The organism is Saccharopolyspora spinosa NRRL 18395, assembly GCF_000194155.1.
Lineage (GTDB): Bacteria > Actinomycetota > Actinomycetes > Mycobacteriales > Pseudonocardiaceae > Saccharopolyspora > Saccharopolyspora spinosa.
On the sequence record NZ_GL877882.1, the window covers coordinates 297154 to 354824 of the forward strand.

Here is a 57671-nt window from a genome sequence, read left to right on the forward strand (position 1 = left end):
AGCGGCAGAAGGTGTGGCAGACCACGCTCGACATCAACATCGGCGGAGCGTGGAACACGGTGGAGGCGGCCGCACCGGCAATGGTCAAAGCGGGCAACGGCGGTGCGATCGTGTTCACCGGATCCACGCAGGGGCTGAAGTATGCCGCCAACAACGACCTGAGCCTGACCGCGTATACGGTTGCCAAGCACGGCATGGTCGGCCTGATGCGATGCACGGCGGCCGATCTCGCGCCGCACTCGATCCGGGTCAACAGCGTGCACCCCACCGGGGTCAATACGCCGATGGTCGCCAACGAGGTCATGGGGGAGTACGCGGAGAAGCACCCTCGTCTCGGCGAGCTGATGGGCAACCTCCTGCCGGTCGGCGTGGTCGAGCCCGAGGACATCAGCGAGGCCGTGCTGTACCTGGTCGCCGAGTCCGGCCGGTACGTCACCGGGGTTACCTTGCCGGTGGACGCAGGCCACCTCATCAAGTAACTCGAACACCCGAAACCGGGCCACCTTTCGCGGTGGCCCGGTTTCGCATGTGCCGGGGTGTCTACGGCTTCTGGAACAAGGGCGGGATCACCGCGAGCTCGGCCCATCATGGTGTCCCGCGGATCGAGGAACTCACCGAGGTCCATGATCCGGTCGGTGTGCTGCTGCAGGTCCTCCAGCGCGAGGCTCTTCGTGAGAGCCGCGACGGCCCAGCTTCGCGCTGCCGTAATGGCTAAGCCGGGGTGAACAGGCGAATCCGGCGTTGGAGGTGGTGTTCACCATGCGGCCACCGCCCTGGCGCTTGAAGATCGGCCAGACGATAAAACGCGTTATCCGGAATTCCGGATAACGCGTTCGACGCGTGGATGGTCCGAGAGTACCCGGACTTGAAGTTTGAGGCGCTATTGCGACGACTGCGTGCTGCACTGCCGCAGCGAGCAGCAAACCCGCGGGGCGTGGGATGCAATCGCTGAACGACTGGCACAAGGTCCGTAATTATCGCGACCAATATCCTTAAACACTTGTACTTGCGATTCCCCACATTCGAGTGAATATGCCCGATGGTGTTGACGCGGAGGAGCGCCAGTGTTGTGCTGAAAATGCAGTCGCCGATAAATGACCTGGCGCTAATGGGTCACAATATGTTGTATCGAGAGGAATTTGTCATGAACAAGAAAATCGACTCAGATATAATTTACAGTCTGACATTCCTTCACAACGATTCAACCATACAGGAAACAACATTCGCTGCTTTTAGTAGTGTTCCAATCGATGCGCAGAACCCATTCTCGGTTGCGTGGCTTACCCATAGTTTGTACCCGACACATTTCGTAACCTTCTACTGGAAACTTGACTGGTCGTTTGCGTATGCGGCAACGGGATTTGACGAGGGTATCCCGTGGAATGCCGGCGGCTACTTCGATACCAACCCGGAAAGTCCTGATACATGCTCAGTCAAGTACTACTACTCGGGAGGCGACTTCAACTTTGAGCCCGACTATGCGCACAAACCATCACCGCAGTACGACACTTTGTGGATAGACGACGATACGAGTGTGAGCGGAAGCGGGGTTCCCGCCAGCTCGGTGGGCTTGTGCGTGAAAACGACCGGTGCCTCCGCATCGCCGCCCAACAGTGCACCCCGTCCCCCGGCTGATGACTACCGTCGCGCGCCAGTAATTGCCGCCCCTGCCAGCGCTAACTTCATTCAGACTTTTACCCTCCATCCGACATATTACGTCACGATTGGAAACTATAGCGAGACTGCGATGGTCAGTATGAGTTCAGTTCTACCGCTTCAGCAGGTTACCTATGAGGGAGCAAATCATGATATGACCGCGGAACTCACTACGGGAAATGTTTGGAAAGTTTACCCTTCTAAGCAGGCACGGCTGCCCATCGCATAAGTGACTATGCCGTCGGAGAGCGGAGTCGATAATCGACGCACGAACACATTGCAAATCAGGAGGGAAGATGACGGGAGCTGCTGTCAAGTGGCTGCGCTACAACGATATCACCGATACGTGGAGCCAGCCTCAGACGATCCAGGGCGTCACGTCTTCAGCCGTACCGGCCATTGGCGACTTCCCTAGTCAAAATCAATTGTGGTGCGTCTACCCCGGAGACAATTATGTACTAAGTTGGGTAACTTACGACATCGACATCGGTTGGTCAACTCCACATCAGCATAGCAGTCTTCGTCTATCGGAATTCGACATTGAATCATACGGAGACGAACTGTGGTATCTTCGCAGCACGTTGCCGGAAGAAACCGGAGAGCCCATATTTGGGGCCAGCAAGGATGCGCTAATGTGGAGCGATGAAGCTCAAATTGGGTCGGGTCAATGGAAACCGGCGGTAGCGCGAGCAGGATCCTATATGTACTCAGTGCATCTGGGAAGCACTAATGCGCTTCAGTGGATGCGTTATGACGGGCAAAGCTGGAGTCCGAGCGTTAATTTTCCGAGCGGTTTTCCCGGCTGTGGACACGATCCAGGTTTGGCCGTGTACAAGAACGATCCGCACTGCGCATATAATGCACTGAATGGCGGCGTCCCCATTCAGTGGTGTCGTTTCGACGGCAATGAGTGGGGTAACCTTCAAGATATTCCTAACACCGGTACCGACGCTCGACCGGTACTAGCGTCGACATACACCGGAAAACTGGTCTGTGTCTACACCGACTTCTACGATTCCGCTACGCTGTACTGGACTGTGTTCGACGGAAATGCGTGGTTCGACAAACCGAAGAGAATAGATTCCGTAACCGACGCGCAACCCGGCCCAAGCATCGCCACCTTCCAAGGCACGGTTTACTGCACCTACCTCGCCGAATCTGCGTGAACGCTCAACGGCTTTCGTCGAACTGGATGGCGAAATCGAAGACACACAGCCGCGGTCAGGAACATATGGCGGTCCAGCCGCACCCGGTGTTCGGGTAGTCCCGGCGTCGTGGCAGGTGGGACGTACCTGGATTCGTGCCTGTTAACTTTCCAGGTCTGCTGGCATGGACCCTGCGCGCGGGTTGGGCGGCGAGTAGCGACGAGCTGGTCGGGGAAGGCTCGGGCGAGAAAACAAGGGTTCTTCAGGACGATCTTCAGTGAATCTCGTGGAGGTTGCGCGGCTGCGACGGCGCGCCCAGTTCCGGCGATCGGCTAGGCCCACTCGACCGGGTTCTTCGGGCCGCCTCATCGAGCGGCGGCGGGCGGGTTGCCGAATCTTGGGCGACGGGCGGGGCGTTTTCGGGCGGCCCCATCCTCGATCGAAAGGACCTCATGACCGACTCGACCATCGATCGTGTTTCCGTGGAATTTAAGCTCAGCGATGGCACGACCACCGTGGCGAGCGCGGATGAGCACAGCCACGACATTTGGGAGCATGTGCAGCGCGGCTTGGTTTATCCGGCGCCGCATGCTCTGTTCGCAACTTTTTGGGCGTCTGCCGAGGGCGAGCCGCTGACCCGGGCGGTGCTGAGCCGGGTGAGCAGGGCGGTGCGCGATCGCATCCACGAACGGCACGGCAGCACCAATACGACCGCCGTGGTCGGTGTCGGCTTCCAGCGCTGGGCGCAGTGGTGCGCTGCGGAGGGTATGAGTCTGCCGAAGGGCATGGCGGTGCTGTTGCCCATCTCGCCGGACGAGCCGATGGTCTCCTCGGTGTTCGAGCGTTCCGGGAACACGTTCGCCGATTCGGGCGGCGACCTGTGGTTCCACATCAAGTCCGACGATCCGGAGCATTGCAAGGCGGTCTTCGAATACCTGGTGCAGATGCTGGTCGAGGAAGAAGGGTGCGTCGATCCCGACGGCGTCGTCCACCAAGCCGCGTCCACCAAGTCGCGGCGGCAGGACAAGCGTGGCGGCAAGGTGGTCGGTTGCCGGTTCTCCGAGAACCTGAACAACCCGACGGACCCGGTGACGATGCAGCGGCACGTGATCGTCGGCCCGGAGGATCCAGACCACATCGGCGCTGCCTTCGTGCTGGCCCAGCGGTTCCACATCAACTGGGAGCATGTGCTGGACCTCTCCGAGCAGGGCATCGAGGATCTTGTCGGACGGACCACCGGCGACCTGCTCATCCCGACCCGGGAGGAGCGCAGCCACATCAAGCGCGCCCGCGTCCAGGACGACTCCGGTAACACCACGCCGGTGCTGCGGCTCGGCCTGCCGTTCGGCGAATCCACCGCGGTGCGCAAGGACGAGCTGCGCGCGAAGAACGCAAGCCTGCGTGACGAGGCCGGTATCTACTTCGCCGCCTACAGCCGCAGCGTGCAGGTCCTGGAGACCATCATGCACCGCCAGATCGGCGACGAATCCGGATTCATGTCCGACCGGCTGTTGTCCAACGTGCACTCCGATCTCGGCGGCTTCTTCTACGTGCCGAGCCAGGACGAGCTCGACTTGGAGCCGGTCGGGGTGGGCGCGTTTGACGAGGTCGACTGGGCGCGATTCCCCGGGGTGAACTGGAACCGGCTGGACCGGCACTTCGACCAGCGCTCGGCCAACGGGTACATGTTCTACAACCACAAGGACTACCTGTTCCGCATGGCGACCATGAGCGGCGAGGACCGGGAAATCCACCGGCCGCCGTCCCGTCGGGTGCTCGGCCTGCTCGCCACCACATTCTCGCTGTGGCAGGACAACTGGTACTTCGAGCGGACCCAGGAGGAGACCCGCCACCTGGAGGACTACCTGCGGAACCGCTTCGATGAGCACCAGGTGCAGCAGATCATGTCGTTGCCGGTGGTCGAGCGCATGGGGTGGGCGATCAAGATCGGGCTCGGTGAGGTGTTCGCCGGGCACGACTACGGTTTCCGCGGCCGCAGGCGTGTGCCCGACGGAAATTGGGTGCACGGCGCGAACACCTACAGCATGCACCCGTGGGAGCTGATCGTCGGGGCGATGCCGGATCTCGGCCTTGGCCAGGGGCGCTACGTCATCGATTACTCCCGCGAAGACGAGCAGCTGCCCAATTTCTTCCTCGGCCTGAGCGCGGCATCCGGCGTCGGGCACGTCGTGCCGGGCTTCGATCGGGCGCTCGACCTTGGCATCGGCGGCCTGATCGAGCGGGTGTCCGCCAAGGCCGACGGCGCGGACGGCGAGCAGGCATCGTTTTACCGCGGTGTCGTGCTCGCGCTGGAAGGTGTTCGCGATCACTGCCGCTCGTACGCAGCCTTGGCTTTGGAACTCGTCGACGGTCTCGGCGATGACGAGCGGGCCGAGCGGGCCAACCTGGTGGCCGTCGCGGAGCGGATGAACCGGCTGGCCGAGGAGCCGCCGACGACCATGCTCGAGGCCGCGCAACTCATCTTCACCCTGCACTCGTGCCTGCACCTGGTCGGCGAGCCGACCGCGGTCGGACGCCTGGACCAGCTGCTGTACCCGTTCTACCGGCAGGACATCGCGGACGGGCTGCTGGACGAGGACCGGGCGCAGGAGATCATCGACTGTTTCTGGATCAAGCTCGGTGAGAAGGTCCAGCCGAACCGCATGAACGTGGCCGATCACCAGCCCTGGGGCAACCTCGCGATGGGTGGGATGAGCGGCAACTACCCGCAAGGGGCCGCGAACAACCAGTGGGTCCAGCAGGTGACGGTCGGTGGCACGGTCGCCGACGACAGCTCAGGGGATGGCGAGCCCGCCTACAACGAGGTGACGATGCTGTGCTTGCGCGCCGCCCGCCGGCTCCCGCTCAACGCGCCGTGCCTGTCCCTGCGCACGCGTTCGGACATGCCGGAGGAATTCGTGCAGGAGGCGGCGAAGGCGGTGCTCAGCGGTGGCGCGCACCCGATCCTGCTGAATCCTGCTGAACGACGAGAAGATTATTTCAGGGCTGGTTGCAAGCGGTGACGACATTGGCGCCGTGACTAGCGGCACCGAGCACACCCCGGTGAGCGAGAAGGCCGGACCAAAGTGGGACAGCTCGGTCAAGCTGCGCGATGCCCGCGACTACGCCTGCGACGGGTGCTACGAGCCGCAGTTCGTCGGGCAGAACTGGTTCACCCTCGGCAATGTCAACACGCTGCAGTCGCTGGAGGCCGCGCTCAACCGCGGCAAGTCGTGGGCGAGCGCCGGGCCGATGTACTTCCGTGGCCAGCGGATCTCGTTCACTTCCGAACCGGCGGCCGAGATCACCTCCTACGAGCAGCTCGAGGAGCTGTTCTTCAAGCACCTGAAGTGGATGTACGCCAAGCAGAACGACGGGCTGCTGGCCGCTTATGGGCAGATGAGCGCGGTGTGCCCGTCACCGCTGCTGTCCTGTTTCATCGACGACTGCATCGACAAGGGCATGGACCTCTACGCCGGGGGAGCCCGCTACAACGTGATCGCGCCGTGCTTTACCGCGCTCGCCAACACGATCGATTCGCTGTGGGCTATCCGGCACCTGGTCTTCGACCCGCAGACCGCGGTCACCTCGCTGCCGGAACTCGTCGAGGCTCTCATCTGCAACTGGGGCGACTCGATGAACGAACCGTTCATCAGCACGCTGGCCGGACCGGCCCGTATCGCAGCACGCGCCGACCGGTTCCGCCGGCTGCGCGAGGTCGCCGCGGGCCTGCCCAAGTACGGCCGCGGTGACCTCACGGTCGACCGGTTCGGCGACGGGATCCTGGCGCGTGTCGCGAAGACCGCGGTCGAGGTCTTCACCGATCCCGCCGAGCCGACGGCGGCGAAGATGGTCGGCCCGGCGAACCGGTACGGCACCGCCGAGCACCCCTTCGGCCTGCAGATCCAGCCCGGCGCCGGCTCGTTCGAGAACTACGTCGAGTTCGGCGCGATGTGTGGAGCCTCGGCGGACGGGCGGCTGCTCGGGCAGCCCATCGCCTCGGACCTGAGTCCGGCGCCCAGCCCGGTCGACCAGCCGGTGGACTACCGTGAAGCCCCTTTCGCCGCGGTGCTGGACGGGTTCAGCGGGGAAGGCAGCGCGGCGATGTGGAACGTAGCGCCGACCGACTTCAACATCCGGGAGGACTTCCCGTTGGCGGCGCTCACCGACGTGATCCGGGTCTTCGCCCGCGGAGCAGGCTCCAACCTGCTCACGATCACCTGCGCGAACCCGGAGATATTCGCCGCCGCCTGTCAAGACCCGGAAAAGTACGACCTGCTGCGGGTTCGGATGGGAGGCTGGTCGGAGTACTTCGTCGCGATGTACCCGGCACACCAACAGCATCACCAGCGTCGACCGTTCAGCACACCGGATGTCGAGCTCGCCCCGGCACCCCGCTCAGGTGACTGACCGGTGACGATAGCGGGACCCGGCCCACGCCGGGGCCCGCTATCGTCACCGGCGGTCGCGGCGTGGGCTCGGCGGAGGGCTTCTCGGTCGCCGAGAGCATGGCCGACCCTTCGGAAGCTCATATAGAACGATGTTCGCGCGCAGCCCACCCGTCTGGGACGTATGCAGCCAGGAGTTGATCGCGGAAGAACTGTCCGCCGGTGATTTCGTGCGGTTGCCCGGCGACGTTGCCCACGGTCTACCCGACGAGCGTCTACTGGCATGCCGGCAGCAAGGCGACTCTGCTCGCGTCGGTGTGCGAGCTCGCACTGTCGGCCATAGCGCTGCCCGATCCGACCTCGCGGCGAACCGGGTCTGTTGCTCAGTTGATCGGGACCGTCCGAGCAGACTCGGGCGCCGACTGACCGGCACCGTGAAAACACCGGTCAGGAGCCCGAAAATGTCGGGCACGGACGGAAATCATCTAGGGTGATATGTGCGTATCCCGGTAGGGCGTCCGGGTCCGGCTTGGTTGGATTTGTCGGTTGGCGCGGTGTGCCGAATGATCTTCGCCAAAGTCGTTGTGGTTCCCAGACGTGTGCTCGAACATCGAGGGAGGACGGTATGGAGGCGTCGGAAACCTGTCGCGCAGTCGAGGCCGGGAAGGCGACTGCTTCTGCGCTGGGTCTTCAGGCCGACGATGCGGTCGTTATAAACAACTCGGACCGTATCGTATTGCGCCTGCTCCCTTGCGATGTTCTTGCTCGGGTCGCACCCCCGGCGCATCGGGCTGATTCCCAGTTCGAAGTAGTGGTCGCTCGCGAACTCGCCGAAGTCGGTGCTCCGGTGGCCGAGCTTGCGCCCCGGCTCCAGGCTCGGGTCCATATGCGTGATGACTTCGCCATCTCGCTCTGGACCTACTACGAACCTGTCGGATCGGAGATCGCACCGGCCTACTATGCCGATGCGCTCAAACGGCACCATGCCGCCCTACGCAAGGTCGAGCTGGACGCGCCGCACGTAACGGAGCGAATCGCCGTCGCGCTGAGAGAGGTGGGCGACCGTGAGGTGACTCCAGCGCTGCCCGGCCGCGACCGGGAATTCCTCGGCAACACACTCAGTAGCTTGCATGCCGCGATCAGCGGCGGGGAAGCCGGCGAGCAGCTGTTGCACGGCGAGCCGCATCCGGGAAACCTGCTCAATACGAGGAGAGGGCCGCTCTTCGTGGACCTTGCGACGTGCTGCCGTGGGCCGATCGAGTTCGACCTCGGCCATGCCCCCGAAGAAGTGGTAGAGCACTATCCGGAGGCCGACCACGGCCTGGTTCGCCAGTGTCGTGCCCTGGATTGGGCGTTGTTCACGACTTGGCGCTGGCGTCGAGACGACCAGTTTCCAGACAGGAGCCATTGGAGAGTGGAGGGACTCAACCGGGTCCGAGCCGCACTCGACCACTGTGGACTGGGCGGAGCCTGACGAAGCGGCGCGGCCGGATCCGCCCTCTTAGCTTCCTGGCGCCTGCCAGTAGCGAGCGTACGCTGCTGGGACGCCGGACGGTTGCGAACGATGATGAACGTACAGAACGTCGCGTGCGGACACTACTTGTCCGCGTGGGTCGATCCAGAACAGTTGATAGGTGCCGGCCTCAATGAGCCGACGACAGGTATCCGCTATCTCGGAGTAATAGACCGTCGGATCGAAAATGAATTTGTCGGCGGACCACGGAACCAGGACCGCGACCTGCGGCCACTTCGTGGCGACCTCGACGAGATCCGTCTCGGTTTCTCCCATTGTGCGGATTTCCAGGGTGCCCACAGCCTGCTTGCGAAGAAGGACCTCTATGGCGCGCTGCGCATGGTCGGCCTCCCGAAGAGCTACCAGAAGTGTCGGCTTATCTGGAATCCTGCGGCAGTTGACAATAAGTGGATCGAAGTCGCTTACTCGTGCGTTCCGCTTGTCGGTGAACACCCAGTCTCCGATTACCAGGGCGTCCATGCCCGATGATCCGAACAATCGAAGTGCCTGCTCGCAGGTCTGCACGATAGGCTCGCCCTTATCGTTGAACGAGGTATTCAGCACCATCCCGATGCCGGATCGCTTCTTGAACTCCTTGATCAACCGATAGAAGAGGGGATTGAACGATTCGCTGACAGAGCCGATCCGCGCGGTCCCATCGACATGGGAAATGGAGGTCAGTCGCTCCCTCCACTCCGCGCGGATAGTCGCGACGATGGTCATGTATGGGAGCGTCTCAGCGGTCTCGAAAAAGAGGCTCTGGTCATCTTCGAGAACCGACGGCGCGAACGGTCTCCAATTCTCGCGATGCTTGACTTCCGCGTTGATCCGGGTCTTGATCCCTCGGGTGAGCGGGTTGCCGAGGATGGATCTGTTGCCTAGCGCCCGTGGTCCGATCTCGGATCGCCCCTGGATCCATCCTACGATCTGCCCTGCCGCGAGCCGCTCTGCCGCGAACGCGGCCGGATCGTCGCACTGAAACCCTTCGATGCCGACCGCCGCCGCTGCCTCATGTACTCGGGCCAAGTCGATCTGGCGTCCGAGATATGGGTGCCGCATCTCCCAATGGCCGTGCGAGCCGGCCTGCTTCCGGTGGTAGGTGTAGAGCGCCGTGCCCAGGGCCGTGCCCGCATCGGTCACCTGGGGGTAGACGACCACCCGCTCGAAGAGTTCCGCATTGCGAATGGCGCCATTGGCCACCGAGTTCGAAGCGACGCCGCCGGCGAGAAGTAAGGCGTTCGATCCGGTTCTTTTCTTCAGCGTCGTGGCCAGCCGGACCATTACTTGTTCACACATGTATTGCACGGCCGCCGCCACGTCCTTGTGGTGCTGCTCGATCTCATCATCGCGCTCGCGACGTGGCCCGAACGACTCCTCGAAAATCCGGCCGACCAGTTCCTCCGTGGAATACGAGAAGGTGCCGTCCGTCAGTCCTGGGTCGAATTCAAAGAAACCGTCGTCGGCGATGCGGAAAAAGCCGGACAGGTCAGCCAGGTATCGCTGCGGTTCACCGTAGGCCGCGAGCGCCATCGTCTTTCCTTCTTCGCCGAAGCCCCAGCCGAGCCATCGCGTCACGGATTCGTAAAAGCGGCCGAGCGAATGCGGAAGTCCGATTGTTTCCAGGATCTTTATGCCGTCGCGTCTTGAGCAGTGCGCCAGCATCGCCGTGTCGGCTTCGCCGCTGCAGTCGATGCTTAGGACGGCGGCATCGTCGAATGGGCTCGCATAGAAGACGCTAGCGGCGTGACAAAGATGATGCCTGACATCTTCGATACGTTCTTCCGCGAAGCCGGCCGCTGCCATGACTCGATGGAAGGTCGGGTGTCGCCACTTCACGTTCTCGGCGGCTCTCGCGAATGCCGGGCCGCTCAAGTACCCGCGTGTCTGCCGCAGTCGTTCAGGTATGAGACCCGGATCTCCACAATTCGCTACCAGGTCGATTTCGCCTGGCGAGATGCCATGCTCCGCAAGGCCCTCGAAGAGAACCGTGAGGTCGCTCGACATCCCATTCTTCACGCGATTGAACCGCTCCTGTTCGTAGACGAACACCGGCTCGCCGTCCTCGATCAATGCGAAGCACGCGTCGTGCTCACCTGCCTTGACGCCGAGCACGATCATCGCGACCGCCTCGAATCCGCGCGCCGGCGGCCTTGAGTTGTGAAGAGGTTCGAACTTGCATATCTCGGAATCATGGGAGCCCCCAAGGCTTTGTGGTCAGTGGACGAGTTGGTGGCGTCCGGTGCGGGCGGATAGTGCGGCCGCGGCGGCGACACGTTGCGCGGTCAGGGCCTCGCGGGGGGAGCAGGGGCTAGGGGTGCCGTTGGTGACCATGTCGGCGAAGACACGCATTTCGGTTTTGTAGCCCTCGGCGAACCGGTCGCTGAAGCCACGCCATGCCGGGCCGGATCCGTCGGTCGGAGGCGCACCGGTTTCCACCAGGTGGAGGGGGGAGCGGCCGGTGAGGCCGACCGAGACAGAGTCCGCCGTGCCCAGGATCTCCATCCGGTGGTCGTAGCCGAGCGGGTCCATGCGCGAGGCGGTGAGGACGGCGCGGCACCCGCCGGCGTAGGTGATCACCAGGGTGGCGATGTCGTAGTAGGACCGTTGCGGTGAAGGGGAAAGCAGCTGGGCCCCGTCCGCCAGGACACCGACCGGTTCCTGGCCGGTGAGCCAGGTCGCGGCATCGATGTCGTGGATGAGGCAGTCGGCGAAGATGCCGTCTTCTGGCTCAGCGTAGTCCTCGGGCGGTGGACGGTGGTCGTAGGCGGTGGCCCGGACCATCAACGGGCGACCGAGCCGCCCCGTCTCGATCCGTCGGCGCAGCGCCAGGTACTGGGGGTCGCAGCGGCGTTGGAAGCCCATGTGGACAGTCGCGCCGTGGTGGTCGGCGGCGTCGACCAGCTCGACCCCCTGGGCGACGCTCGTAGCGAGCGGCTTTTCGCAGAAGATCGGCAGACCAGTGCTCAGGGCGCGGAGCAACAGGGGCATCCGCTCGTTAGCCGGGGTCGCAACGACCAGCGCGTCGCAGCGCTCCAGCAACTCGTCCAAGTCGGCGACGTCGCCGTCGACTTGGCGGGCGAGCGCTGCGCCGGCGGCGGCGTCCCGGTCGTGAACGACCAGTTCGTGCCCGGCGGCGGCCAACGAGCGCGCGTGGATGGAACCCATCCGTCCCGCGCCGACGATCCCAGCTCTCATCGGAGCCTCCGCAGTTCTGCTGGCCAGCGTGCACCGGTGAGGACCGTTGCGGTGTGCGCGGCTAGCGTGAGGATGTTGGTCGTCAGATACCGCGTGCTTTCCGGCAGTGTCACGGTCATCGCGCACTGCGCGGCGGCGCGGCGCAAGGCGAACTCTGTACGACACCGCGACATCTGGTCAAGCGCGTGTTCGGCGGTGGTTCGTTCAACTGTGTGCGTTCCGCAGTTGAACGATGCGCGCCCTGACGCATCCTCGATGCCGTGCCCCGGACGCGGGCACCGGAGTCGTCGCGGACGCGCCACCGTCGGATGGTCCAACGTCGGAAGGCAACACATGGGGAGCTCGACCCAGCCAGCCGCCGCCGATCCGCCTGCCGCGCGGCGGCACGCGACGACCGCGCGGCTGGCCGTCAATGGCGGTGTCCCGGTCCGCGCGCGGGACCGGCGGTGGCCGGCATGGCCCGTTCCGGGGCCGGAAGCGGCCGACCTGCTCGCCGCCGTGCTTCGCGGCGACCGGTGGGCGATCACCAGCCCGGCGGGCACCGCGCTGTTCGAGCGTCGCTTCGCGCGGGAGTTCGCCGAGTATGTGCGGGTCCGGCACTGCGTCCCCGTCGACCACGGGTCCAGCGCGCTGGTCGTCGCCCTGGAGGCCCTGGGGCTCGATCACGGCGACCTGGTGCTGGTGCCCAGCCTGACCTGGGTGGCATCGGCGAGCGCGGTGCTGCGGGCCGGTCTTGTCCCGGTGCTGATGGACGTCGACCCGGCCACGGGCTGCGTGTCGCCGGAGCACCTCGACTTCCAGACCGGTGCGCGTGCGGTGCTCGCCGTGCACTGGGCCTGCGTCATGGCCGATATCCCCGCCATCAGTGCTGCCGCCGCCGAGCACGGAGCGGTCGTCGTGGAGGACGCGGCCCAGGCACACGGCGCCGAATGGCTCGGCAAGCCGGCCGGTTCGCTGGCCCTGGCGGGATGTTTCAGCATGCAGCAGTCCAAAGTGCTCACCGCAGGCGAAGGGGGCGCGGTGGTGACCGATGACGACAGGCTCGCCGCTCGGCTGGAGGAGCTGCGCGCGGACTCCCGCCGCTACACCACTGGGGACGCGCCGCAGGGGCTGGAGCTGGAGGAGAGCGCGAGCATGATGGGCGCCAACTTCTGTCTCAGCGAGTTCGGGGCCGCCCTGCTGTGCGGGCAGCTCGCGGTGCTGGACGAACAGCACGACGTGCGCAACCGGAACTATGAGGTCCTCAGTGGACTGCTCGACGGTGTTCCCGGCGTCCGGCTGCTCCGTCACCGGGCCGAGCAGAACCGCCTCTCGATCTACGAGCTGCCGATCATCTTCGACCCACTCCCGGATTGCATGACCAACGCAGAGGTGGCCGATGCGCTGACCGCCGAGCTGGCCGTCCGGTTCTACCCGCCGAGAGAACCGCTTAGCCGCAGCAGATTGCTGCGGCCGTGGACCAAGCCGACGCTTCGGCCGCTGGCCGAGCGCTTCGTCGACGAGCAGCGCGGCAGGCGGTACCCGAACGCCGAGTACCTGGTGCGTCACGCCGTACTCACCCATCACTCGGCCCTGCTCGGGACCGAGCGAGACGTTGCCGACATCGCCGAGGCGGTCGCCAAGGTGGCGTCCCACCGCCCATGAGCGCACACCGGCCCACCGAGGCGATCACGGTGATCACAGTGACCCGGGGTCGTCCCGGGCTGCTGCGCCGTTGTCTGCGGACGGTGCGGCGGCAGGACTTTGCCGGACCGGTGACCCACCTCGTGGTGGTGGACGACGACGAGGCGCGGTACGGGCAGCTGGCCGGGGAGACTCCTGCGGGTCCGGCGGCCGGTCCGCGGGCGGTCCGCTGGTATTTCCGGACGCGTACGCGCGAGGAGGTTTCCGGGCCTCCTGTGTTGTCCCGGATCCGCAACGTCGCCGTGCGGATGGCCGAGACGAAGCTGGTCGGCTTCCTCGACGACGACAACTTGCTGGAGCCGCACCACCTGTCCAGCCTGCTGCGGTGCATGCGAGCCACCGCCAGCCCCGCTGTGCATTCCCAGTGCCGCCTGGTGAACCAGGACGGAACCCCATACCTGGATGCGTTGCACCCTTGGATGCGTGACATCGACGGTGCCCGCGCCCGCTACCGGGAGCTGCGCGGGCACCACGTCTACCTGCCGTGGTCGAACCTGCTGCGTGACCAGGTCGGGTCGCGCGGTGCAGCCGACCGGGTGCAGAACGCCGACACCAGCGAATGGCTGTTCGAGCGGCGGCTCCTGCTGACGGTGCCCTTTCCCGAGCACTACGACATCGACGACTGGCGCAACGTCGTCGGCGAGGACAACAAGCTGCTGCGGGCGTTGGTGGACGCGGAGGTTCCCATGATCAGCACACACATGCCAACGCTGCTCTACACACTGGGCGGCTTCTCCAACGGCTTCCGCCCCGGCGCCGCCGAGGGGGACTGGTGACGGGCGCCGCGACCCGGGGATCGGTCGCGGAGGCGGAGGCCGCCGACGCCGTCGCCTGGCTCTCGGCGCACCTGACGCCGATCCGGGTGCTCGAAGCCGGGGCGCGCGAGCTCCCCCCGGCCTGGCGGCCGCTCGACGGCCTGGTGGAGACGGTCGTCTGCGACCCGCTCGTTGTGAACCCCACGGCGGGCGCCGGCCTGCTGACCGCCGCCCTGTCCGTGCATGGCGGGGCGGAGGAACTGAACGTCACCCGGGACCCGGCGCGGTCCTCACTGCTCGAGCCGAACCACGCCGTGCTGGCCCGCCACGGCGGCGCGGCCGACTTCGAGGTGCGCGAACGACGTGCCGTGCCGTCGGCGACACTCAGCGGGCTTGCGGGGGAACGCGGCCCGTTCGACGTGCTGCGCCTGACCACCCGGGGCACGGAATATTCGGTGCTCAGCTCGGCGGTGGACGTGGTGCCGGGAGCCGTGTGCATCGACGTGGTGGGAGGGCTGATCGACAACTACGTCGGCCAGTACCCCCTCGGGGTGGTCGCCGCGCTGCTGCACGGGCTCGGCTACTCGCTGGTCGACCTGGACACCTGGTCGCGGCCGCACCGGACGTGGGGGCCGGCCGTGCGGCACGCGCCGGTGGAGTACCGGGGGCTGTGGCTCAAGGACGACCTGGTGCACGGCGCGGATGAGACCGGATTCCACCAGGCCGTCAAGCTCCTCGTGCTGAGCAAGTTCCTGGGATATCACGCTTTTGGCCACCGGCTGGCCGTGGCGCTCGGTCAGCGTGGGCTGCTCCGGCACGGACCCGCCAGGACGCTGGCCAAGGCGGGCTTCTGGAAGTTGGCCTGGTCAATCTGAGATTGGAGTCGGAAATGAAGCAGCTGAAAGCATCCGCGGGACAGGCCGTCTACCACGATTTCATCGTCGCCGACACGACCTCGGTCCCAGCGAAGCGGCTGTTCAACGCTTTCACCGCCGACGGTCGACTGAATCGCGGCAAGGTGGAGCGGGCCGTCCGATGCGCCATCGCGACCCACGAGGCGTTGCGTACGTCGCTGGAGGTCATCGACGGCGAGCTGCACCAGGTCGTCCGGGAGCCCTCGGAGATCACCGAGGCTCCGCTGAGCGAGGCCGACTGGGACGGCTCGCCGGGCGGCGTCGCCGAGGTGATCCGCAGCCTGGACGACCGGTGGGCCGTTCCCCGGCAACTGTCCATGCACGTCGTGCTGGGGCAGGCGAGCGACGGCAGGACTCTCGTCGCCTGCGTGCTCGACCATGCCTGCTGCGACGGGATGTCCGCGGAGATCGTCGCCGACCTGATCCGCGCCGAGTACAACCGGCCTGGCGAGGGGGTGCCGCCGGGACCGGTGGTGCAATTCTCGGACTATTTCCCGCCTATGCTCGAAGACGGGATGCAGGTCTATGACGAGTGGCTCCGGGTGGCTCGCGGCACGGCGCCAGCCCTGCCGGACTGGATGCTCGACCGGAAGCGAGTCAGCGGCCTGGCCTGGACCAGGGAGATCGCCGTGCCGCTGTCGGAGGAGACCAACCGCCGGCTTACCGCGCTGGCGGCCGAATACGTGTGCACCCCGTATGAGTTGATGGCGATCGGGGTAGGCCTCTATTTCCGCCGTGAGGACGCCGGACCGACCCGGGTGGCCGTCACGCACAACGGCCGCCACCGCCGCCACGGATTCGATGTCGTAGGACTGCTGCGTAGCCAGGTACTGGACGTGGCGTCCTGCAGGGGATATCCCGACGTGCGTTCGTTCCTGCTCGGACGGCGCGACGAACTGCGCAGGGCGGTGGGGCTGTTGGGCAGGCTGCCGGTCGAGGAGATCTGCCTGCGCGCAGGGCTGGGTACTGGCTGGCGAGCGGGGATTCCCGGACTCTGGGAGGTCGAGCTGAGCGGCATGCACGTGGCCCCGCCGCCCGAGCCGATGGGCGGTCATGCCGTTGAGCAGGTGCCCAAATTCCTCGAGGACGCCTACTGTGAGAACGGCGGCACGACGTTCCTGCTCAACCTGTTCCTGTCGCCAGGGCAGATCGAGGCGACCCTGCGTTACGTCGAGCCACCGGTGTCCACCGACCTTGCCAAGCGGGTAGCCACCGATCTGGAAGTGGTCGTAGAGTTCCTCGCCGCCGACCCGGACCGGTCGCTCGACGGGGCGCCGGCGTTCTCCGCCGCCGCCCGCGAATTCACGGACTGCTGAGCGAATCTCACGGCTTCCGTCCGCTGCTCCGGAATCTGGTTCACCCTGGCGAGGTCTTCGGCGAGCGAGCGCCAGATCTCGGAGTACCCGTGGAACAGCTCGGAGAGTATCCCGACGCAGTGTGTCGGGACGGTGGCGAGAATGCGCTGCCGTTCCTGGGTAGCGGTGGCGCAGACGCCCAGTAGCCGGAGGATGTCGCGGCCGGACTTGTTGAAACGCAAGGACGGGTCGCGGCGTAGTTTCTCCAGCATCGTCATCAGTTCGGCCAGTGACGCCGGGTTCTCGTGGATGCCTGGCGTCGGGGACGCGGTGTCCGGCGGGGCGGGCGCCGATTTCATGCCTGCCACGCGCTGCCGCTCGGGCACCGGATCTAGCCCGCGCTGCAGGCGGTCCCGGACGTCGGCCGCCGTCGCGGGCGAAATGCCTGCCACCGCGGCGATATGCCGCAGCGGCGCGTACGGATCCTCCTTGATCAATTCGCTGGCGTGTAGTCGGCCGCTGGCGCAGTTGAGCGGTCTGGCCCGGCCGTCTCGGCCGATCCTGGCCGGTGATTCCGCGGCGCCCGCGGAGTTGCGGCGGCGCAGCGCGGCGACGGTGCCTGCGGATATCCCGGCGAGTGCGGCGACGGCGCGGTCCGACCAGAGCGGCCGGGTGGCGAGGATGTGGGTGGCCGCCGTGGTCCGGTCGGCCAGCGACAGCGGCAGGCCGTTGGTGGTGTTGACCGAAACCGCGAGTAAGAACGCCTCCTCTTCGGTGCCGTCGAAGAACTGCGCCAGGATCTGGTCGCGCCCGCGGGCGAGTTCGGCGTGTACGCGATGCAGGCCGTCCACCACCTGCATCGTGCTGCGGTGCACTATGATCGGGGGTAGTGCCGATTCCACTTCGGTGAGGATCTGGATGTGTTCCTCGTTCTCCCCCTCCGAACGCGGGGAGAACGCCAGCTTCAGCGATCCGATCGCCAGCGAAAGTACCGGGGATGCCTGTATTTCTTGGGCCCGGAGGGCGATCAGGCGGTCGGGCGTTTCCACACCGTGGACGTCGGTTCGGTTCTCTGTATACATCTGCACTCTCCGGACATCGATGCGTATTCGGAGTAACGATGTGATTGCATGGCTGGGATACCTTGTGTTCAGTGCTGTCCCGCGCGGCCGGCTGAGTACTGGTGCTGACGACGCGCTTGCTGTTCCGGCGTGGAGCGGGTATGTGTCGACACGCCGATCGATGCGGTCGCCGGCGCAGTGTTGGAGCGGATTCCGAGTCCCGGTACCGTTCACCGAAATGCCTTTGTCTGTCGGTCATTACCGCAAGCAAAATCACTATAGGCAGGCGGGTTCCGGTGGTCCAGTCCATCTTGGGCGTCGAGCGCGGTCCGTTGGTCGCGCATGGCTGCCGGGTGGTAGGAAGACTTGTGCGATAAGGAAACGGGTTCGGGGAGGGGCGGGAACCTTGGGCGGCCGGCACATTCAGATCGCCCCCGACGCGTTCCGCGGGTCGCGCCGAGGTTTTGGCGCGACCGGGATTTCCCGCGGTTCCGGTCGGGCGGAGGGCCGCGCGATCGGTAGCGCAGATAAGCCAGCCGATAATCCCGCTTTTGGCGGTTGTTGAATCTGCATAGCCGCCGTCCGCCAGGCGAGATCACCTCCGGACCTGTTCCAGGCCCACGTCGCCGCGACGGGTTTTCGCCGCTGTCGCGGCTGGGCACCGACCTACCCGGGCAGGCACCGGCGCGCGACGCCGTGCGGGTGCCTGCCCCGCTGGAACGACCGGAGGGCTTTGCGACGATGTGCGGAATCACAGGCTGGGTGGACTGGAGCCGGGACCTGCGTGGCGACCGACGGGTGGTCGAGGACATGACGGCGACCCTCGCCCCGCGCGGCCCCGATGCGCGCGAGGTGTATGCGGCCGGCTCCGCGCTGCTCGGACACAGCAGGCTCGCGGTCATCGACCTCGCGGGCGGGCGGCAGCCGATGACCCGGGGCGCCGTGCCCGGCGAACAGGTGGTCATGACCTTCAGCGGGGAGATCTACAACTTCCAGGAGCTGCGCGTCCAGCTACGCACGCACGGGCATGCGTTCGTCACCCGGTCGGACACGGAGGTCCTGCTCGCCGCCTACCAGCAATGGGGAACCGGGCTCGTCGACCGGCTCAACGGCATGTACGCGTTCGCCATCTGGGACCAGCGGACCCGCGAACTCCTCCTCGTCCGGGACCGGCTGGGCATAAAGCCGCTGTACTACGCCCAAGTGGGTGGCGGGTTCGTGTTCGGGTCTGAGCCGAAGGCGCTGCTGGCCCACCCGGATGTCGCCGCAGAGGTGGACGCCGAGGGGATCGCCGAGCTGATGGCCGTGCCCAGGGCGCGCACGCCCGGGACGGCGGTCTACCGGGGGATGCGCGAGCTCGAACCCGGTTGTCTGCTCGTCGCGGGAGAACGGCACGTTTGCCGGCGGCGGTACTGGGCGCTCGAGGCCCGGCCGCACACCGAGGACTTCGCCGCGACGGCCGCGCGCGTGCGCTCGCTGCTGGAGGACATCGTCGAGCGGCAGGTGGTGGCCGACGTGCCGGTCGGCACCCTGCTCTCCGGCGGCATCGATTCCAGCGCCGTCACCGCGCTCGCCACCCGGCGGCTGGGCGGGGACCTGGCGAGCTACTCGGTGCGGCCGTCCGGCCACGGCGGGGCGGCCGACTCGTGGCGGCCCAGTCAGGACGACCCGTACGCCCGGCTGGTCGCCGAGAAACTGGGAATCCGCTGCATCGCCGTCGATGTGAGCGCCGAGGACCTGGTCGAAGGCCTCGACCGCGGGCTGGGCGCCCGCGACCTGCCCGGTTGGGGCGACCTCGACACGTCCATGCTGCTGATGTTCGGCGCGGTCCGGAAGGACTGCACGGTCGCGCTGTCCGGGGAGAGCGCCGACGAGGTCTTCGGTGGCTACACCTGGCAGCTCGACGACGACTTCATCGGCCACGGCTCTTTCCCCTGGATGTACGCGCGACCGCAGCCGGCGATTCTGCTCCGCGAGGAGGTGCGCCGCGTGGTCGAGCCCGAGCGCTACGAGGCCGACCGGTATCACGAGGCGCTGGCGGAAGTTTCCGTGCTACCCGGTGAGGACGCCGCCAGGCGGCGGCAGCGAGAGGTGTTCCACCTGGGGCTGACTCGCTGGCTCGGCGCGCTCCTGGACCGCAAGGACCGGATGAGCATGGCAGTCGGGCTGGAGGTGCGCGTGCCCTTCGCCGACCACCGCCTCGCCGAGTACCTGTACAACGTGCCGCGGCACATCTGGACGCATCGGGGCATTCCCAAGGCGCTGCTTCGCCGCGCCAGTACCGATCTGCTGCCCGACGAGGTGGTCAACCGCGCCAAGAGCGCCTATCCGGTGAGCCGGGATCCGGCCTACGTCGAGCAACTGCGTTCGCTGGTGCTCGACTTGGTCGCCGAGCCCGACGCCCCGGTGTTCCAGCTCGTGGACCGGCAGCGGGTCCGGGCGTCGGTCGCGGCGGGCGCGGTCGACCTGCCCGGCCCGATCACCGCGGCCAGCCCGGCGGTGAGCCTGGCGCACTTGCTGCTGCTGAACAGGTGGCTGGAGGCCTACCGCGTCCGTGTCGTCGCGTGACCGGCGTGTTCAACTGCCCGAATCGGCAGTTGAACACCCGGGTTACGCCAGGTGTGCGCGCACGAAGCCGAGCAGGTGCTCGGCTCCCGCATCCACGAAACGCCAGTCGTGCCCGCCGGGCCGTTCGCGATACTCGTGCGGGACGCCGTGGGTAAGCAGCTCTTCCCGCATGGCCCGGTTCATGGCGATCATCCGCTCGAAGTCGCCGAGACCGACGTCTAGGTAGACCGCGAGGGGCGCGGTGCGGTCGCGCTCCACCAGTAGGTTCCGGGGGTCGTAGCGCCTGCGCACCCGGCTTCCCGGTGGCCCCCACACCCGTTCGTGGTCCCGCTCGGTCGGCATCATCAGACCGCGGTCTCCCCGGTGCCGGTGGTAAGGATCGCCCACGCGCCGAGCGGCCCCGAACGCGCCGCTGTTGCTGCCGGCGACGGAGAACACATCGCTGTGACGCAGGGTCTGGAACACGGCGGCGGCGCCGCCCATTGAAAATCCCGCGACCGCCCGCCCGGTGCGATCGGCGACGGTGTTGAATCTCGCATCGACCCGGAGGACCACCTCGCCCACGAGATAGTCCTCGTACCGGCGGCCCCGGTCGTCGTTGATGAACCACGCCCGGCCCGATTCGGGCAGTACGAGAATCAACCGGTGACGGGCCGCGTGCTCGGCGACCCGCGGGCAGGACAGCCAGGAGTGGCGGTTGCCGCCGAAGCTGTGCAGCAGATAGACGACCTGGAACGGCCGGCCGGTCCGCGAATAGCCCGGCGGGAGCGCGATCGTCACCGACTTCGGCCTGCCGATCGCAGCGCTGTGCCACGTCTCGGTTCTGGTCTCCATCGCCGGCTCCGATCCCCGTGTGCCTCAGCCGCCGATACCGCGCCGGTCGATCTTGCCGGTGGCCGTGCGTGGCAGCTCGGGCACCACGTGGAAGGCGCTGGGAATCATGTAGCGGGGTAGCAGCCGGGCGCAGTGCCTGCGTAGCGACGAGATGTCCTCGATGACGTCGGCTACGACCAGGTGCGCGTCGATGCGTTTCTCCCCGCCGTGATCCTCGACGGCCGCACACACCACTTCCTGCACGCCGTCGATCTCGGCGAGCACCGACTCCACCTCGCCCAGCTCGACCCGATGACCGCGGATCTTGACCATCTCGTCGGTCCGGCCGAGAAACGTCAGTGTCTCGTCGTCGTCGCACCGGACTAGGTCCCCGGTCCGGTGCGCCGGAATCGGGTCACCGCCGTCCTGGGAGACCAGCACGGTCTTGGCGGTGGTGAGCGGGTCGTCGCCCCAGTAGCCCAGCATCCGCGAAGCGCCGGCGACACACAGTTCACCGCTGGCCCCCGGCCGTGGGACGCATGGGTTTTCGTCCCGATCGAGCACGAACACCTCGGCGTAGTCGCACGGCCGGCCAATGGGCAGGGGCTCCGCACGTTCCGGAACGAGATCGGTGTCGCGTACCTGGTGGAAGGTGCACACGTTGGTCTCGGTGGGCCCGTAGAGGTTGTAGAGGCGAGCTCCGGGAAGCGCTGCGCGCAGGCGGCGCACCTGGGTGAGCGGGAACGTCTCACCCGCGAACAGCACCACGCGCAGGTCCGATTCGGTCAGCGCGGCGCTATTCTTGGCGGCGAGCATCCGGGCGAGCGCGTTGGGGACGGAGTACCAGACGCTGATCCGCCGCTCCGCGACCACCCGGTTCAGCGCCCCGCCCAATCCCACATGACTCTCGGGAATCAGCACCAGGCGCCCACCCGCCAGCCCGGTGGCGAAAATGTCCAATATGGACAGATCGAAGTGGAACGGGGCGTGGCCGGCGACCCGGTCGTCCCGGGTGATGCCGAACTCGCGCACTGCCCACTCTACGAAGGAGAGCGCGTTGCGGTGGGAGAGCGCGACACCCTTGGGCCGTCCCTGTGACCCGGAGGTGTAGATCACGTAGGCGAGCGATCCGGGCTTCACCCCTGACTGGGGGCCGAGCCGGGGCCCGGTGGTGGCCTGCTCCCAGGTCATGGCCGGGTGCGGAGTCTTGAGCAGGCCACCGACCGCCACGACGGGGTACGGCAACGCGCCTTCCGGGGTATCGAGCTGGTCAGCGTGGACGATGGCGCAGGCGGTGCCGCAGTCGGCCAGCACCCGCTCGGCCCGCGCCCGGGGCGCGCTCGGGTCGACCGGCACGTAGGCCGCACCCGCCTTGAGCACGCCGTAGACGGCGACGACGGACTCGACGGACTTCCGCAGCCACAGCCCGACCCGCGCGCCCGGCGTGACGCCTAGCCCGATCAACGCGTTCGCCAGCGCGGAGCTCTGCCGGTGCAGCTCGGTGTAGGTGATCGAGCGTTCCGGCGTCTCGACCGCGACCGCCGCCGGGTTCGCCGCAGCCCACCGGGGAAGGTGATCGGCCAATCCACGCATCGTCGTCCTCGCCTCTCAGTACCGTTCGGGCCAGGACAGACCCAGCCGGCCAGCGATGATCTTCCGTTGCAGGTCGGAGGTTCCCGACGAGATGGTCATACCGATCGCGTCCCGCAGGTTGCGCTCGACCCGGCTGCCCGCTGTGTAGCCGAGCGCGCCGTAGATCTGCCCGGCCGCGGTGAAGGCCTCGACGACGGCCTCGCTGGTGTAGAGCTTGCTCATCTCCGGTAGATATCCTGGGTCTTCGGTCGTCAGCGCATGCGCTGCCCGATAGGTGACCATCCGGCACAGCTCCTCGCGCAGGTGCAGGTCGACCAGCCGGTGCGAGACGCTCTGGAAATGCCCGATGTGCTTGCCGAACTGGCGTCTGCGCCGGGAGTAGCCAACGCACTCCGCGGTCTCCCGACGCAACACGCCGAGCCACGGCGCCATCAGCATTGCCCGCTCCCAGGACATGGACCGGGCGAACACGGCGGCGCCCTGCTTCACCGCGCCGAGCACGCGGGAGTCGGGTACGAAGCAGCCGTCCAGCTCCAGCACCCCCCACGGCGCGGTGCGCAGCCCGAGCTTTTCCTCACCCTCCACAACGGACAGACCGCCGTCGTCGCGTTCGACCAGGAACGCGGTGACTCCGGTGAAGCCCAGTTCGGGATCTACAGTGGCGTATACGACGAATACGTCCGCGACCGGGGCATTGGTCACGTAGCACTTGCGTCCAGTGAGGCGGTACCCGCCGGCCGCGCGCTCGGCGGTGGTGGTCAGGGCGAGGGCGTCGGAACCCGTTCCCGGCTCGGTCATCGCGTTGGCGCCGATCGCGGTGCCCGCGGCCAGCCGGGGGAGGTAGCGTACGCGCTGGTCTTCATCGCCGAAGGCCAGGATCGGTACTCCCACGGCAAGGATGTGCGCGCCCAGCGACATCAGCAGTCCGTTGTCCGGGCAGCCGTGGCCCAGGCCCTCCATAGCGCTCACGTATTCCACAGTGGAGTGTCCGCCCCCGCCGTACTCGGTCGGCAGCAATAGGCCTTGAACGCCGTTCTCCGCGCAGTGCTCCCAGTCGGCGTGGCTGAACCGGCTCACCTTGTCCCGGTCGACGACGTCGGCGCCGAGCCCGGCCTCTCCCAGCCGCCGGAAGCGCTCGTACAACGCGCGCTGGGCCTCGTCCAGCTCGAACCTCATCGTTCTCCGTCCCGTCGGGCGGATACATGGGCCTCGGCAACGCTACCCCCAACCGCGACTGGTTCCGCCGACGTTCAACTGTGTGCTATCGCAGTTGAACGCGGCACCGACCCGTCCATCCTTGGTCGACACGAAGACGTGCGACCGGGACAGGAGAACGCCATGCCCTCTGCGCCAGCCGTGCGTTCGCCCGCGGATTTCGCCGCCGCGGCCGCGGCCGCCGCACGCGCCGTGCCCGGCGTCTCACAGGCCAGCGCCAGCACCCGTTCGCGCCGGCGGATATTGCGCCGGGTGCCCGCACCCGCCGGAACGGGCAGCAACGAAGCGTCCTGCGATGACCGGTTCCCACCGGCCGTCTTGGACGGGGGGCCGTGGACCACCCCGCAGGGCGCTCCGGCGACACTCGTCGACGCGCTGCTGCGGGCGGCCGAGGGCGACCGTGGGACCACGTTCGTGCTCGCGGACGGCAGCGAACGCCGGCAGAGCTACCGGCTCCTGCTGTCCGATTCCCGCCGCGTCCTGTCCGGGCTTCGGGCCGCCGGGCTCGCCCCGGGCGACTCGGTACTGGTGCACTGCGCCGACAACCGCAACTTCGTCACCGGGTTCTGGGCGTGTCTGCTCGGCGGGTTCGTGCCCACTCCGATCGGGGTGGCACCGACCTACCGCTGGGAGAACGCGGTGACCCGCAGACTGCGCGGGGTCCGGGAACTGCTCAACGGCGCCCCCATACTCACCGACGCCGCGCTCGTCGACCAGATCGCCGGGCTGCGTGCGCTGTGGGACGAACATGACCTCACGGTGCACGCGGTGGAGCACCTGCACGCCGGACCTGCCGCCGAACCGCACCAGGCCGCGCCGGACGACGCCGCGGTACACCTGCTCACCTCGGGGAGCACCGGGGTGCCCAAGTGTGTCCGGCATTCGCACCGCACGGTCGTCAACCGCGCGTATATCAACGTCGCCGCCAACGGTTTCGGCCCCGAGGAGGTGACGCTGAACTTCATGCCGCTGGACCACGTCGCCGGCATGGTGATGCACAACCTCCGGGATGTGATCATGCGGTGGGAGCACGTCAACGCGCGCACCGACAGCTTCATCGCCGACCCGCTGCGCTGGCTGGACTGGCTGGACCGGTACCGGGTCACCAACACGTCGGCGCCCAACTTCGTTATCAGTCTGGTGACCGGCCTCGCCGCGGACATCGAGAGGCGTTCGTGGGACCTGTCCACCGTGCGGGACATCACCAACGGCGGCGAGGCGATCGTCGGCCCCACGACACAGGATTTCCTGCGGCTGCTCGCCCCGCACGGCCTTGCCCCGGACGTGATGCGCCCGGCGTGGGGCATGTCGGAGATGTGCGGCGGCATGGTGCATTCCACGCTGCGGGCCGACCGCGAGCCGACCGGGGTATTGACCATCGACGCGGCCACACTGGACGGAACGCTGGCGCCGCTGCCCGGTCCCGCGCCCGGCCACCCCACCTTTGCGGAGGTAGGCGTACCCATCCCGGGCACGGCGGTGCGAATCGTCGACGCCACGGGCCAGGTCGTCCCGGAGAACCGGATCGGCCGGCTCCAGACGCGCGGCGCCACCACGATGGTGGGCTACCACAACAACCCGACCGCCAACGCCGAGGCCTTCACCGACGATGGCTGGTTCGTCACCGGGGACCTCGCGTTCGTTCACGGCGGCAGGCTGGTGATCACCGGGCGGGAGAAGGAAGTCGTCGTCGTCCGCAGCGCCAACTACTCGTGCCACGAGATCGAGTCTGTGGTGGAGCGGGTCGACGGCGTGCTGCCCACCTTCGTCGCCGCGGGCAGTGAACACGATCCGGACACCGGCACCGACGAACTGGTCGTGCTCTGCGTGCTCGACGAAGCGGGCGAACGGCGGCCGGACACCGTGATCGGCAAGATCCGCACCCGGCTCGCCAGGGAGGTCGGCTTGCTGCCGCGCGTGGTGGTCCCGGTACCGCAGGCGGCATTCCCCAAGTCATCGGCAGGAAAGATCGAACGTGCCCGGCTGCTCGCCGAGTATCAAGCGGGAGCGTTCGACGACGCGCTGGCCGCACTCGACGACGCCGGACCGGGCGCGCCATCCGACGCCGTCGAGGACGACGAGCCGTCGTGGATGTTCGGACTGACCTGGCCGCCGGTGCCGGCCGCACCGGGCGCGGCGCCGCCCGGCCCGTGGGTGGTGCTCGACGATGGTGACCTCGGTGTGAGGCTCGCCGCTCGCGCGGACGTCACGGTCGTTTCGGTCCTCCCCGGCGAGGCATTCGGCCGGGACTCGGCCGGCCGCTACCGGGTGGACCCGGCCGACCGCGCGCACTACCGCGCGCTGCTGACCGCGGTCCGCGCGGACTACGGGTCGCCCGGGGCGGTCGTCCACGCCTGGGCGGCCGGCGCGCCGGAGTCGTCGCAGGCCACCGCGCTCGACCGGTCCGCCCGGTCACTGCACCACACCATCGCCGCTCTGGCCGCTGACCGGCCGGAACTCTGCGTGATCACCACGAACGCCCTGGCCACACCGGGAGACCCCGTCGACCCGGTGCGCGCGACGGTCACCGGGCTGGTCCGCACCGCCAACGCCGAGGCCGGTGGCCGGTGGGTCCGCCAGCTCGACTTCGGCCGGGAGCACGGCGACCGGGCGGGCGCCGTCCTCACCGCGCTGGCCGACGGTGGCGCCGATGCCGTGATCGCCCACCGCGGCGAGCGGCGTCTGGCACCCCGGCTGAGCCCGCTACCGGACCCGCGAGGCGTGCCCGCGCACACCATCCGCCGTGGAGGGCTGTACTTGCTGACCGGCGGGCTCGGCGGCATCGGCGTGCCGCTTGCCCGGTACCTGCTGACCGAGTATGAAGCCCGGCTTGTCCTCACCGGCCGCTCCGAACCCACCGGGGAGCGGGCCGCCCGGCTGGCCGACCTCGCCGCACTCGGCGAGGTCACCTACCGGCGTGCCGACGTCACGGACCTAGCCGCCATGCGCGCCGTGGTCACCGATGCCGAGCAGCACCACGGACGAGCGCTGGACGGGTTGGTGCACCTGGCGGGTGCCGGCTTCGGGCACTACTGGCGGGATCTGTCCGCGCACCTGCTGACCGAGGAGGACCCCGGCGAGTTCGAACGGATGCGCGCGGCCAAGATCGCGGGCACCGAGGTCGTCGGTGAGGTGCTGCGAAACCGACCGGACGCGCTGATGGTCCTGTTCTCCTCTGTGAACGGGCATTTCGGCGGCACGGCGTTCGGTGCCTATGCCTCCGCGAGCGGCTTCCTCCCCGCGTTCGCCGCGCGCTGGCGCGCCCTCGGCAGGCCCGTCCAGTGCCAGTCCTGGAGCCGGTGGACAACCGGCCCGGATGGCGACGCCGGGCTGGATGCCTTGCGGCGCCACGGGTACCGGGCGATCGATCCCGAGCGTGGCGTGCGGCTGTTCGCCGCCGCGCTCGCCGACCCCGCCGCGCACGTCCTCATTGGACTGGACGAGGACAACGAGTACATCAGCGCAGAGCTCGATCCGGCGGTTTCCCGGCAATTTCAGGTAACGGTGTCCTACCGGGGTGACGTCCCCGAGGAACGGGTGCGGGCCGCGGTCGTCGCCGCCATCGGCCCCGGCGTGGCCGTGAGCGCCGACTGGGAACCCGAAACCCCGGTACAGCCGGAACCCGACGCGACGGTGCAGCGGGATCCCGAGATCGAGGCGGCGGTCGCGGCCATCTGGCGGGTGGCGCTGCGGCTGCCGTCGCTGGGCCATCAGGACCACTTCTTCGACCGGGGCGGGAACTCGCTGATGGCGATGCGGCTGGTCGACCGGGTGAACGTCGCTTTCGACATCGACCTGTCCGTGCAGGACCTCTACGACCACCCGACGGTCGAGAGCCTGGCGAGCGCGATCGACCGGGTACGCGCACCCACCGGAGACCGGCACTGAAGGCACGACACACCGGACACGAAAGGAAGACGGGTGAACTTCGCATATTTCAACGGTGACGTGGCCATCGTGGTCCAGTACTGGGTGGAGCACTACGAGGAGGTCGATGCGGGCTGCCGGATAGACATCCGCAGGGCGGAGGCATACCCGGGCAGCCACCACCGTCCCGGGGCCGAGGGCTTCCAGGTGCTGCCGGTCGGCGACGGCGGCATCTACCGCATCGACCTGTCGGTGCGGGTCGATTCCGGCGACAACGAGGTCCGCTACCACCACCACCCGACGTTCGTGGAAGGCGATGTCGGCCCGCGCGTCTTCGATGACCACCTGTCGGCGGACCCGCTCGGCTGGATCGAGCGCAGACTGCGCGACCTGCCCGGCCTGCTCCGCGAAAAGGGGCGGCCCGAACTGGCCGATTCGGTCGACACCGCGACGCTGGACGCGGCGATACCGACCGTCATGTCCGCGGTCAAGGCCGCGCTGCACCCCTCGTCCCGCGCGGTGCTCGTCCACGCCGTAGGCGGTGGCGGGGACTAGCCACCGCCCGGCCCCGGGACGCGGCCGACGAGATGCCCGTACCGATTTCGGCTGGGCGGCACGCTTTCCGGCGAGCACGGCGTCGGTGCACTCGAACGGCACTGGCACGGTGCGGACTCGGCGTGCACCGAACGGTCCAGGCCGCCCCGGACCCGTTGAACATCATGAATCCACGGAAAGTGCTGGATCCGACGAGGGGTTATGACGCAGATGAACGACAACGCGCCGGCCACGAGGACACTGCGAGAGGAGGAGCTGACCGCGCGGGTGAAAGACACCGTCATCGCCGTGCTGGAGCTCGACATCAGCCGGGAACAGCTGACCGAGGACACCTCGCTCTACTCCTCGTTCCTCGGAATGGACTCGATGACGTTGCTGCACCTGCTGGTCACCCTGGAACAGGAATTCGGCATCGAGATCGACGACGAGGACGTGATGAACGCCGAGATGAAGAAAGTGGGCAGCCTGATCGACCTGGTCGGCCGGTTGGTCGTCCGAGACGGGGCGCGCTGATGGAACAACGCGGCCCGGCGTACCGGCTGGACGCCGACGACGTCCCGGCACACTGGTACAACATCCTCGCGGACCTGCCGGTCGAGGTACCGCCGCCGCGGCCCGCCCGCCGCATCGCGCCCGCCGATGGCGAGGAGCGCGCGTTGCGGCCGCAGCTCCCGCTGTCGATGTACCGGCAGAGCACCGGCCGCGCGCGCTACGTCGAGATCCCGGCCGAGGTGCGCGAGCAGTACCAGCGGTGGCGGCCCACGCCTTTGTACCGGGCCACTGGGCTGGAGCGTGCGCTCGGCACCCCGGCGCACATTTACTACAAGTACGAGGGAACCAGCCCGTCGGGCAGCCACAAGCTCAACACCGCGCTGGCACAGGTCTACTACTACCGGCGCTCCGGCGTCCGGGAGATCGTGACCGGTACGGGAGCGGGTCAGTGGGGCAGCGCGCTGGCGATGGCCTGCCACCCGTACGGCATCGGCTGCACCGCTTTCATGGTGCGGTGCAGCTACGAGCAAAAGCCTCAGCGCGGCACGCTCATGCGGCTCAACGGGGCGCGAGTCGTGGTGAGCCCGAGCGAGCTGACCGAGGTCGGCCGGGCCGCGCTGCGCGCCGACCCCGACTCGCCGGGCAGCCTCGGCATCGCCAACGCCGAAGCCATCGAGTACGCAAGCGGCAGGGCGGGTTCCCGGTTCTCCATCGGCAGTGGAGAGAACCACGTTCTGTTGCACCAGACGGTCATCGGGGAGGAGGCCCTGCGGCAGATGGCACTGGCCGGGGAGTTCCCGGACGTCGTCATCGGCGCGATGGGCGCCGGCAGCAACTTCGCCGGGCTCGCCTTCCCGTTCTTCCGGGAGGCAAGCGTGCGGGACGCGGCCACCCGGTTCGTCGCGGTCGAATCGGAAGCCTGCCCGAAGATGACCAGAGGCCGGTACCTGGCCGACCACACCGACCTGTCCGGCGTGACCCCGCTGACCAAGATGTACACCCTGGGACACCGTTTCTCCGCCTACCAAATCCACGCGGGCGGGCTGCGCTACCACGGTGCCGCGCCGATCGTCAGTGCCATGTACGACAAGGGCCTGGTCGAAGCCGTCGCCTATGGACAGAACCGGGTTTTCGACAGCGGCACCACTTTCGCGCGTGCCGAGAACGTGGTGCCCGCGCCGGAGGCGGCGCACGCCGTGGCGTGCGCGATCGACGAGGCGCTCGCGGCCAAGGAACGAGGGGAACGTCGCGTGATCCTGTTCGGCGTGAGCGGCCACGGGCTGCTTGATCTCGTTGCCTACGACAAGTTCCTCGCCGGCGAGCTGGTCGACTTCGCGCCGAGCGACGAGGACATCGAGACGTCGCTCGGCGGTCGCATGGAGTGATAGCGGCGCCGCCCGTGATCGCGGTCGAGCGGCGAGGTTTACGGCTTCTTCTGAGCGATGACGGTAAGGAGTGCCGATGAGCGTGGGAGGGCGAGTCATCGAGGCAGGCATCGGCCCGTGGAGCCTTTCGGCGGACGGGTCCGCCCTGGTCCGCCAGGAACACGGCTACGCGGAGGGATGGCCGCGGGAGAGTGGTTCGTGGTCGCCCGCCGAGCGGATCGAGGTCCGCCCGGGGCCCTCGGTACGGGTGACCCTGGTCGGGGAGTCGGTGGCCAGGGGATTCCTCCTCGATCCAGTGGTCACCCTCGCCGACCTGTGCCGGGACGCCTTCAAACGGGTGGGTGCCGACATCGAACTGGTCGACCTTGCGGTCAACAACTTATCCCCGCAGGGCGCGGTGAAGCTGTGCCGTGCCGCGATCGAGCTGGGGTCGGCGGCGATCGTGCTCTACGTCGGCAACAACTTCCTGCGCTCGACGCCGTGGCTGGAGCCAGACCAGCGATCGTCGACGGCGGAGCTCTTCCAATGCGGCGGGTACCCGGAGTACCTGGCCGCACGGCGGCGCGCACTGGTCACTCTGGCCCGCGAGTTCCGTGGCGAGACGGAGCGGCTGTGCACCGAGGCGAACATGCCGCTGGTCGTGGTCGTCCCCGCCGTCAACCTGCTCGACTGGCGGTCCCCGTGGGTCGTGCCCGCCTGGCTGCCGGCCGGACGCGTGGCGGAGTGGGCGGTGACGCAGGAGGAGCTGGCCGCACTGCCCGACGAGGACACCTCGCCCGACTTGGCCGACCGCCGCTCCGAGCTGGCCGACCGGCTCGCCGGGCTGGACGGCGGCAGCACGCCCCGGCCGCTGGAGATCATTGGCCGGGACATGGTCTGCCGCGGACGGGAGACCGGTGGCCTCGAACTGCTCACGGAGGCGGTCGGGGTCGGCGCGGACCCGGCTCATTACGGCCGGCGCTGCCCCCTGGAGGTGGCGACCGAGCTGCGCCTGCTCGGTGCGACGCCCGGGTTCCGCCTCGTCGACGTGCCCGCTCGCACACAGCAGCGGTGGGGCTCGCGTGCCTTCGGCAAGGACGCGTTCCTGGACTACTGTCACCACACCTCGGAGTCACTCGGGGCGGTGGCCGGCGACATCGCGGTCGAAGTGGCCGCTGCGATCGGCGCACCGGTGTCCGGCGTGCCCGCGCGGTCCGAGCCGGACTTGCCCGCCGACCGGCTCGCCGAGTGTTACCTGCTGGCAGCGCTGCACAACCAGCACTGGGGTCAGTCCGCGGCGACCGTGCAACACTGGATCGCCGCCGCGCTGCGCACTGATCGGTCCAGTGTGGACAATCTCGTGTCCTACTTCGCGATGTCGGTGCCGACCGCGCTGTTCTGGCTGTCGGTCGCCTCGGCGTGCGGGCCGGGCCGGATGCACCGGTTCCTCAAGAACTTCTCTCACCAGGCCGCGCTCGACGCCGAGTTCGCGGCGCGGGCGCTGCGGGTCCTGGGCGCCGACAGTGCGGTGCTCCAGGCGGGTCTGGCCGAGACCTGGCGTGGGTTGCGGGTCGAGGACGTCGACGAGCTGAACCTCCTGGAGCCGTTCTGGCAGGAGCGGGACGGGCCGCCGCACCAGCTCGACGTCTTCACCGGGGAGCGGGGGCCGACCAGCCGCTACGGGTTCGTGACGGCCGGGGATCGGCCGCTTGGGCTGGAGACCGTACTGACCCTCGGAACCGGGTTGCCCACCAGCCGGTTCGTCGTGACGCTCAATGGCGGCAGGTGCTACGTGGGTCAGGTGACCGACGAATGGGAATGCCACCGGCTCACGCTGCCCGTCGAACTCCTCGTCCCGGGCGCCAACGAACTGAGTTTTCGATGGTCACCGGCGGCACGCGCGCCGCAGAGCACGGCATCGGCGATGTCGGTGCTCGGCCTGGGACCGGAGAGCCTGCACCTGGTCCGAATCGCGCGGATGCGGCTGACCGCGAAAACCACTCCATGACCCCAAGTCCCGGCTCATCGTCCGTCACTCGAACGACGCCTGGTCGACCCGACGCACCACGATGAGCACTTGGAGGCTCCCATTTCGCAGGAACAGAAACTCAATCGGCCCGTCATCGCCCGTCCGGGCCCGCCACCCTGGTGGGCACTCGCGGTCCCGTTCTTGCTGACACTCGGCCAGGGACTCTGGGGCATCCGCCGCGAGGGCAGCCTATGGGGCGACGAGACCACCACCTATGACATGGCGACCCGCACCTTGCCGGACATCGTCGCTATGCAGACCGAGAGCGTCCACGGCTTTTACTACCTGTTCATGCAGGGCGTGTTCGGCGTGTTCGGCGACGGCCTGGTGACGCTGCGCCTGCCCTCGGTACTGGCCATGTCCGTCGCCTCGGCCGTGGTCGCCGCCATTGGGCACCGGCTGGCAGGACCGGGGGCGGGCCTGCTCGCGGGCGTGCTGCTCCCGCTCGCCCCGGTGGGAATGCAATACATGCAGGCAGGGCGTTCCTACGCGCTGGTGACCGCTTTGGTCGCCGTGGCCACCTGGCTGCTGGTCCGCGGACTCGACGAGGGCCGGACCGCGCTGTGGGTGTGGTACGCCGTCGTGTCGCTGACCGCCTGCCTGTGCCACGAATTCGCCGTGCTGAGCCTGACCGCCCACGGCACAACCCTGCTCGTGGCGCGCGTCCCGTGGCCGACCGTCCGCAAGTGGCTGCTCGCGGTCGCGGGTGTCGCGGTGGGCATCGCGCCGCTCGCGTGGGTCACTTTCGGGCAGCGGGACATGGTCGACTGGATCGCCACTCCTGGCTGGCACAACCTGTTCGACTACCCGGTTCTGGTGGCGCTCGGCGTGACAGGTGCGGGCGTGCTGGTCGCGTTGAGAGGCGAGCGGGGGCGGCCGGTCGCGCTGTGGGTGCTGGCGCTGCCGATGCTGCTCGTGCCCACGGCGCTGCTTCTCCTTGTGTCGTTCACTATCGAGCCGTTGTACATCAACCGGTACGTCCTCTACTTCGTCATCGGGTTCGCCCTACTTGCCGGGGGAGGACTGGACCGCCTGTGGACCGCGGCGGCGCGGGTCCGGTGGACTTGGCCGTGCCGCGCGGTCCTCGTCGTCCTGACCGGTCTGCTCATCGCCGGCCAGGTGCCTGACTGGATATCTCTGCGCCGCGCGGACAGCAGATTGGACGACGACGCCGCGGTGGCCAGGGCCGTGGCGGACCTGGCCGAACAGGGCGACGGTGTGGTGTTCCTGCCCCTCCGGCGCCGGGAGGTCACGCAGGTGTACCCGGAAGTCTTCCGGGGATTGCGTGACGTGGCCGTCGCCCAGGCACCAGTTCCCTCGGGCACGGCGTACGGAGTCGAACTGCCCGCGGACCGGGTCAGAAGCGCACTGCTGTCCACCGACCGCATCGTCGTGCTCCGCGACGACCCGCCCCGCGGGGAGCCGATGGACACCCGCCCCCAAGAGGTCGTCAAGCGGCAGACCCTCGCCGCGTACTTCCGGGAGTGCACGGTCACCCGGGTGACGGGGGTGGCCATCGCCACCTACGCCAAGGACGGCCACTGCTGACCGCCACCAACGGAACGATCTGGTTAACTGCCTGACGGCTGCGTCCTAGCGCCCGCCTCGGGTGTGGGCCGGCGTTCCGGCGTCGTCCTTGTCCTCGATCAGGAAACCACCCGACTGGTGCTGCCATAGGCGGGCGTAGGTTCCCCGCCGCGCCAGCAGCTCATTGTGGGTGCCCTGCTCGATGATCTCGCCGTGGTCGAGGACCACCAGCTGGTCCATGCGGGCGACCGTGCTCAGGCGGTGCGCCACCACGAGCGCGGTCCGTCCCGCCATGATCTGCCAGAGCGCTTCCTGGATCAGGATCTCGCTCTGCGAGTCCAGCGCGCTCGTCGCCTCGTCGAGCAGCAGGATCGGCGCGTCCCGCAGGATCGCGCGGGCCAGGGCCACCCGCTGGCGCTGCCCGCCGGACAGCTTGATGCCGCGCTCACCGACCAGCGTGTCGAACCCGTCGGGCAGGGACTCGGCGAACTCGGTGACGTGCGCGGCCTGCGCCGCCTTCTGGATCTCCGCCTCGGTGGCGTCCGGCCGGGCGAACACGATGTTCTCGCGCAGCGACCGGTGGAACATCGCCGGCTCCTGCGGGACGTATGCGATCAGGCTGCGCAGGTCCGCCTGCCGAAGCCGCGCGATGTCGTGGCCACAGACCCGGATCGTGCCCGACTCGACGTCCGTCAGGCGCAGCAGCAACTGGGTGAGGGTCGTCTTGCCGCCGCCGGACCGGCCGACGAGCCCCACCGTCGTCCCGCTCGGCACCGCCAGGTCCAGCCCGTCGAACAGGGTCGGTGCGCCCGGGTGGGCGAACCGCACCCGCTCGAACCGGATGTCCGCCGCGGCCGGGCGCAGCGGTTCCGGCGCGGGCGGTTCGAGCACCGTCGGCGGCGTCAGCAGCAGCTCGGTGAACTGCGCCGCCTCGGTCAGCGAGCTCTCCAGTCGCCGGTAGATTCTGTTGAACTCGAACATGATTCGCGTCGCGTTGGAAAAGTACGTGAATGCCACGATGATCCCCTCCACGCCCAACCGGCCACCGGAGAGGCTGACCACGGTCAGCAGGCCCAGCGCGTTGGTGAGGACCGACAGCGGGGCGATCACGACGTCGATGCGCAGGTTCGTGTAGTCCCACGAGCGAATCGCGAGCCGGCGCAGGTGCGCGACGCGATCCCGGTGCTCGCTGGCCTCTCTGGCTTCCGCCGCGAAGGCACGCACGGTCGACATGTTGCCGATAGTGTCGGCCACGCACCCGGACACCTGCGCGTACTGGGCCTCCCGTGCTTCGACCAGCTTCTGCCTGCGCCGCACGAGTGGCGCGATGACGAACCCGGTGAGCGCGATGAGGCCCACCAGGACGAAGACGAGTATCGGGTCGTACTGCCACAGCACCGCCGACGCGAACAGCAGCGGCACGAGATTCGCCAGCACCGAGAACGCCATCATGTCCACGAATTCCTCGAACCGCGACGCGAAGCTCACCGCCCGCTTGGTCAGTGCACCGGCGAAGTTATCGTGGAAGAACGCGGCGTCCTTGGCCAGCAGCTCGTTCATGCCGAGCACGTACAGGTGCTCGACGCCATAGCCCTCCGTCCTGTTGAGACAGTGCTGGCCGATCCGCCAGAACACCTCCCCGGCCAGCAGGACCGCGGCGAATCCGAGTATCCACGGTGCGACCGAGCCGAAGGTGACGTCCATCCCGCCGCTGATCCGCCCGGCGAGCCCGGCGACGACCAGCGGTGCGACGTAGCGAATGCCGATGTTGGACATCGCGGGCCCCAGGACCCCGGGAATGGACATCCATTTGCGGCTGAAGAATTCGCGCCAGTAATAGCGCAGTGCCAACCGTACCGCCGTTCTTCGCTCCGACACGACGGAACGCCCCCTCACTATGGCTGATTTCGCTCACCCGAGCGCGAATACCCATGTGGCCGTGGGAACTACGGGACTCGCGACCGCTTATCATAGGTGATTTCACGCGTGTCGAGCCATCATCCGCTCGGCCAAATCACCGCAGTTCCCCGCTCTTGTACTCCATCCGTGGGAGACGGCCTCGAATCTGCGAGCCAGCACATCCTTGCCACACCGTCGGCCGGTGACGGACCACAGAATGCGGAGATGACCACAGCAACGTCCCGGGCACGCCGGGAGCGCGCCCTCGGCCATGTCGCCGGGCTGGCCTCCGGGCCACCGGTGAATCCGGCGCTGCGGGTGACCATCAACTTCCACCCCGACCGGCTGGCACGGGGACGACCGGTGCTGCTGGCACTGGCACAGGACGGCGTTTACTACTCGCAGTTCGTCACCCGAATCGGCAACGGTCGCCTGAGCGCGTTTTCCGGCGGGGACCGGTGGCGATGGGAGAGCCGGATCTTCAACGGCGCCTACGACGACGCGCCCGCCGAGGAACGACCCGTGTACGGGGCATTGAACTTCCGTCATTACGTGGCCGGCGCCGCGCCCCGGTTCGGTTCCGCCCACCTACGGCTGCGGACGCACACACAGCGGCGGTCGACGTTCTGCTACCCGGACAGCGCCTTCGAACCCGCCGACTTCGGGACCGCGGCCCGCATGGGACTCATCGAACTCGCCCGCGCCGACGACCGCGACGCCCTCGACGACTACATCGAGGCACAAGTACACGGCCCGCTGCGCCTGGACCGTGACGTGGAGGCACTGGTCCTAGACCCGTCGCACCACGGAACGGAGGTCGCCGACGCCGCCCGGCAGCTCGGCTGCCCGGTGGAATGGCACCCCGGATTCCGGGTCGCCGTCGGCGACCTCGCTGAGCACGCCGCATACCGCGGCCAGGAATACCTCGATCTGGCGGCCCGCATCGCCCAAAACGGAATCCTCGATCCGCGCATCCTCGGGCAGGCCGCGGACCACGTCGACCCCCACTCACTCAAGCGGGTGTGGCACTACCTGGCACGCTTCGGCCCACCCGGCACGGCGTAAGAATCGTCCCGCTGGTTCGGCTCCCGGGTTGACCTCGACGACCTCGGGAAGAAGGCGGCAGACCACCCACCGCCCCAGCACACGTATTCCGTACTCGTGCACCGGTCCGGGCGCGCGAGTCAGTTCAGCAGCCGCCGCCAGGTGTGCTCGTCGATGGTGCCGGTGGCCGCGATCCCGGCACCTGCCTGGAATTCCCGCACCGCCGGGGTCATCCGGTCCCCGAACCCCGTCGCTTCGGGCCCATGCCGGCCAGGGAGGTCAGCAGTACAGCCGCGGCCCGCACCCTCGCCCCGCGTGCCCGGGTCCAGTACCGGCGTCAGCGCCGCCCAGCCCGACCCGCCGAACAGGCCGGCTCCGGTTTTCTCGTGCCATAGCAGGACATCAAATCTGGAACCCCACAGGCAACGTCGAGCAACACCTCAGTCCAACTTCCGGGGAGCAGTTCACGTTTTTGCCCGGTGCCCCCTCTGTTGTGGCAGGGAGATCGACAGTTCGGCCTTCGTATCGCGTCAGCCGAGGATGAAGGGGTCTCTGGTGCCGCCGGTGAGCTCGACCCAGACGGATTTGTTCTCCAGGTAGGGGTCGAGGGAGTCGATGCCGTTCTCGCGTCCGAGTCCGGAGGATTTGTAGCCGCCGAAGGGGACGTTGGGGGCAACGACGCGGTAGGCGTTGATCCACACCGAGCCGGCGCGGATCTTGCCGGCGACGCGGTGTGCGCGGTGGACGTCCTTGGTCCACACGGCGCCGGCGAGGCCGTAGGGGGTGTCGTTGGCCAGCCGGATCGCCTCGTCCTCGTCGGTGAAGGTCACCGCGGAGAGCACGGGGCCGAAGACCTCTTCGCGGAAGACGGTGTCGGTGGGTTTGACCGTCAGCACGGTGGGTTTGACGAAGTACCCGCCGAGCGCGTCCTCGGCGGCGCCACCGTAGGCGACGGTGGCCCCCTCGGCACGGGCTTGGTCGAGATAGCCGAGCACCTTCTCGTACTGCGCTGCGTTGGCGACCGGCCCCATCTCGGTTGCGGGATCGTTCGGGTCTCCGAGCTTGATCTGGGCGGCGCGTTCGGCGACCAGGCGGGTGAGCTCGTCGTGCACGTCGGCGTGGCAGATCAGCCGGGAGCCGGCCATGCAGGTTTGGCCGGTGGCGGCGAAGACGCCGGCGACCAGCCCGTTGGCGGCGGCCTTCAAATCCGCGTCGGGGAAGACGACCTGCGGCGACTTCCCTCCGAGTTCCAAGGTTGCCGGGACCAGGCGGTCGGCTGCGGCGCGGGCGACCGCGCGGCCGGTGGCGGTCGAGCCCGTGAAAGCGACCTTGGCGATGTCGGGGTGGGAAGCGAGGTGTTCGCCGACCTCGCGGGAGAGGCCGGTGACGACGTTGACCACGCCTGCCGGGATGCCCGCCTGCTCGATGAGCTCGGCGAAGCCGAGGGTCGACGCCGGGGCGTGCTCGGAGGGTTTGATGACGATCGTGCAACCAGCGGCCAGCGCCGGGGCGAGCTTCCACGTCATCAGCAGCAACGGAGAGTTCCACGGGGTGATTGCCGCGACCACACCGACCGGGTCCCGCTGGGTGTAGACGAGGTAATCGGGGTTGGGGGCGGGGATCTGGCGGCCTTCGATGGTGGTGGCGAGTCCGGCGTAGTAGTGGAACCAGGTGCTGAGGCTGTTGAGCTGGCCGACCATTTCACGGTGGAGCTTGCCGTTGTCGTTGACCTCCAGCCGGGCGAGCCGCTCTGCGTTGGCCGTGACGAGGTCACCGAGTCGGCGCAGGCACGCGGCCCGGGCGAAGCCGGTCATCCGGCTCCACTCGCCGTCGAAAGCTGCTTTGGCAGCAGCGACCGCAGCGTTGACGTCGGCGGCGGTGCCATCGGGAATGCGTGCCCACGATTCGCCGGTGTAGGGGTTCTGGCTCTCGAAGGTCTTGCCGGAGAGCGCGTCGACCGGTTTTCCGCCGATGAGCATTCGGAACTGTTCGAGGATCGACATGAGACTTCCTTTCCGGGCGGAGGCCCGCCCATCTGCGTTCGTTTTCGCGTGATCAGTCAGGGAAGCCACCTGCTCGCGGCAGTAGAGCAGGGAAAGGGGAGTCGAGCACGTCACCGAGGTAGTGGGACACCGACAGCAGCTGTTGCAGGTCGAGCCCGGTGTCGTGGCCCATCCGGTCGAGCAGGTAGACGAGGTCGTCGGTGGCGATGTTGCCCGTCGCGGCAGGCGCGAACGGGCAGCCGCCGATGCCCCCGTTCGAGGAGTCGAGAGCGTCGACCCCGCTGTCCACAGCAGCGACGGCGTTGGCGTAGCCGGTGTTTCGCGTGTTGTGGAAATGCGCTCTCAGGAGGGTATTCGGGGCCACCGAGCGCACCCCGCCGAGCAGAGTTCGCACCTGTGACGGAACCCCCACGCCGACCGTGTCGGCGAGAGCGATCTCGTCGGCACCTGCGGCCTGGGCGCGGTCAGCGATGTCGACGACGCGCTCCGGCGGCACCTCGCCGTCGAACGGACACCCGAACGCGACCGCCACGGTGACCGTGGTGAACAGTCCGCACTTGCGAGCCGAGTCGATGATCTCCGCGGCGGTGTCGGTCAGGGCCTGGCTGGTCGAATTCTGGTTGGCCTTGGCGAAACCATCGGTGGCGGGGACGACGATGTTGATCTCGTCGACCCCTGCGTCCCGTGCTCGTGCGAAACCGCGGTGGTTGAGCACCAGGCCGATGTAGGAGATGTCGTCCCGCCGCTCGACTCCGGCCATGACCTGCTCGGCGTCGGACATGGTCGGCACGAGCCGGGGATGCACGAACGACACCGCCTCGATGCGCCGCACACCTGTTGCGACGATTCGTCGGATCAAGTCGAGCTTCGTGCCTGTGTCGAGAACCTTCTTCTCGTTCTGCAGTCCGTCTCGGGGGCTGACTTCGACGATGTGAACCACGGCCGGGTCTCCTAGATCGTTCCGCTGGAACGCAGCTCGGCGAGGTCTTCCTCGGACAGGCTTAGCACGGTCCCGTATACCTCGTCGTTGTGCGTTCCCAGTTTTGGAGGGCCTGCCCACCGCACCGAACCTGGGGTTGCCGAGAACCCGGGCACCACCCCGGGGCCCAGTACGGCTTCGCCGAGGCGCTCATCGTGGTGCTCGACCAGCATTCCCCTGGCCTGGTAGTGGGGATCGGACACGATCTCGGCTGCGGTGTAGAGCGGACCGACGATCACGCCGGTGGCGTCGAGGCGCTTCTGAACTTCCGAAGATGGGTATTGGGCGACCCATTCGGCAACGATCTCGTCGATCGCGTCCTGGTGTTCTCCACGGGCGAGGTGGTCTGCGAACCGGGGATCATCGGCCAGCTCCGGCAGCTCCATCGCGTCGCACAAGCGACGAAAGACCGTGTCCTGGTTGGCTGCGACCACCACCCACGTCCCGTCGGCAGCCTGGTAGAGGTTCGAGGGCGCGATGCCGTCCAACCGCGTTCCGCCGGGGCCGCGCACGTGTCCGGTGCGGTCGAAGTCCGGAATGGTCGATTCGAGCAGGGCCAAGCAGGACTCGGTCAGCGCGACGTCGACGACCTGGCCCTCACCGGTGACCGTCCGGCGGTGAAGCGCGGCGAGGACGCCCTGCACGGCGACCATGCCGGCCAGCGAATCACCGAGCGAGATCGCCATGCGCGGGGGAGCTTGGCCCGGGTACCCGTTGATCGCGCGCAGACCGCTCATCGCCTCGGCGACCGAGGCATACCCGGGTTTGCCCGCGTACGGACCGGTCTGCCCGTATCCGCTGATCCGAGCGAGGATGACACCACGGTTGACATGACGCAGGCGCTCGTAGCCGAGGTTCCAGCGTTCGAGCGTGCCGGGGCGGAAGTTCTCGATCACGATGTCGGACGTCGAGACGAGGTCGAGCACGAGCTGCTGCCCGCGCTCGGAACGGAGGTCCAGCGTGATGCACCGCTTGTTGCGGGCGTGCACGGTCCAGAACAGCCGGTGGCCCTGGTGCGAAACCTGGCCCCAGTCGCGCAGCGGATCGGCTCTTCCTGGCGCCTCGACCTTGATGACGTCAGCGCCGTAATCGCCGAGCAGCCGACCGGCGAAGGGGCCGGCGACGAGTGTGCCGAGTTCGAGAACGCGAAGCCCGTCGAGCGGACCGCGAACAGGTGCGGGCGCATCGGTGCGCCGTTCGGCGGGCGGTTCGTGTGGTGCATCGCGAGTGGACACGATGTGGTTCCTCTTTTCAGCGGTCGGTCAAACGTGGCCGGTCCTGCGGCTGGCGATCGGCGGGGGCATTGCAGGGCGGGGTGACTCATCTCCCGAGGTCGGTCGTCTTCGCGTACGAACCGCGGTGAAACAGCAGGGGGCTGCTGTCGGCTCGGCTGCCCAGGTCACGGACAGCGCCCACGACGATCAGGTGGTCACCGCCGGGATGGACCGCGTCGATCTCGCACTCGATCCACGCGCAGGAACCTTCGAGCACAGGCAGCCCTAGCGGGGAAGGAGCCCAGGGGACACCAGCGAACTTGTCGGCTCCTGATGTCGCGAATGTCGTGCTGAGGTGGGCTTGGTGAGCTGCGAGGACGTTCACGCAGAATCTCCCGGTGGCACTGATCCGCGGCCAGCTGGTCGAAGATCGGCCCGGTAGAACCAGAACCATCGGTGGGTCCAACGACAGCGAGGAGAACGACTGGCACGTGAACCCCACCGGGCCGTCCTCGCTGAGCGCCGTGATGATCGTGATTCCGGAGGGGAAGTGCCCCAGCACTTTCCGGAATGATCTCGCCCGCGTCGTGGTCATCATTCGTTCCTTCCATCGCTGCTCTCGGATCCGCAGCGTCGCTGCCGTGCTGCACGCACCGATGCCGCCGTTGAGGTGCGCGACCGTCCGAGGGCTCGATTAGCCGTGGTATGCCTCAGCGGGCGATATCGAGGTGGTGGCCCATGCGCGTCTGCTTGGTCCGCAGGTAGCGCATGTTCTGGGGATGTGCGGCGGTTGGCAGTGATACGCGGCTGACCACCTGCAGGCCGTCTCCGTCGAGCCCTGCGCATTTCGCGGGGTTGTTGGTGATCAGGCGCAACCGGTGGACCCCCAGATCGGCGAGGATCTGGGCGCCGAGCCCGTAGTGCCGTGAGTCGACGGGCAAGCCCTGCGCGGTGTTCCCCTCCACCGTGTCCAGGCCGTCTTCCTGCAGCGCGTATGCGCGGATTTTGTGCGCGAGGCCGATGCCTCGGCCTTCGTGTCCGCGCAGGTACACCAGCACACCGCAACCTTCGTCGGCGATCGCGCGCAGCGCCTGTTCCAGCTGCGATCCGCAGTCGCAGCGCAGCGATCCGAGGATGTCGCCAGTGAGGCATTCGCTGTGCACGCGGACCAAAGCGCCTTGTTCGGATCGTCCGGCCGAAGCGACATCGCCGAGTACCATCGCCAAATGTTCGGAATCATCCAATGTGGACCTGTAGGCCATCGCCCGGAACTCACCGAAGGCCGTGGGCATCGCCGCGGTCGCGAGGTGCGCCACTGAGCTTTCCGTCGTTTGCCGGAAGCGCACGAGGTCGGCGATGGACAACACCGGGAGGCGATGTTCCACCGCGAATCGGCGGAGAGATGCGCCCCGTGCCATCGAGCCGTCCGCTGCGACGATTTCGCTGATCACGCCTACAGGTTCGCGGCCAGCCAGGGACAACAGGTCCACCGCCGCCTCGGTGTGTCCGCAGCGGGCGAGGACGCCACCGTCGCGTGCGCGCAAGGGGAAAACATGGCCTGGTCGCCGCAGTTGTTCTGGGCGAAGGTCAGAGCGCGCGAGGGCTGCTGCGGTCAACCGCCGATCTGCAGCCGACACTCCTGTGCCGGTGTCGACGTGATCGACACTGACGGTGAACGCCGTTCCGTGGTTGTCAGTGTTGGCACCGGTGGACACCATCTGCGGCAGTCGCAATTCATCAACCCGCGAACCAGGCATCGGCGCGCAGAGGATCCCCGTGGTGTGCCGCACCATGAAGGCGATCTGCTCCTCGGTCACCGAGTCCGCGGCCACGACGAGGTCGCCCTCATCCTCCCTGTCGGCGTCGTCAACCACGACGACCATGCCGCCTGCGGCCAACGCGTCAACGGCGCGTTGGACCGCCTCTGTTCCGTTCACATCGCTCATCACGGGTACCTCCGGCCAAATGAAAACCACTCGGGAGCGCGTCGTGTGCTGTCAGCGGCTGTCGTGGCTCTGGGTGGGGCCCGGGGCTCCCGCTCCCTTCGAGGCCCCACCCGGTGAAGCGACGCCGGAGCGCCAGAACGTCGCGGGCGCGTGCTCAGTGGCGCAGGCCGGCCTCACGCATCAGCGGCATCACGGCCTCGCCGAAGTAATCCAGCTCCTCGTTGTAGTCGAGGAAGCCCATGATCATGCCCTCCATGCCGGCGTCGGAGATCTGCTGGAACCCCTCGACGACCTGCTCGGGCGTGCCGACCAGGGGCATACCGGCCCAGCCGGCGATGAAGCGCTCCTGGAACTTCTCGACCTGCTCGTTGAAGGACTGGCTCTCCATCCCGATGGCACTCATCAGGTTGCGAGCACCGGGCCAGTCGCCCTTGTCGATGATCTCCTGATGGACGCGCTTGGCCGCTGCCTCGGTGTCGCGCACGACGACGAGCCCGTACGTCATGGTGCTGATCGTCCGCTGGTAGTCGTCCTTCGCCTTCTTCTTCACAGTTCGCGTGTAGTCGGGCATCTTCTCGATGTCCAACGAGGCGAAGTTGATGTCCACGTACCGAGAGGAGAATTCGATGCCGGCCGGGGAGTTGCCCGCGTTGATCAGGACCGGACGGGGATTTTGCAGCGGCTTCGGTTCGGATTCGCAACGCGTGGCCTGGAAGTATTTGCCGTCGAAGTCGAATTCGCCTGCTGCGGTCCAGAGCTGTTCGACGAACTCGAGCCACTCGGCGCCATACTGGTATCGCTCATCGTGCGGGAGTTGGTCCGGGTTGAACATCTTCATCTCCGGCGGGAACCATCCCATGACGAGGTTGAGGCCGAAACGGCCGCCCGAGATGTGATCGTTGGTGACGGCCATGTTCGCCGCGACGATCGGATGGACCGTGGGGATGTGCGTCGTGGTGAACAGGGTGATCTGCTCGGTCGCCTCGGCCAGCCCCGCGGCCCAGGTGAAGGTTTCGAAATTCGTCCCGTTGAAGTTGACGTTCCCGCCGAATCCCTTCCACCGCGCGACCGGGACCATCGCCTCCATGCCCAGCTGATCCGCCTTCTGCGCGATCGACTTGGTGTGTTCCCAAGTGATCTCGTAAGTCGTATCCGCCTCGGTCATGCACAGGCCGCCTGAGCAATTGGACCCGAACAGCCCGAGTTTCATCTTCTGGTCGTTAAAGATGGACGGACCGGTACGCGGGTGTTGCAATGGCAGCGCCTGTTCGCGTCCATGCGTAATTGTCTCAACCATGAGATCTATCTCCAGCGGCGTTGGTGGGGAACTGATGCGCAATAACGGCACAACGTGATCACAGACACGTTAAGAAAGCGGGCTCCGCACGACCATCCCGCACGTGCAGAGCAGTATCCGTTTACGGCACAAGTCGCCGCATTCGCCGACCAGTGGACGGCGCTCTTGCGGTTTGTGTCCGAGGTAAGGGTCTGCTTGGAGCTGCCCGTTCGCCTCCGAGGCGGGGCTGGGAAGGAAGTGATGCATTCTCCGGCTACCCGTGTGCGCTGAGCGGATAGCGCGGCGGCGGAGCAGCTTCTTAGGTTCTGTGAATCTGCGCCGGTGGTGCAGAGCACAGCGAGTCGGGGCTGAGAGGCGATCCGACCACGAGTGCCGATGCCGATCGGTCGAGCACGCCGCTACCTGCGGGCCCCGGTTCAGTGCGAGACTGCATACGCGCCCGCTGACAACGAGGTCGGAGGTGCCCGATGGATGCTGCGGGACAACTCGGGAAGAATCTGCTGAGCAGTCATCCCGTTCTGGCGACGGGTGCGCTCGAGGAGGCTCGCAATGCCGTCACGGAGGTCTACCTTCCGCATGAGCTGATCAACGTGGAGGGTCGGGACGAGGTGGCGATGGTGCTCAACGCCGTCAAGGACAGGAACTTCACGCTCGGTTACCTGACGTATGGCAGCTCGGCGCGACTGACGATGCCCGCTACTGAGGACACCTACCACGTCAACTTGACCATCGCGGGAAGCACCTTCGCTGACAGGCAGGACGGCGAGCGGGCGACGACGCGAAGCCGGCTCAGCGGCGTGGTGCTCCTACCGGACCAGCTCAACCGCGTGCAGTGGACCCCCGACGCCGAACAACTGATCTTGAAGATCCCTCGGCGAAGTCTCGAAGGGCACTTGGCAGACCTGCTCGGCAAACCGGTTCGGTCGGTGGTCCACTTCGACTTCCAAGTCGACCTCACCACGGCCCGGGGGCAGGCGCTGCTGTCCGCAGTGGAGTTCCTGACGGCGGAGATGGAGCGGCCCGGCGGCATCGCTGACAACCCGCTGGCCCGCGATCAGCTCGAGGCCTACGTCATGAGCCAGTTGCTGACCGCAGTGCCGAACCCGTACACCGAGGAGCTTTCCGCACCTGCTGATGCTGAACCTGTTCAGGACGGGCGTCTGAAGCCGGTGGTCGAGTACATGGAGAGCAACGCCGACCTCGCCTTGAGCCCCACTGAGCTGGCGAAGGTCGGGTGCATGTCGGTGCGTTCCTTGCACGCGTCATTCCAGAAGACCTTCGGGGAGTCCCCGATGGCCTACCTCAGGAGAATCCGCCTCGACCACGTGCGAACGGAGTTGCTGAACAGCCGGGAGCCAGATCTCCAGATCACCGACGTCGCGATGCGATGGGGCTTCTTCCACCTGAGCCGCTTCGCCCAGCAATACCGCGAGCGCTACGGCGAACTCCCTTCGGAGACGATCCGCCGAGGATAAGGACTGCCTCGACACCGAAATCAGGAGGCCTGCGGTCACTCACGTCTAAGCCTGGATGCACCGAGGAATTGTTCTTGGATAGCAACGTTTAATGCGCAAAAATGCCTTCTGACCTGCGATGGCTGGACCGGAAATCAGCCGTGATCTTCATCCTTCTGGACGAGCCGGCCGATGTCGCTGCTGGCGATGCGATGCAACTTGATCGCAAGGTGGATCGAAAGCCGCCCGTGGTCGTCGGCGAGGCTCAAAGGCCCGTGCAGGGGTGCCGGTGGGTCAGGGTTGGAAGCGGTAGCCCATGCCGGCTTCGGTCAGCAGGTGGCGGGGGCGGTCGGGGTTGGTTTCGAGTTTTCGGCGCAGTTGGGCCATGTACTGGCGCAGGTAGTGGGTGTTGCGGGTGTAGGTGGGGCCCCACACCTGGGTGAGGATTTGTTGCTGGCTGATCAGTTTTCCCGGGTCGTGCAACAGGATTTGCAGTAGTTGCCACTCGGTCGGGGTGAGGTGCGGTCCTCCGGCGCCGGTATTGTTGCGCACCGCTTTGTTGGCGAGGTCGACGACGTAGTCGCCGATGGGCACGGTTGCCGTGGCGGTGTCGGTGGTGTGGCGGCGGGACACGGCGCGGATGCGGGCGAGGAGTTCGTCGACGCCGAAGGGTTTGGTGAGGTAGTCGTCGGCGCCGGCGTCGAGGGCGTCGACCTTGTCGCGGCTGGGGGGGCGGCCGGAGAGCACGATGATCGGGATGCTGGTCCAGCCACGGAGGCCGTGGATGACATCGACGCCGTCGATGTCGGGCAGGCCGAGGTCGAGCACGATGAGGTCGGGGTGCCAGTCGGCGGCGTAGCGCAGTGCCGCGTAGCCGTCCGCGGCGATGGCGACGTCGTAGTGGCGGGCGCGGAGGTTGATGCGCAGAGCCCGGAGGATCTGGTGGTCGTCGTCGACGACGAGGACGCGGGTCATGGCGGACTCCCGTGGCGCCTCGTCGCATGCTCGACGGGTTCGGGTTCGCCGGTGGTTTGTTCGGGGATCGCGGGTGCGTTGGTGGCGGGGAGGGTCAGGACCAGGGTGAGTCCGCCGCCGGGGGTTTCTTCAGGTGTGAGGGTGCCGTTCATGGCTTCGGTGAGCCCGCGGGAGAGCGCGAGCCCGAGGCCGACGCCGGTGTGGTTGTCGTGGTCGCCGAGGCGTTGGAACGGTAGGAAGACCTTGTCGTAATCGTCGGGTTGGATGCCGGTGCCGCGGTCGATGATGCGGACTTCGACGTGGTCGGCGAGCGCGCTGGCGGTCACGAGCACGGCCTGGCCGGGTGGGTTGTAGTGCAGGGCGTTGGAGATGAGGTTCGCCAGGACCCGCTCCAGCAGGCCGGGGTCGGCGAGGACGTCGGGCACGGACTCGGGAACTTGGACCTGCACGTGGCCGGCCGCGTCCAGTTCGTCGAGGGCTTGGTGCACGGCGTCGGCGACGGCGAGCTGTTGGGTGGCGATGCCGAGCGTGCCGGCTTGCAGCCGGCTCATGTCGAGGAGGTTGGCGACGAGCCGGTCCAAGCGGGTCAGCGATTGGTAGGCGGTGTCGAGGAGTTCGGCTTCGTCTTCGGCGCTCCACGTGACGTCGTCGCTGCGGAGGCTTTCGACCGCTGCGGTCGCCGAGGCCAGCGGGGTGCGCAGGTCGTGGCTGACGGCGGCGAGCAGGGCGGTGCGCATCCGGTTGGCGTCGGCGAGTTGTCGCGTTTGCTCGGCTTGTTGGGCTAGCCGGTGCTGGCGGAGCGCGACGGCGGCCTGGGTGGCGAAGGCTTCGAGGACCCGGCGGTCCGCGGCGGGAAGCGTTGGTCCGCGTAGGGCGAGCGCGAGGTCGTCACCTACTGCGATGTGGGTGTCGCCGGCGTCCGGGCTGGAACACGGCGGTGAGCCGATGCCGTCCACGACGTGCCAGGCGCGCGGATCGTGTTGTTCTTCGGGGGTGCGGCCGCTTTCGGGCTGCCGCTCCAGCAGGGTGACTGCGTCCTGCCCGAACGTTTCGCGGAGCCGGGTGAGCAGTGCCATCAGCGGGTGTTCGCCGCGCAGCACACTGCCGGCGAGGTTGGACAGGACGGCGGCTTCGGCTCGGGCGCGGGCGGCTTCGCGGGCGCGGCGAGCCGCGAGGTCCACGACGGCGCTGACCGCGATGGCCACGACGACGAAGACGATGAGCGCGAGGAGGTTGTCCGGGTCGGCGATCGTCCACACGTACAGCGGCGGGGTGAAGTAGTAGTTGAGCACCAGGAAACCGGCCAGTGCGGCGGCGATGGCCGGCCAGAACCCGCCGAGGAGCGCGATGCCGACGACGAGCACGAGGAACAGCAGGATCTCGCTGGGCAGGGACAGGTTCCCCTGAACGGCGGGCAACAGCGTTGTCAGCAGCGGGATGCCGAGTGCGGCCAAGGCGAATCCACCGATGCGCCGGGGCCAGCCGACGCCCGGGGCGAGGGTGGGTAGCCACTGCCGGTGGCCGACGTGCTCGTGGGTGACCATGTGGACGTCGATGGGGCCGGAGCGCGCGGTGGTGGTGACGCCCACGCCCCGGGAGAACATCTGCGCGAGTCGGCCGCGGCGGGAGGCGCCGAGCACGAGTTGGGTGGCGTTGACGCCGCGGGCGAAGTCGAGCAGCGCGTTGGGGACGTCCTCGCCGACGACTTGGTGGTAGGTGCCGCCGAGGTCTTCGAGCAGGGCGCGTTGCCGGGCCAGGTGCGCGGGGCTGGCGTCGGAAAGCCCGTCGCCGCGCACGATGTGCACGGCTAGGAGGTCCGCGCCCCGGGCTCGTTCCGCGATGCGGGCGGCGCGGCGGATCAGCGTGTCGCCCTCGGGGCCGCCGGTGAGTGCTACGACGACGCGTTCGCGGGCTTCCCAGGTGCCGGTGATGTCGTGCTCGGCGCGGTAGCGGTCGAGTTGTTCGTCGACTTTGTCCGCCAGCCACAGGAGTGCCAGTTCACGCAGTGCGGTGAGGTTGCCGACGCGGAAGTAGTTGCTCAGGGCCGCGTCGATCTTCTCGGGCGGGTAGACGTTGCCGTGGGCCATCCGGCGGCGCAGGGCTTCGGCGGTCATGTCGACGAGCTCGACCTGTTCGGCGCGGCGCACCACCTCGTCGGGCACGGTTTCGCGCTGCGGGATTCCGGTGATGTGCTCGACGACGTCGTTGAGCGACTCCAGGTGCTGGATGTTCACTGTGGAGATGACGTCGATGCCCGCGTCGAGGACCTCCTCGATGTCCTGCCAGCGCTTGGTGTTGCGGGATCCGGGCACGTTGGTGTGGGCGAGCTCGTCGATCAGCGCGACCTGCGGGCGGCGGACGAGAACCGCGTCCACGTCGAGCTCGGTGAACGTCGTGCCGCGGTAGCCGAGGGCTTGGCGGGGGAGGACCTCCATGCCGTCGAGCAGTTCGGTGGTGCGGGGGCGGCCGTAGGTTTCGACGAATCCCACGGCCACGTCGGTGCCGCGCTCCTGGCGGCGGTGGCCCTCGCAGAGCATGGCGTAGGTCTTGCCGACACCGGGCGCGGCGCCGAGGTAGACGCGCAGCCGTCCTCGTGGCATCTGGTCACCTCCGTGGCGCGGTTTCGTGGTCGAGCGCGAGGTTGAGGTCCATCACGTTGACCGCGGGTTCCCCGAGGAAACCCAGCGCACGGCCGGTTGTGTGCTGTGCAACCAGTGTGCGCACCTGCTGCAGGCTCATGCCACGGGCCGCGGTGACCCGGGGTGCCTGCAGCAGCGCATAGGCCGGGGAGATGTCGGGGTCGAGGCCGCTGCCACTGGCCGTCACGGCGTCGGCGGGGACGGCCGGGGTGGCCGGGGCGCCGCCGGGGATCGGGGTGAGGCGCCCCGCCGAGTAGTCCTCGCCGGGCTGCGCGCATTCGACGCGAACTCCCCGGTAGGTGGCCAGGAACGGCGTGATCGGGCAGGCCTCGTTGACGCTGACTACTCGCGTCACGGCGGGCCCCGCCGAGTACACGGCGAGCACGGCGCCGACCCCACTTGGCGTGCAGTAGGGACGCGAGCCGTCGACTCCCTCCCGCTCGCCGACCTCTTTGCTCCGCGAGCACACCAGGGTGAGGAGGCTCTGCTTGGCCTGTTGCCCTGGTGCCGCGAGGGTGTCGGCGATGTTCTCGGGGCCGAGGTTGCTCGCGCTGCTGGCGGTGGGGTCGTAGCCTTCGCCGGCGGCGCTCGGACGGCTCTGGAAGTACTGCGGCAGTGCCCGGCCCTGGCCGTCGGTGAAGGACTGGCCGATGAGCCGGCTGCCGACGACATCGGTGCTGGAGCGGACCATCGACCCCTCGGCCTCGTCGTGCAGGCCCGGCAGCTGCGCGATCGCCAGGACCGCCAGCGGATACGCCAGGCCGAACAGCACCGTGCACACCAGCAGCACCCGCAGCGCGGCGAGGTGGCGGCGGAGCCAGATCGGAAGGTGCATCACGACATCCCCGGGAGGAACTGGACGACCAGGTCGATGAGCTTGATGCCGAGGAACGGCGTCACGATCCCGCCCAGGCCGTAGAGGTAGAGGTTGCGGCTGAGCAGCTGGGCGGCGCTGGCGGGCCGGTACCGCACGCCCCGCAGCGCCAGCGGGATGAGTGCCACGATGACCAGCGCGTTGAAGACGACCGCGGACAGGATCGCCGACGCCGGGCTGGCCAGGCGCATGACGTTCAGCGCGTCGAGCCCGGGGTACATCGCGGCGAACATGGCGGGGATGATCGCGAAGTACTTGGCGATGTCGTTGGCGATGCTGAACGTTGTCAGCGCGCCGCGGGTGATCAGCAGCTGCTTGCCGATCTCGACGATCTCGATCAGTTTGGTCGGGTTGGAGTCGAGGTCGACCATGTTGGCGGCTTCCTTGGCCGGCGAGGTGCCGGTGTTCATGGCGACACCGACGTCGGCCTGCGCCAGGGCCGGGGCGTCGTTGGTGCCGTCGCCGGTCATGGCCACCAGCCGGCCGCCTTCCTGCTCGGCCTTGATCAGGGCCATCTTGTCTGCCGGCTTGGCCTCGGCGAGGTAGTCGTCTACGCCGGCCTCGTCGGCGATGGCCTTGGCGGTCAGCGGGTTGTCGCCGGTGATCATCACGGTGCGGATGCCCATGTGCCGCATCGCGTCGAACCGCTCCCGCATGCCCGTCTTGACCACGTCCTTGAGGTGGATCACCCCGAGGAGCCGGGCGGGCTGCTGGTCGATGCGCTCGGCGACGACCAGCGCGGTGCCGCCCTCGGCGCTGATGCGCCGCACGGTGGTGTCGATGTGTTCGGTCGACTCGCCGCCCTGCTCGCGAACCCACGTCAGCACGGCCGAGGCGGCGCCCTTGCGGATCCGCCGGGTGCTGCCGTTGTCGTCGAGGTCCACGCCGCTCATCCGGGTCTGCGCGGTGAACGGGATGAAATTCGCACGCACCGCAACACCTTCCTCGCGGGCTCGCAGCTGGTAGGCGCGTTTGGCGAGCACGACGATCGAGCGGCCCTCGGGGGTTTCATCGGCCAGGCTGGACAACTGCGCGGCATCGGCGACCTCGGCGGAGGTGGTGCCGTCGCCGGGCAGGAACTCGGTCGCTTCGCGATTGCCGAGGGTGATGGTGCCCGTCTTGTCCAGCAGCAGGGTGTTGACGTCCCCGGCCGCCTCGACCGCGCGACCGCTCATCGCCAGGACGTTGCGCTGCACCAGCCGATCCATCCCGGCGATGCCGATGGCCGACAGCAGCGCCCCGATCGTCGTCGGGATCAAGCAGACGAGCAGGGCGACGAGCACCACTGCGCTCACCCCGCTGCTGGTCAGCGCGAGGCTGTCGGGGATGCCCGGCTGCACGGCCTTGCTGTAGATCGCCAGCGGTTGCAGCGTCGCGACCGCCAGCAGGAAGATCAACGTCAATGCGGCGAGCAGGATGTTCAGCGCGATTTCGTTGGGGGTCTTTTGCCGGTTGGCCCCTTCCACCAAGGCGATCATCCGGTCCACGAAGCTCTCGCCGGGCAGTTGCGTGATCTGCACGATGATCCGGTCCGAGAGCACCCCGGTGCCGCCGGTCACCGCGCTGCGGTCACCGCCGGATTCGCGGATCACCGGCGCGGACTCGCCCGTGATCACCGACTCGTCCACGCTCGCGATGCCGTCGAGCACGTCCCCGTCGCCGGGGATGATCTCGCCCGCCTCGACGATCACGCGGTCGCCCCGTTGCAGGTCCGAGGCGGGCACGACCTCCCACCGCTGCTTCGCGTCCGCCGGCTGCCAGCCGATCAACCTGCGGGCCTCGGTCTCGCGCTTGGCCCGGCGCAGCGTCGCCGCCTGGGCCTTGCCGCGGCCTTCGGCCACCGCCTCGGCCAGGTTCGCGAACACCACGGTCAACCACAGCCAGACGACGATCAGCCACGCGAACCACGACGGGGCGACCACCGCGAGCACCGTCGTCCACGCGGCACCGATCTCGACGATCAGCATGATCGGGTTGTGCCGCAAGGTGGCCGGGTTCAGCTTGCGCAGCGCCTCCGGAAGCGACCGAAGGAGCAGGTGCGGGTCGAGCAGGCCCGCCTGGATCAGGTGCGGCCTGGCGACCGCTCGGTGCACTCTGCTGGGAGCGGCGGCGGTGGTCATCACCCGATTCCTTCCGCGAGCGGGGCAAGCGCGAGCATCGGCAGGAAGGTCAGCGCGACGAGGATGATCGTCACCCCGGCGAGCATCCCGGCGAACTGCGGGCGGTGCGTGGGCAGCGTGCCCGCCGAGACCGGCACCGGCTGTTGCCGAGCCAGCGAGCCGGCCAGCGCGAGCACGAAGACGGCGGGCAGAAACCGGCCGAAGGCCATCGCCAAACCCAGTGCGGTGTTGAACCACGGCGTGTTGGCCGACAAACCGGCGAACGCCGAACCGTTGTTGTTGGCCGCCGAGGTGAACGCGTACAGCACTTCGGAGAGCCCGTGCGCTCCGGTGTTGAGCATGGCCTGCTGGCCCGCCGGTATCGCCATCGTGACCGCAGTGCCGGCCAGGACCAGCGCAGGCGTGGCCAAGAAGGACATCGCGGCGAGTTTGATCTCACGGTTGCCGATCTTCTTGCCCAGGTACTCGGGTGTTCGGCCAACCATCAGACCGGCCAGGAACACCGTCAGCACGGCCAGCACGAGGATCCCGTAAAGCCCCGAACCGACGCCGCCGGGCGCGACTTCGCCCAGCATCATGTTCACCATCAGCACGCCGCCACCGAGGCTGGTGAAGGAGTCGTGGGAGGAGTCCACCGAGCCGGTGGAGGTCAACGTCGTCGCGGCGGCGAACACACTTGAATCCGGTACGCCGAAGCGGACTTCCTTGCCCTCCAGCGCCGCGCCGACAGCAGTCGGGACGGTGCTCCGGTGGGATAGTTCCGCGAGCTGGACCGCGGCCGCGCTCAGCACCGCGAGCACGCCCATGACGGCGACGATGGCGTAACCCTGCCGCCGGTCGCCGACCATCCGGCCGAACGTGCGCGGCAACGAGAACGCGATGACCAGCAACAGGAAGATCTCCACCCAGTTCGTCCACGCGGTCGGGTTCTCGAAGGGATGCGCGGAGTTGGCGTTGAAGAACCCGCCGCCGTTGGTGCCCAGTTCCTTGATCGCCTCCTGGCTGGCCACCGGGCCGCCGACGATGGTCTGCGCACCGCCGGCCGGGGTGGTGACGGTCTGACCGCCGTGCAGGTTCTGGACCGCTCCGCCCGCGATCAGGACCAACGCGGCCACGAAGGCGATGGGCAGCAGGATCCGCACGCCGCCCCGGACCAGGTCCACCCAGAAATTGCCTAGGTCGTCGGTGCGGCTGCGTGCGAGGCCCCGCAACAATGCGATCGCCACCGCCATGCCCACCGCGGCCGACACGAAGTTCTGCACGGCGAGGCCGGCCATCTGCACCAGGTGCCCCATCGTCGATTCGCCCGAGTACGCCTGCCAGTTCGTGTTCGTGACGAAGCTGATCGCGGTGTTCCAAGCGGTGTCCGGCGGGACCGCGTCGTGCCCCAGGCTGAGCACCAGGTAGTCCTGCACGCGCTGCAAGCCGTAGAGGAAGAGCACCGAGACCATCGAGAAAGCCAGCACGCTCCGGGCGTACGAGGCCCAGGCCTGCCCGGAATCCGGCGCGATACCGGCCAGGCGGTAGAACGCGCGCTCGACCCTCAGGTGCCGCCCGCTGGTGTACACCCGGTACATGTAGTCACCCAGCGGTCGGTGGACCACTGCCAACGCGAGTGCCAAGGCCACCACGAACAGGGCCCCGGCGGCTGCCGCCGTCATCTAGAACCGCTCCGGGAACACCAGCGCCATCACCAGGAACACCAACAACACCACCGCCAACACCAGGCCGATGACGTTCTCCGCGGTCACAGCCGCTCGACCGCCCGAATCACGAGCGCCAGCACGACGAAGACCACGATGGTCAACGCCACGAATGCCAGATCGGCCATGACGTCCCCCTTCATCGCTCGCCCGACGCGAAGCCGTTCAGGAACAACCAGCCCAACACCGAGGTGACCAGTGCACCCGGGGCATTGCGGATCGCGGCGGCATACCCGCCGACGACGAGGCTGAGCACGACCAACCCGGCCACCGGCTCGCCCGACCACCAAGCAGCCACGCTGGCAGGCACCGTCCCGACCGCTACGACGAAGTAACCCACCGCCGACGACGTCGCGGGCCCTGCCACGGACCGACGCGCCGGGCCACAATTCCGGAAATCACGCATCGCCACGCCCCCTGCCTTCGTCCGCAGGCGGTTACCACCCCCGTCAAGCTCGCCAGGAACCCGCCACCCGGGGGCTTGACGCGTGCGCATGGCTCGTGCTCGGAGGAGGCTGGCCATGCGCGATTCTGCGAGTTAGGGTCCCGCCGATGTCTTTAGGTCGGCTAACTGGAGTGGCATTGGCGGAGACCACCAGCACCGAGCACGCGGTCGCCGAGCTGGACACGGACGGCATCGCCACGGTCACGATCAGGAACGCGAAGGCGCTCAACATCGTCGGCACCCCGGTCATCAAGGACGTGACCGCGGCCATCGACGGGCTGGCCGTACGCCCGGAGGTGCGGGTGCTGGTGCTGCGCGGAACCGGTGACCGCGCCTTCATCGGTGGTGCCGACATCAACGAGATGTCCACACTGGACCGTCGCGGTGCCGAGATGTTCATCGACGGCCTGCGGGGGATGTGCGAGGCGGTGCGGAACTTCCCGTCCCCGGTGATCGCGCGGATCCCCGGCTGGTGCCTCGGCGGCGGTCTCGAGATGGCTGCCGCCTGCGACCTGCGGATCAGCAGCAGCGATGCCCGGTTCGGGATGCCCGAGGTCGCGGTCGGCATCCCGTCGGTGATCCACGCGGCGCTGCTGCCCCGGCTGATCGGCACCGGGCGCGCCGCCTGGCTGACCCTCACGGGCGACCACGTCGACGCCGCCACCGCGCTGTCCTGGGGGCTGGTGCACGAGGTCTGCGAACCGGCCGAGCTGGACGCCGCGGTGGATCGCATGGCGCGGAAGTTCGTCAAGTTCGGCCCGGCCGCAGTCCGGCAGCAGAAGAAACTCCTCCGTTCCTGGGAAGATCTGCCGATCGACCAGGCCGTCGCGAACAGCGTCACAGAGTTCGGCACGGCCTTCGACACCGGTGAACCGCAGCGGTTCATGACGGAGTTCCTCAACCGCAAGCGTTCTTGAGCGACTGGTCACGAACCCTCGGCGAGGTTCCACGGGCTCGGGCGCGCTTTCCGGCCGCAACCAGGTCCTGCCAGGTTTCCCTGACGGCGCGCCGGAACTCGCCGAGCACCCGCAACGCTTCCGGCACCTGGCCGTCGGGCTGGTGCGGGTGGACCCGACGGCGGCAAGATCTCCGCGCGCCGAGAACAGCGCTTCCACGTCGAGCACTTCCAGCGGTCGGTCGCGCGGCTCGAACAGCTCGTCGAGGATCTTGCCGCAAGCCGTGCGCCAGGCGTCGCGTTTGTCCTGGGTTTAGGCCCGGTAGAAATGGTCGTAGGCCGGTGCCCGCCGGTTCCAGTTGTCGCGGACCGCCTCGATCGCCCGGCGGTTGTCGTTCATGGGACCGCCTTCGTCGTCGTGCTAACGCCACAGCGCGGGAGTTGGTTGCACGTGGTTGGCAATGGCAGCTTCGGGATGCTTGGCGTCAGTGCTCGCCTTCTCGACCCATCAAGCCGCTGTTGGTCGTTGCGTCGCCGCCACTTGCGCTGTCCACCAGCTCGCGCGCGACTGTCGTGCGCGGTTCGGTGAGCAGAACTTGGGTGGGGGAGTGTTCCACGCAGCGGCCTGCTTCGAGGACGTGTATTTCGTCGGCGATCGCGGCGACCGCTGGCAGGTCGTGGCTGATCAGCACCAGCCCGACGGCGGCGGTGCGGACGGTCTCGGCGAGCAGGTCGAGCAGTTCGGCTTGGTTGATCAGGTCCTGTCCGGAGGTGATCTCGTCGCAGATCAGCGCTACGGGTCGGGCGAGCAGTGCGCGCGCCAGCGCCGCTCGCTGGAGCTGTCCGCCGGACAGCGCACCGGGCCGACGAGTGGCCTGCGACGCGGACAGCCCGAGTGATTCGAGGATGCTCGCCGCCTCGATCCGCGCCTTCTCGCGGCCGAGTCCGCAGGCCAGTTGCGCTGTTCTGGCGACCTGGGCGAGGACCGGGCGGAACTCGTCGAAGGAGGCCCGGGCGTCCTGGTGGACGTACTGCACCCGGGTTCGCTTCGACCGGCCACGGCGTTTGATGTCGGTAGCCAGGGGCACGCCGTCCAGCAGCACCTGCCCGGTGTCTGGGCGGGTCAACCCGGCGAGGCAGCGCGCGAGGGTCGTCTTGCCCGCCCCGGAACGTCCGGCGACCGCGATGCACCGCCCGGGCGGGACGTCCAGGTCGATCCCGTCCAGCAGCCGTGTGCCGTTCCTCGCGGTCTTCGCGAGTCCGCGCGCGCTGAGCCCGGCGCCGGTCTGCCCGGCAGGCTCGTCGCGGGGTGTGGTGGGCAGCCGGGGCTCGGCCGCGAGCAGGTTTCGGGTGTGGGCGTGGGACGGTGCCGCCAGTAACCGGCTCGCCGGGCCGCGCTCGACGATCCGACCGTCCTGGAGCACGACGACCTGGTCGGCGAGTCGGCGGGCGAGCCAGAGATCGTGGGTGAGCAGCACCATCGCGGTGCCGCGGCTCGACATCCGGGTCAGGGTTTCCACGGTCTCGGCCTTGGTGATGCTGTCCAGACCGGTCGCTGGTTCGTCGAGGACGAGCACTTCCGGACGGCCGAGGAGCACCTGGGCGAGGGCGATCCGCTGCTGCTGCCCGCCGGAGAGCTGGTGGGGGTACCGGCGCAGGAGGTCCGGCGCAGAGTCCAACCTGGCTGCTTCCAGTGCCTCGGCGACTGCGGCCGCGCGTTCCTGGCTCGTGGCGCAGCGCACCGCGGCCAACTCGTCCAGCACGCTGCCGACTCGGCGAACCGGGTTGAGCACGGCGGCGGGATGCTGCGGCAGGTAGCCGATCGCCGTCGCGCGGATCGCCCGGCGCTGTGTAGCGGGCAGCCCGAGCAGCTGCACGCCGCGCAGTTCGACCGCCCCGGTGAGTGCGATGCCGGGACGGCTCTCGCCCTGTAATGCCAGCCCCAGCGTTGTTTTGCCGCTGCCGGACTCCCCGATCGCCGCGGTGATCTCACCTGGCAGCACGTCGATGTCGAGGTCGACCAGTAGCGGGCGGGTATCGGCGCAGGCGTGCAGGTCCCGTGCGCTGAGTATCGGTGTGCTCATGCGGTTGCGGCCCCGTTCCGGCGTGCGAGCGACTGGTCCAGTAGCAGGTTGGTGCCCATGCACAGCGCTACCAGCAGGGCTGCCGGTACCAGGACCGTGAGTGGTTGCAGGAACAGCGCTTCCTTATTGCGCTCGACCAGCACCGCCCAGTCGCTGGCCGACGGGGCCAGCCCGAGCCCCAGGAAGTTCGCCGATGCCAACAGGTACAGCACCAGGCTCAACCGGTTTCCGGCGTCGACGAGGACGGGTCCCAGCACGGCACGGCCGACGTAGCCGAGGTGGATTCGCCACCACGGCTCACCTTGCATCATCATCGCCTCCACTGCGGCTCGGCACCCGGGAGCCAGTGCGGCGCTGCGGACGATGCGGACCACAGCGGGCAGTTGCAGTACAGCGATGGCCACCACCAGGGTCGCCACGCCGCGCCAGCCGGTAGCGGCCAGCACGAGGAGCACCAGCAGTCCCGGCAGCG

43 protein-coding genes (2 of these 43 only partly in view) are annotated in these 57671 nt (G+C 67.8%); 21 read left to right on the forward strand and 22 right to left on the reverse strand.

Annotated features, from left to right (window positions below; translation table 11 throughout):
- The 7 genes from SSPN_RS0136930 to SSPN_RS0136950 all read left to right on the forward strand — a co-directional run.
- Window positions 1-479: the 3' portion of a mycofactocin-coupled SDR family oxidoreductase gene (locus tag SSPN_RS0136930; protein ID WP_010314966.1), read on the forward strand. It extends 352 nt beyond the left edge of the window; only the last 479 of its 831 coding nucleotides appear in the window; its start codon lies beyond the left edge, outside the window; its stop codon occupies window positions 477-479.
- 32 nt (window positions 480-511) lie between these two features.
- Window positions 512-715 (forward strand): hypothetical protein, encoded by a 204-nt coding sequence (locus SSPN_RS61080; protein WP_148272105.1) that lies wholly within the window; start codon window positions 512-514, stop codon window positions 713-715.
- A 354-nt stretch (window positions 716-1069) separates the two neighbouring features.
- A complete protein-coding gene (locus SSPN_RS56005) occupies window positions 1070-1885 on the forward strand; it encodes a hypothetical protein (protein WP_148272106.1) in 816 nt (271 codons plus the stop codon).
- Between the two features lie 67 nt (window positions 1886-1952).
- On the forward strand, window positions 1953-2822 hold the full coding sequence (locus SSPN_RS56010; RefSeq protein WP_143539598.1) for a hypothetical protein: 870 nt from the start codon (window positions 1953-1955) through the stop codon (window positions 2820-2822).
- Window positions 2823-3253: 431 nt separating this feature from the next.
- Window positions 3254-5824 (forward strand): Dyp-type peroxidase, encoded by a 2571-nt coding sequence (locus SSPN_RS61955; RefSeq protein WP_202799001.1) that lies wholly within the window; start codon window positions 3254-3256, stop codon window positions 5822-5824.
- A 13-nt stretch (window positions 5825-5837) separates the two neighbouring features.
- Window positions 5838-7211, forward strand: coding sequence for a pyruvate formate lyase family protein (locus SSPN_RS61960; protein ID WP_272941798.1), 1374 nt, complete (start codon window positions 5838-5840; stop codon window positions 7209-7211).
- Between the two features lie 603 nt (window positions 7212-7814).
- The gene (locus SSPN_RS0136950) at window positions 7815-8663 is read left to right on the forward strand and encodes a phosphotransferase family protein (RefSeq protein ID WP_010314971.1); all 849 of its coding nucleotides are present in this window, start codon (window positions 7815-7817) and stop codon (window positions 8661-8663) included.
- 27 nt (window positions 8664-8690) lie between these two features.
- On the opposite strand, the gene SSPN_RS0136955 is transcribed toward SSPN_RS0136950, so the two are convergent.
- Window positions 8691-10820: a carbamoyltransferase family protein gene (locus SSPN_RS0136955; protein ID WP_010314972.1), complete on the reverse strand. Its 2130-nt coding sequence runs from the start codon at window positions 10818-10820 to the stop codon at window positions 8691-8693.
- Between the two features lie 96 nt (window positions 10821-10916).
- Window positions 10917-11897 (reverse strand): Gfo/Idh/MocA family protein, encoded by a 981-nt coding sequence (locus SSPN_RS47745; protein WP_010314973.1) that lies wholly within the window; start codon window positions 11895-11897, stop codon window positions 10917-10919.
- Between the two features lie 333 nt (window positions 11898-12230).
- Here SSPN_RS47745 and SSPN_RS0136965 point away from each other — a divergent pair, with 333 nt between their 5' ends.
- From SSPN_RS0136965 to asnB, 5 genes are all read left to right on the forward strand, one after another.
- On the forward strand, window positions 12231-13541 hold the full coding sequence (locus SSPN_RS0136965; protein WP_010314974.1) for a DegT/DnrJ/EryC1/StrS family aminotransferase: 1311 nt from the start codon (window positions 12231-12233) through the stop codon (window positions 13539-13541).
- Entirely contained in the window at window positions 13538-14356 is an 819-nt protein-coding gene (locus tag SSPN_RS0136970; RefSeq protein WP_010314976.1) for a glycosyltransferase family A protein, read from the forward strand. Before SSPN_RS0136965 ends, SSPN_RS0136970 begins: the two co-directional genes overlap by 4 nt.
- A complete protein-coding gene (locus SSPN_RS0136975; protein ID WP_010314977.1) occupies window positions 14353-15210 on the forward strand; it encodes a hypothetical protein in 858 nt (285 codons plus the stop codon). The genes SSPN_RS0136970 and SSPN_RS0136975 overlap by 4 nt, the downstream gene beginning before the upstream one ends.
- Before the next feature lie 14 nt (window positions 15211-15224).
- Entirely contained in the window at window positions 15225-16565 is a 1341-nt protein-coding gene (locus tag SSPN_RS0136980; protein WP_010314978.1) for a condensation domain-containing protein, read from the forward strand.
- Window positions 16566-18346: 1781 nt separating this feature from the next.
- Window positions 18347-20173, forward strand: coding sequence for an asparagine synthase (glutamine-hydrolyzing) (asnB, locus tag SSPN_RS0136990; RefSeq protein ID WP_029536094.1), 1827 nt, complete (start codon window positions 18347-18349; stop codon window positions 20171-20173).
- Window positions 20174-20215: 42 nt separating this feature from the next.
- Here the strand turns inward: asnB and SSPN_RS0136995 are convergent, their stop codons facing one another.
- The 3 genes from SSPN_RS0136995 to SSPN_RS0137005 are packed head-to-tail and all read right to left on the reverse strand — an operon-like array spanning window position 20216 to window position 23755.
- Entirely contained in the window at window positions 20216-21007 is a 792-nt protein-coding gene (locus SSPN_RS0136995) for an alpha/beta hydrolase (RefSeq protein WP_010314981.1), read from the reverse strand.
- Window positions 21008-21031: 24 nt separating this feature from the next.
- Window positions 21032-22579, reverse strand: a complete 1548-nt coding sequence (locus SSPN_RS0137000) for an amino acid adenylation domain-containing protein (protein ID WP_029536095.1) — start codon at window positions 22577-22579, stop codon at window positions 21032-21034.
- A 15-nt stretch (window positions 22580-22594) separates the two neighbouring features.
- Window positions 22595-23755, reverse strand: a complete 1161-nt coding sequence (locus SSPN_RS0137005) for an acyl-CoA dehydrogenase family protein (protein WP_010314983.1) — start codon at window positions 23753-23755, stop codon at window positions 22595-22597.
- 162 nt (window positions 23756-23917) lie between these two features.
- On the opposite strand from SSPN_RS0137005, the gene SSPN_RS0137010 reads away from it, so the two are divergent.
- The 6 genes from SSPN_RS0137010 to SSPN_RS0137035 all read left to right on the forward strand — a co-directional run bounded on the left by SSPN_RS0137010 (window position 23918) and on the right by SSPN_RS0137035 (window position 33649).
- Window positions 23918-27682, forward strand: a complete 3765-nt coding sequence (locus SSPN_RS0137010; protein WP_010314984.1) for an SDR family NAD(P)-dependent oxidoreductase — start codon at window positions 23918-23920, stop codon at window positions 27680-27682.
- A 33-nt stretch (window positions 27683-27715) separates the two neighbouring features.
- A complete protein-coding gene (locus SSPN_RS0137015) occupies window positions 27716-28216 on the forward strand; it encodes a DUF7700 domain-containing protein (RefSeq protein WP_010314985.1) in 501 nt (166 codons plus the stop codon).
- A 201-nt stretch (window positions 28217-28417) separates the two neighbouring features.
- Window positions 28418-28729, forward strand: coding sequence for an acyl carrier protein (locus SSPN_RS0137020; RefSeq protein ID WP_010314986.1), 312 nt, complete (start codon window positions 28418-28420; stop codon window positions 28727-28729).
- Window positions 28729-30093, forward strand: a complete 1365-nt coding sequence (locus SSPN_RS0137025; RefSeq protein ID WP_010314987.1) for a TrpB-like pyridoxal phosphate-dependent enzyme — start codon at window positions 28729-28731, stop codon at window positions 30091-30093. The genes SSPN_RS0137020 and SSPN_RS0137025 overlap by 1 nt, the downstream gene beginning before the upstream one ends.
- Window positions 30094-30169: 76 nt before the next feature.
- A complete protein-coding gene (locus SSPN_RS0137030) occupies window positions 30170-32080 on the forward strand; it encodes a hypothetical protein (protein ID WP_010314990.1) in 1911 nt (636 codons plus the stop codon).
- Between the two features lie 162 nt (window positions 32081-32242).
- On the forward strand, window positions 32243-33649 hold the full coding sequence (locus tag SSPN_RS0137035; protein ID WP_029536097.1) for a glycosyltransferase family 39 protein: 1407 nt from the start codon (window positions 32243-32245) through the stop codon (window positions 33647-33649).
- Window positions 33650-33694: 45 nt separating this feature from the next.
- Here the strand turns inward: SSPN_RS0137035 and SSPN_RS0137040 are convergent, their stop codons facing one another.
- Window positions 33695-35479 (reverse strand): ABC transporter ATP-binding protein, encoded by a 1785-nt coding sequence (locus tag SSPN_RS0137040; protein WP_010314994.1) that lies wholly within the window; start codon window positions 35477-35479, stop codon window positions 33695-33697.
- 273 nt (window positions 35480-35752) lie between these two features.
- Here SSPN_RS0137040 and SSPN_RS0137045 point away from each other — a divergent pair, with 273 nt between their 5' ends.
- The gene (locus SSPN_RS0137045; protein ID WP_010314996.1) at window positions 35753-36592 is read left to right on the forward strand and encodes a DUF3626 domain-containing protein; all 840 of its coding nucleotides are present in this window, start codon (window positions 35753-35755) and stop codon (window positions 36590-36592) included.
- 119 nt (window positions 36593-36711) lie between these two features.
- Here SSPN_RS0137045 and SSPN_RS61965 read toward each other — a convergent pair whose 3' ends face one another.
- The 7 genes from SSPN_RS61965 to SSPN_RS0137085 form a co-directional block, all read right to left on the reverse strand.
- Window positions 36712-36993, reverse strand: a complete 282-nt coding sequence (locus SSPN_RS61965; RefSeq protein WP_337466400.1) for a peptidoglycan-binding domain-containing protein — start codon at window positions 36991-36993, stop codon at window positions 36712-36714.
- A 108-nt stretch (window positions 36994-37101) separates the two neighbouring features.
- Window positions 37102-38574: an aldehyde dehydrogenase gene (locus tag SSPN_RS0137055; protein ID WP_010315001.1), complete on the reverse strand. Its 1473-nt coding sequence runs from the start codon at window positions 38572-38574 to the stop codon at window positions 37102-37104.
- A gap of 52 nt (window positions 38575-38626) precedes the next feature.
- On the reverse strand, window positions 38627-39514 hold the full coding sequence (locus SSPN_RS0137060; protein ID WP_010315002.1) for a hydroxymethylglutaryl-CoA lyase: 888 nt from the start codon (window positions 39512-39514) through the stop codon (window positions 38627-38629).
- Window positions 39515-39525: 11 nt separating this feature from the next.
- Window positions 39526-40788: a CaiB/BaiF CoA transferase family protein gene (locus SSPN_RS0137065; protein WP_010315004.1), complete on the reverse strand. Its 1263-nt coding sequence runs from the start codon at window positions 40786-40788 to the stop codon at window positions 39526-39528.
- A gap of 85 nt (window positions 40789-40873) precedes the next feature.
- Window positions 40874-41365 carry a flavin reductase family protein gene (locus tag SSPN_RS47755; RefSeq protein WP_337466395.1) on the reverse strand — a complete coding sequence of 164 codons (492 nt, stop codon included), beginning with the start codon at window positions 41363-41365 and terminating at the stop codon, window positions 40874-40876.
- A gap of 112 nt (window positions 41366-41477) precedes the next feature.
- Complete coding sequence (locus SSPN_RS0137080; protein ID WP_010315011.1) at window positions 41478-42713, reverse strand: bifunctional 3,4-dihydroxy-2-butanone-4-phosphate synthase/GTP cyclohydrolase II; 1236 nt, start codon at window positions 42711-42713, stop codon at window positions 41478-41480.
- 154 nt (window positions 42714-42867) lie between these two features.
- Window positions 42868-43878, reverse strand: coding sequence for an LLM class flavin-dependent oxidoreductase (locus tag SSPN_RS0137085; protein ID WP_237710938.1), 1011 nt, complete (start codon window positions 43876-43878; stop codon window positions 42868-42870).
- Window positions 43879-44477: 599 nt separating this feature from the next.
- On the opposite strand from SSPN_RS0137085, the gene SSPN_RS0137090 reads away from it, so the two are divergent.
- Window positions 44478-45485 (forward strand): AraC family transcriptional regulator, encoded by a 1008-nt coding sequence (locus SSPN_RS0137090; RefSeq protein ID WP_010315015.1) that lies wholly within the window; start codon window positions 44478-44480, stop codon window positions 45483-45485.
- A 273-nt stretch (window positions 45486-45758) separates the two neighbouring features.
- Here SSPN_RS0137090 and SSPN_RS0137100 read toward each other — a convergent pair whose 3' ends face one another.
- The 7 genes from SSPN_RS0137100 to SSPN_RS0137135 all read right to left on the reverse strand — a co-directional run bounded on the left by SSPN_RS0137100 (window position 45759) and on the right by SSPN_RS0137135 (window position 54115).
- Window positions 45759-46439, reverse strand: coding sequence for a response regulator (locus SSPN_RS0137100; protein WP_010315019.1), 681 nt, complete (start codon window positions 46437-46439; stop codon window positions 45759-45761).
- Window positions 46436-49039, reverse strand: a complete 2604-nt coding sequence (locus SSPN_RS0137105; protein WP_010315021.1) for a sensor histidine kinase — start codon at window positions 49037-49039, stop codon at window positions 46436-46438. Before SSPN_RS0137105 ends, SSPN_RS0137100 begins: the two co-directional genes overlap by 4 nt.
- 4 nt (window positions 49040-49043) lie before the next feature.
- Window positions 49044-49913: a potassium-transporting ATPase subunit C gene (locus tag SSPN_RS62345; protein ID WP_010315022.1), complete on the reverse strand. Its 870-nt coding sequence runs from the start codon at window positions 49911-49913 to the stop codon at window positions 49044-49046.
- Window positions 49913-52072 (reverse strand): potassium-transporting ATPase subunit KdpB, encoded by a 2160-nt coding sequence (kdpB, locus tag SSPN_RS0137115; protein WP_010315024.1) that lies wholly within the window; start codon window positions 52070-52072, stop codon window positions 49913-49915. The genes SSPN_RS62345 and kdpB overlap by 1 nt, the downstream gene beginning before the upstream one ends.
- Window positions 52072-53733, reverse strand: a complete 1662-nt coding sequence (gene kdpA / locus SSPN_RS0137120; RefSeq protein WP_010315025.1) for a potassium-transporting ATPase subunit KdpA — start codon at window positions 53731-53733, stop codon at window positions 52072-52074. The genes kdpB and kdpA overlap by 1 nt, the downstream gene beginning before the upstream one ends.
- Entirely contained in the window at window positions 53734-53823 is a 90-nt protein-coding gene (gene kdpF, locus SSPN_RS56015) for a K(+)-transporting ATPase subunit F (RefSeq protein ID WP_044576796.1), read from the reverse strand.
- Between the two features lie 91 nt (window positions 53824-53914).
- Complete coding sequence (locus tag SSPN_RS0137135) at window positions 53915-54115, reverse strand: hypothetical protein (RefSeq protein WP_010315028.1); 201 nt, start codon at window positions 54113-54115, stop codon at window positions 53915-53917.
- A gap of 236 nt (window positions 54116-54351) precedes the next feature.
- On the opposite strand from SSPN_RS0137135, the gene SSPN_RS0137140 reads away from it, so the two are divergent.
- Window positions 54352-55137: an enoyl-CoA hydratase gene (locus tag SSPN_RS0137140; protein ID WP_394378739.1), complete on the forward strand. Its 786-nt coding sequence runs from the start codon at window positions 54352-54354 to the stop codon at window positions 55135-55137.
- Window positions 55138-55600: 463 nt separating this feature from the next.
- Here SSPN_RS0137140 and SSPN_RS47765 read toward each other — a convergent pair whose 3' ends face one another.
- Window positions 55601-57199, reverse strand: a complete 1599-nt coding sequence (locus SSPN_RS47765; RefSeq protein ID WP_010315032.1) for an ABC transporter ATP-binding protein — start codon at window positions 57197-57199, stop codon at window positions 55601-55603.
- Window positions 57196-57671 carry the 3' portion of an ABC transporter permease subunit gene (locus tag SSPN_RS0137155; RefSeq protein WP_010315033.1) on the reverse strand. It continues 292 nt past the right edge of the window, so only the last 476 of its 768 coding nucleotides appear in the window; its start codon lies beyond the right edge, outside the window; its stop codon occupies window positions 57196-57198. Before SSPN_RS0137155 ends, SSPN_RS47765 begins: the two co-directional genes overlap by 4 nt.

Bases quoted from the DNA above. Each gene is read 5' to 3' on its own strand.
- kdpA (WP_010315025.1), bottom strand. From the start codon at position 53,733: ATGACGGCGGCAGCCGCCGGGGCCCTGTTCGTGGTGGCCTTGGCACTC.
- SSPN_RS0137105 (WP_010315021.1), bottom strand. From the start codon at position 49,039: ATGCCACGAGGACGGCTGCGCGTCTACCTCGGCGCCGCGCCCGGTGTC.
- SSPN_RS0137045 (WP_010314996.1), top strand. From the start codon at position 35,753: ATGACCACAGCAACGTCCCGGGCACGCCGGGAGCGCGCCCTCGGCCAT.
- SSPN_RS0136955 (WP_010314972.1), bottom strand. From the start codon at position 10,820: ATGATCGTGCTCGGCGTCAAGGCAGGTGAGCACGACGCGTGCTTCGCA.
- SSPN_RS47745 (WP_010314973.1), bottom strand. From the start codon at position 11,897: ATGAGAGCTGGGATCGTCGGCGCGGGACGGATGGGTTCCATCCACGCG.
- SSPN_RS0137030 (WP_010314990.1), top strand. From the start codon at position 30,170: ATGAGCGTGGGAGGGCGAGTCATCGAGGCAGGCATCGGCCCGTGGAGC.
- SSPN_RS0136995 (WP_010314981.1), bottom strand. From the start codon at position 21,007: ATGGAGACCAGAACCGAGACGTGGCACAGCGCTGCGATCGGCAGGCCG.
- SSPN_RS47765 (WP_010315032.1), bottom strand. From the start codon at position 57,199: ATGAGCACACCGATACTCAGCGCACGGGACCTGCACGCCTGCGCCGAT.
- kdpB (WP_010315024.1), bottom strand. From the start codon at position 52,072: ATGACCACCGCCGCCGCTCCCAGCAGAGTGCACCGAGCGGTCGCCAGG.
- SSPN_RS61955 (WP_202799001.1), top strand. From the start codon at position 3,254: ATGACCGACTCGACCATCGATCGTGTTTCCGTGGAATTTAAGCTCAGC.
- SSPN_RS0137100 (WP_010315019.1), bottom strand. From the start codon at position 46,439: ATGACCCGCGTCCTCGTCGTCGACGACGACCACCAGATCCTCCGGGCT.
- asnB (WP_029536094.1), top strand. From the start codon at position 18,347: ATGTGCGGAATCACAGGCTGGGTGGACTGGAGCCGGGACCTGCGTGGC.
- SSPN_RS0137085 (WP_237710938.1), bottom strand. From the start codon at position 43,878: ATGACCGAGGCGGATACGACTTACGAGATCACTTGGGAACACACCAAG.
- SSPN_RS0137025 (WP_010314987.1), top strand. From the start codon at position 28,729: ATGGAACAACGCGGCCCGGCGTACCGGCTGGACGCCGACGACGTCCCG.
- SSPN_RS0137010 (WP_010314984.1), top strand. From the start codon at position 23,918: ATGCCCTCTGCGCCAGCCGTGCGTTCGCCCGCGGATTTCGCCGCCGCG.
- SSPN_RS0137080 (WP_010315011.1), bottom strand. From the start codon at position 42,713: ATGAGCGATGTGAACGGAACAGAGGCGGTCCAACGCGCCGTTGACGCG.
- SSPN_RS0137090 (WP_010315015.1), top strand. From the start codon at position 44,478: ATGGATGCTGCGGGACAACTCGGGAAGAATCTGCTGAGCAGTCATCCC.
- SSPN_RS0136980 (WP_010314978.1), top strand. From the start codon at position 15,225: ATGAAGCAGCTGAAAGCATCCGCGGGACAGGCCGTCTACCACGATTTC.
- SSPN_RS56010 (WP_143539598.1), top strand. From the start codon at position 1,953: ATGACGGGAGCTGCTGTCAAGTGGCTGCGCTACAACGATATCACCGAT.
- SSPN_RS0136965 (WP_010314974.1), top strand. From the start codon at position 12,231: ATGGGGAGCTCGACCCAGCCAGCCGCCGCCGATCCGCCTGCCGCGCGG.
- SSPN_RS0137020 (WP_010314986.1), top strand. From the start codon at position 28,418: ATGACGCAGATGAACGACAACGCGCCGGCCACGAGGACACTGCGAGAG.
- SSPN_RS0137005 (WP_010314983.1), bottom strand. From the start codon at position 23,755: ATGAGGTTCGAGCTGGACGAGGCCCAGCGCGCGTTGTACGAGCGCTTC.
- SSPN_RS62345 (WP_010315022.1), bottom strand. From the start codon at position 49,913: ATGCACCTTCCGATCTGGCTCCGCCGCCACCTCGCCGCGCTGCGGGTG.
- SSPN_RS47755 (WP_337466395.1), bottom strand. From the start codon at position 41,365: ATGATGACCACGACGCGGGCGAGATCATTCCGGAAAGTGCTGGGGCAC.
- SSPN_RS0136970 (WP_010314976.1), top strand. From the start codon at position 13,538: ATGAGCGCACACCGGCCCACCGAGGCGATCACGGTGATCACAGTGACC.
- SSPN_RS0136950 (WP_010314971.1), top strand. From the start codon at position 7,815: ATGGAGGCGTCGGAAACCTGTCGCGCAGTCGAGGCCGGGAAGGCGACT.
- SSPN_RS0137055 (WP_010315001.1), bottom strand. From the start codon at position 38,574: ATGTCGATCCTCGAACAGTTCCGAATGCTCATCGGCGGAAAACCGGTC.
- SSPN_RS0137000 (WP_029536095.1), bottom strand. From the start codon at position 22,579: ATGCGTGGATTGGCCGATCACCTTCCCCGGTGGGCTGCGGCGAACCCG.